This window comes from Burkholderia sp. AU28863 (genome assembly GCF_002223195.1).
GTDB classification, from domain to species: domain Bacteria; phylum Pseudomonadota; class Gammaproteobacteria; order Burkholderiales; family Burkholderiaceae; genus Burkholderia; species Burkholderia sola.
In genome coordinates this window covers 1-54327 of the sequence record NZ_NKFE01000030.1, presented here as the reverse complement: position 1 = coordinate 54327, position 54327 = coordinate 1, and the positions used below count along the sequence as shown (strand labels likewise).

At 61.7% G+C, this 54327-nt stretch carries 67 protein-coding genes (1 of these 67 only partly in view); 23 read left to right on the top strand and 44 right to left on the bottom strand.

The features are described 5' to 3' along the window. The 8 genes from CFB81_RS35105 to CFB81_RS35070 form a co-directional block, all read right to left on the bottom strand. Positions 1-1641 carry the 5' portion of an ATPase, T2SS/T4P/T4SS family gene (locus tag CFB81_RS35105; protein ID WP_089438268.1) on the bottom strand. 39 nt of this gene lie to the left of the window's left edge, so 1641 of the gene's 1680 nt are visible here — the first part of the coding sequence; it begins with the start codon at positions 1639-1641; its stop codon lies off the left edge, out of view. Continuing rightward, positions 1638-2954, bottom strand: coding sequence for a type 4b pilus protein PilO2 (gene pilO2, locus CFB81_RS35100; protein WP_089438267.1), 1317 nt, complete (start codon positions 2952-2954; stop codon positions 1638-1640). The genes CFB81_RS35105 and pilO2 overlap by 4 nt, the downstream gene beginning before the upstream one ends. Before the next feature lie 4 nt (positions 2955-2958). After that, on the bottom strand, positions 2959-3450 hold the full coding sequence (gene pilP, locus CFB81_RS35095; RefSeq protein WP_218829356.1) for a type IV pilus biogenesis protein PilP: 492 nt from the start codon (positions 3448-3450) through the stop codon (positions 2959-2961). A gap of 195 nt (positions 3451-3645) precedes the next feature. Continuing rightward, complete coding sequence (locus CFB81_RS35975; protein WP_143328679.1) at positions 3646-5316, bottom strand: type II secretion system protein GspD; 1671 nt, start codon at positions 5314-5316, stop codon at positions 3646-3648. Then, entirely contained in the window at positions 5316-5900 is a 585-nt protein-coding gene (locus CFB81_RS35085; protein WP_179236167.1) for a toxin co-regulated pilus biosynthesis Q family protein, read from the bottom strand. The genes CFB81_RS35975 and CFB81_RS35085 overlap by 1 nt, the downstream gene beginning before the upstream one ends. Next, on the bottom strand, positions 5897-7150 hold the full coding sequence (locus CFB81_RS35080) for a TcpQ domain-containing protein (protein ID WP_089438264.1): 1254 nt from the start codon (positions 7148-7150) through the stop codon (positions 5897-5899). The genes CFB81_RS35085 and CFB81_RS35080 overlap by 4 nt, the downstream gene beginning before the upstream one ends. A 9-nt stretch (positions 7151-7159) precedes the next feature. Further along, entirely contained in the window at positions 7160-7714 is a 555-nt protein-coding gene (locus CFB81_RS35075) for a lytic transglycosylase domain-containing protein (RefSeq protein ID WP_089438263.1), read from the bottom strand. A 132-nt stretch (positions 7715-7846) separates the two neighbouring features. Next, positions 7847-8110, bottom strand: a complete 264-nt coding sequence (locus CFB81_RS35070) for a hypothetical protein (RefSeq protein WP_143328678.1) — start codon at positions 8108-8110, stop codon at positions 7847-7849. Positions 8111-8386: 276 nt separating this feature from the next. Between CFB81_RS35070 and CFB81_RS35065 the strand changes: the two genes are divergently transcribed. Then, a complete protein-coding gene (locus CFB81_RS35065) occupies positions 8387-9004 on the top strand; it encodes a helix-turn-helix transcriptional regulator (RefSeq protein WP_089438261.1) in 618 nt (205 codons plus the stop codon). Here the strand turns inward: CFB81_RS35065 and CFB81_RS35060 are convergent. The 6 genes from CFB81_RS35060 to CFB81_RS35035 form a co-directional block, all read right to left on the bottom strand. Then, a complete protein-coding gene (locus CFB81_RS35060; RefSeq protein WP_226288155.1) occupies positions 9001-9903 on the bottom strand; it encodes a VUT family protein in 903 nt (300 codons plus the stop codon). The two genes, CFB81_RS35065 and CFB81_RS35060, sit on opposite strands and share 4 nt — an antisense overlap. Before the next feature lie 63 nt (positions 9904-9966). Further along, complete coding sequence (locus CFB81_RS35055) at positions 9967-10491, bottom strand: cupin domain-containing protein (protein WP_089438260.1); 525 nt, start codon at positions 10489-10491, stop codon at positions 9967-9969. A gap of 122 nt (positions 10492-10613) precedes the next feature. Next, entirely contained in the window at positions 10614-11273 is a 660-nt protein-coding gene (locus CFB81_RS35050; RefSeq protein WP_089438259.1) for a PH domain-containing protein, read from the bottom strand. Positions 11274-11351: 78 nt separating this feature from the next. After that, the gene (locus CFB81_RS36935; RefSeq protein ID WP_226288192.1) at positions 11352-11663 is read right to left on the bottom strand and encodes a TrfB-related DNA-binding protein; all 312 of its coding nucleotides are present in this window, start codon (positions 11661-11663) and stop codon (positions 11352-11354) included. Between the two features lie 72 nt (positions 11664-11735). After that, entirely contained in the window at positions 11736-12734 is a 999-nt protein-coding gene (locus tag CFB81_RS35040) for a ParB/RepB/Spo0J family partition protein (RefSeq protein ID WP_089438257.1), read from the bottom strand. 10 nt (positions 12735-12744) lie between these two features. After that, positions 12745-13512, bottom strand: a complete 768-nt coding sequence (locus CFB81_RS35035; protein WP_089438285.1) for a ParA family protein — start codon at positions 13510-13512, stop codon at positions 12745-12747. 438 nt (positions 13513-13950) lie between these two features. On the opposite strand from CFB81_RS35035, the gene CFB81_RS35030 reads away from it, so the two are divergent. The 17 genes from CFB81_RS35030 (at position 13951) to CFB81_RS34950 (ending at position 23924) form a co-directional block, all read left to right on the top strand. Continuing rightward, positions 13951-14187 (top strand): type II toxin-antitoxin system Phd/YefM family antitoxin, encoded by a 237-nt coding sequence (locus CFB81_RS35030; RefSeq protein WP_089438256.1) that lies wholly within the window; start codon positions 13951-13953, stop codon positions 14185-14187. Next, a complete protein-coding gene (locus CFB81_RS35025) occupies positions 14187-14564 on the top strand; it encodes a type II toxin-antitoxin system VapC family toxin (RefSeq protein ID WP_089438255.1) in 378 nt (125 codons plus the stop codon). The genes CFB81_RS35030 and CFB81_RS35025 overlap by 1 nt, the downstream gene beginning before the upstream one ends. A gap of 21 nt (positions 14565-14585) precedes the next feature. Continuing rightward, entirely contained in the window at positions 14586-14912 is a 327-nt protein-coding gene (locus CFB81_RS35020) for a hypothetical protein (RefSeq protein ID WP_089438254.1), read from the top strand. 7 nt (positions 14913-14919) lie between these two features. Next, complete coding sequence (locus tag CFB81_RS35015) at positions 14920-15192, top strand: hypothetical protein (RefSeq protein ID WP_089438253.1); 273 nt, start codon at positions 14920-14922, stop codon at positions 15190-15192. Positions 15193-15373: 181 nt separating this feature from the next. Next, positions 15374-16015, top strand: coding sequence for a helix-turn-helix domain-containing protein (locus CFB81_RS35010; protein ID WP_089438252.1), 642 nt, complete (start codon positions 15374-15376; stop codon positions 16013-16015). Between the two features lie 14 nt (positions 16016-16029). Next, positions 16030-16251 carry a hypothetical protein gene (locus tag CFB81_RS35005; RefSeq protein WP_143328677.1) on the top strand — a complete coding sequence of 74 codons (222 nt, stop codon included), beginning with the start codon at positions 16030-16032 and terminating at the stop codon, positions 16249-16251. After that, entirely contained in the window at positions 16251-16490 is a 240-nt protein-coding gene (locus tag CFB81_RS35000; RefSeq protein WP_089438251.1) for a hypothetical protein, read from the top strand. The genes CFB81_RS35005 and CFB81_RS35000 overlap by 1 nt, the downstream gene beginning before the upstream one ends. Positions 16491-16504: 14 nt before the next feature. Then, positions 16505-16756 carry a hypothetical protein gene (locus CFB81_RS34995; protein ID WP_143328676.1) on the top strand — a complete coding sequence of 84 codons (252 nt, stop codon included), beginning with the start codon at positions 16505-16507 and terminating at the stop codon, positions 16754-16756. 5 nt (positions 16757-16761) lie between these two features. Then, positions 16762-17844: a hypothetical protein gene (locus CFB81_RS34990; RefSeq protein WP_089438248.1), complete on the top strand. Its 1083-nt coding sequence runs from the start codon at positions 16762-16764 to the stop codon at positions 17842-17844. 10 nt (positions 17845-17854) lie between these two features. Beyond that, a complete protein-coding gene (locus CFB81_RS34985; RefSeq protein WP_089438247.1) occupies positions 17855-18526 on the top strand; it encodes a hypothetical protein in 672 nt (223 codons plus the stop codon). Positions 18527-18604: 78 nt separating this feature from the next. Continuing rightward, on the top strand, positions 18605-18895 hold the full coding sequence (locus CFB81_RS34980) for a hypothetical protein (RefSeq protein WP_089438246.1): 291 nt from the start codon (positions 18605-18607) through the stop codon (positions 18893-18895). After that, complete coding sequence (locus tag CFB81_RS34975) at positions 18892-19314, top strand: hypothetical protein (RefSeq protein WP_089438245.1); 423 nt, start codon at positions 18892-18894, stop codon at positions 19312-19314. Before CFB81_RS34980 ends, CFB81_RS34975 begins: the two co-directional genes overlap by 4 nt. A gap of 4 nt (positions 19315-19318) precedes the next feature. After that, complete coding sequence (locus tag CFB81_RS34970; RefSeq protein WP_089438244.1) at positions 19319-19654, top strand: hypothetical protein; 336 nt, start codon at positions 19319-19321, stop codon at positions 19652-19654. A gap of 189 nt (positions 19655-19843) precedes the next feature. Next, positions 19844-20566 (top strand): 3'-5' exonuclease, encoded by a 723-nt coding sequence (locus CFB81_RS34965; protein ID WP_256976446.1) that lies wholly within the window; start codon positions 19844-19846, stop codon positions 20564-20566. Positions 20567-20768: 202 nt separating this feature from the next. Then, the gene (locus CFB81_RS34960) at positions 20769-21197 is read left to right on the top strand and encodes a hypothetical protein (protein WP_089438242.1); all 429 of its coding nucleotides are present in this window, start codon (positions 20769-20771) and stop codon (positions 21195-21197) included. A gap of 2 nt (positions 21198-21199) precedes the next feature. Next, the gene (locus tag CFB81_RS34955; protein ID WP_089438241.1) at positions 21200-23029 is read left to right on the top strand and encodes a phage integrase family protein; all 1830 of its coding nucleotides are present in this window, start codon (positions 21200-21202) and stop codon (positions 23027-23029) included. 25 nt (positions 23030-23054) lie between these two features. After that, on the top strand, positions 23055-23924 hold the full coding sequence (locus tag CFB81_RS34950; RefSeq protein ID WP_089438240.1) for a DUF4238 domain-containing protein: 870 nt from the start codon (positions 23055-23057) through the stop codon (positions 23922-23924). A gap of 79 nt (positions 23925-24003) precedes the next feature. Here CFB81_RS34950 and CFB81_RS34945 read toward each other — a convergent pair whose 3' ends face one another. The 3 genes from CFB81_RS34945 to CFB81_RS35970 all read right to left on the bottom strand — a co-directional run bounded on the left by CFB81_RS34945 (position 24004) and on the right by CFB81_RS35970 (position 26546). Continuing rightward, positions 24004-24684, bottom strand: a complete 681-nt coding sequence (locus tag CFB81_RS34945) for a hypothetical protein (protein ID WP_089438239.1) — start codon at positions 24682-24684, stop codon at positions 24004-24006. Next, the gene (locus tag CFB81_RS34940; RefSeq protein ID WP_089438237.1) at positions 24657-25919 is read right to left on the bottom strand and encodes a DUF6402 family protein; all 1263 of its coding nucleotides are present in this window, start codon (positions 25917-25919) and stop codon (positions 24657-24659) included. The genes CFB81_RS34945 and CFB81_RS34940 overlap by 28 nt, the downstream gene beginning before the upstream one ends. Before the next feature lie 81 nt (positions 25920-26000). Continuing rightward, entirely contained in the window at positions 26001-26546 is a 546-nt protein-coding gene (locus CFB81_RS35970; protein ID WP_143328675.1) for a hypothetical protein, read from the bottom strand. A gap of 152 nt (positions 26547-26698) precedes the next feature. Between CFB81_RS35970 and CFB81_RS34930 the strand changes: the two genes are divergently transcribed. Next, positions 26699-27001, top strand: coding sequence for an H-NS family nucleoid-associated regulatory protein (locus tag CFB81_RS34930; RefSeq protein ID WP_089438235.1), 303 nt, complete (start codon positions 26699-26701; stop codon positions 26999-27001). A 285-nt stretch (positions 27002-27286) separates the two neighbouring features. Here CFB81_RS34930 and CFB81_RS34925 read toward each other — a convergent pair whose 3' ends face one another. The 4 genes from CFB81_RS34925 to CFB81_RS34915 form a co-directional block, all read right to left on the bottom strand. Then, positions 27287-27559, bottom strand: coding sequence for a transcriptional regulator (locus CFB81_RS34925; protein ID WP_089438234.1), 273 nt, complete (start codon positions 27557-27559; stop codon positions 27287-27289). A gap of 372 nt (positions 27560-27931) precedes the next feature. Further along, entirely contained in the window at positions 27932-28144 is a 213-nt protein-coding gene (locus CFB81_RS34920) for a DUF3717 domain-containing protein (RefSeq protein WP_089438233.1), read from the bottom strand. A 55-nt stretch (positions 28145-28199) separates the two neighbouring features. Then, positions 28200-28391, bottom strand: coding sequence for a hypothetical protein (locus tag CFB81_RS35965; protein WP_143328674.1), 192 nt, complete (start codon positions 28389-28391; stop codon positions 28200-28202). Between the two features lie 10 nt (positions 28392-28401). After that, the gene (locus CFB81_RS34915) at positions 28402-28815 is read right to left on the bottom strand and encodes an antirestriction protein (RefSeq protein ID WP_226288185.1); all 414 of its coding nucleotides are present in this window, start codon (positions 28813-28815) and stop codon (positions 28402-28404) included. A 176-nt stretch (positions 28816-28991) separates the two neighbouring features. Here CFB81_RS34915 and CFB81_RS34910 point away from each other — a divergent pair, with 176 nt between their 5' ends. The 3 genes from CFB81_RS34910 (at position 28992) to CFB81_RS34900 (ending at position 31747) form a co-directional block, all read left to right on the top strand. Then, the gene (locus tag CFB81_RS34910; RefSeq protein ID WP_179236165.1) at positions 28992-31025 is read left to right on the top strand and encodes a ParB/RepB/Spo0J family partition protein; all 2034 of its coding nucleotides are present in this window, start codon (positions 28992-28994) and stop codon (positions 31023-31025) included. A gap of 71 nt (positions 31026-31096) precedes the next feature. Further along, complete coding sequence (locus tag CFB81_RS34905) at positions 31097-31297, top strand: hypothetical protein (RefSeq protein ID WP_089438231.1); 201 nt, start codon at positions 31097-31099, stop codon at positions 31295-31297. 54 nt (positions 31298-31351) lie between these two features. After that, entirely contained in the window at positions 31352-31747 is a 396-nt protein-coding gene (locus tag CFB81_RS34900) for a hypothetical protein (protein WP_089438230.1), read from the top strand. 53 nt (positions 31748-31800) lie between these two features. Here the strand turns inward: CFB81_RS34900 and CFB81_RS34895 are convergent, their stop codons facing one another. The 4 genes from CFB81_RS34895 to CFB81_RS34880 form a co-directional block, all read right to left on the bottom strand. After that, the gene (locus CFB81_RS34895; RefSeq protein ID WP_089438229.1) at positions 31801-32061 is read right to left on the bottom strand and encodes a hypothetical protein; all 261 of its coding nucleotides are present in this window, start codon (positions 32059-32061) and stop codon (positions 31801-31803) included. After that, on the bottom strand, positions 32058-32456 hold the full coding sequence (locus CFB81_RS34890) for a hypothetical protein (RefSeq protein ID WP_089438228.1): 399 nt from the start codon (positions 32454-32456) through the stop codon (positions 32058-32060). The genes CFB81_RS34895 and CFB81_RS34890 overlap by 4 nt, the downstream gene beginning before the upstream one ends. Before the next feature lie 107 nt (positions 32457-32563). After that, complete coding sequence (locus CFB81_RS34885) at positions 32564-33043, bottom strand: conjugal transfer protein TraD (RefSeq protein WP_089438227.1); 480 nt, start codon at positions 33041-33043, stop codon at positions 32564-32566. Between the two features lie 7 nt (positions 33044-33050). Further along, entirely contained in the window at positions 33051-33995 is a 945-nt protein-coding gene (locus CFB81_RS34880; protein ID WP_089449595.1) for an HNH endonuclease, read from the bottom strand. Between the two features lie 115 nt (positions 33996-34110). Here CFB81_RS34880 and CFB81_RS34875 point away from each other — a divergent pair, with 115 nt between their 5' ends. Further along, the gene (locus tag CFB81_RS34875) at positions 34111-37377 is read left to right on the top strand and encodes an AAA family ATPase (protein ID WP_089438224.1); all 3267 of its coding nucleotides are present in this window, start codon (positions 34111-34113) and stop codon (positions 37375-37377) included. Between the two features lie 7 nt (positions 37378-37384). Here CFB81_RS34875 and CFB81_RS34870 read toward each other — a convergent pair whose 3' ends face one another. The 19 genes from CFB81_RS34870 to CFB81_RS34790 form a co-directional block, all read right to left on the bottom strand. Next, a complete protein-coding gene (locus tag CFB81_RS34870) occupies positions 37385-37759 on the bottom strand; it encodes a DUF2471 family protein (protein ID WP_143328673.1) in 375 nt (124 codons plus the stop codon). Positions 37760-38249: 490 nt separating this feature from the next. Further along, positions 38250-39074: a Crp/Fnr family transcriptional regulator gene (locus tag CFB81_RS34865; protein ID WP_256976448.1), complete on the bottom strand. Its 825-nt coding sequence runs from the start codon at positions 39072-39074 to the stop codon at positions 38250-38252. 475 nt (positions 39075-39549) lie between these two features. Then, positions 39550-39825, bottom strand: a complete 276-nt coding sequence (locus tag CFB81_RS35960; protein ID WP_143328672.1) for a hypothetical protein — start codon at positions 39823-39825, stop codon at positions 39550-39552. Further along, the gene (locus CFB81_RS34860; protein ID WP_089438222.1) at positions 39819-41123 is read right to left on the bottom strand and encodes a DUF1173 domain-containing protein; all 1305 of its coding nucleotides are present in this window, start codon (positions 41121-41123) and stop codon (positions 39819-39821) included. Before CFB81_RS34860 ends, CFB81_RS35960 begins: the two co-directional genes overlap by 7 nt. Positions 41124-41141: 18 nt before the next feature. Beyond that, positions 41142-42887 (bottom strand): type IV secretion system DNA-binding domain-containing protein, encoded by a 1746-nt coding sequence (locus CFB81_RS34855; RefSeq protein ID WP_089438221.1) that lies wholly within the window; start codon positions 42885-42887, stop codon positions 41142-41144. Between the two features lie 2 nt (positions 42888-42889). Beyond that, positions 42890-43810 (bottom strand): hypothetical protein, encoded by a 921-nt coding sequence (locus tag CFB81_RS35955; RefSeq protein ID WP_143328671.1) that lies wholly within the window; start codon positions 43808-43810, stop codon positions 42890-42892. Further along, positions 43764-44069: a hypothetical protein gene (locus CFB81_RS34845; protein ID WP_143328670.1), complete on the bottom strand. Its 306-nt coding sequence runs from the start codon at positions 44067-44069 to the stop codon at positions 43764-43766. The genes CFB81_RS35955 and CFB81_RS34845 overlap by 47 nt, the downstream gene beginning before the upstream one ends. A gap of 41 nt (positions 44070-44110) precedes the next feature. After that, positions 44111-45634: a hypothetical protein gene (locus CFB81_RS34840; RefSeq protein WP_143328669.1), complete on the bottom strand. Its 1524-nt coding sequence runs from the start codon at positions 45632-45634 to the stop codon at positions 44111-44113. A gap of 60 nt (positions 45635-45694) precedes the next feature. Then, positions 45695-46021 carry a hypothetical protein gene (locus CFB81_RS35950; protein ID WP_143328668.1) on the bottom strand — a complete coding sequence of 109 codons (327 nt, stop codon included), beginning with the start codon at positions 46019-46021 and terminating at the stop codon, positions 45695-45697. Between the two features lie 304 nt (positions 46022-46325). Further along, positions 46326-46976, bottom strand: a complete 651-nt coding sequence (locus CFB81_RS34835) for a phospholipase D-like domain-containing protein (protein WP_089438217.1) — start codon at positions 46974-46976, stop codon at positions 46326-46328. A 31-nt stretch (positions 46977-47007) separates the two neighbouring features. Then, on the bottom strand, positions 47008-47634 hold the full coding sequence (locus tag CFB81_RS34830) for a hypothetical protein (protein ID WP_089438216.1): 627 nt from the start codon (positions 47632-47634) through the stop codon (positions 47008-47010). Next, the gene (locus CFB81_RS34825; protein WP_089438215.1) at positions 47631-47948 is read right to left on the bottom strand and encodes a hypothetical protein; all 318 of its coding nucleotides are present in this window, start codon (positions 47946-47948) and stop codon (positions 47631-47633) included. Before CFB81_RS34825 ends, CFB81_RS34830 begins: the two co-directional genes overlap by 4 nt. Next, the gene (locus CFB81_RS34820) at positions 47941-48789 is read right to left on the bottom strand and encodes a lytic transglycosylase domain-containing protein (protein WP_256976445.1); all 849 of its coding nucleotides are present in this window, start codon (positions 48787-48789) and stop codon (positions 47941-47943) included. Before CFB81_RS34820 ends, CFB81_RS34825 begins: the two co-directional genes overlap by 8 nt. Before the next feature lie 43 nt (positions 48790-48832). Then, a complete protein-coding gene (virB11, locus tag CFB81_RS34815; RefSeq protein ID WP_089438213.1) occupies positions 48833-49849 on the bottom strand; it encodes a P-type DNA transfer ATPase VirB11 in 1017 nt (338 codons plus the stop codon). After that, a complete protein-coding gene (locus CFB81_RS36370; protein ID WP_179236163.1) occupies positions 49849-50148 on the bottom strand; it encodes a hypothetical protein in 300 nt (99 codons plus the stop codon). The genes virB11 and CFB81_RS36370 overlap by 1 nt, the downstream gene beginning before the upstream one ends. After that, positions 50115-51386, bottom strand: coding sequence for a TrbI/VirB10 family protein (locus CFB81_RS34805; protein ID WP_089438211.1), 1272 nt, complete (start codon positions 51384-51386; stop codon positions 50115-50117). The genes CFB81_RS36370 and CFB81_RS34805 overlap by 34 nt, the downstream gene beginning before the upstream one ends. Beyond that, entirely contained in the window at positions 51386-52219 is an 834-nt protein-coding gene (locus CFB81_RS34800; protein ID WP_179236161.1) for a TrbG/VirB9 family P-type conjugative transfer protein, read from the bottom strand. The genes CFB81_RS34805 and CFB81_RS34800 overlap by 1 nt, the downstream gene beginning before the upstream one ends. Positions 52220-52245: 26 nt before the next feature. Then, on the bottom strand, positions 52246-53175 hold the full coding sequence (locus CFB81_RS34795) for a type IV secretion system protein (RefSeq protein WP_256976443.1): 930 nt from the start codon (positions 53173-53175) through the stop codon (positions 52246-52248). Then, the coding region (locus CFB81_RS34790) for a type IV secretion system protein (protein ID WP_218829354.1) at positions 53172-54327 on the bottom strand (1156 nt) is incomplete at its 5' end. The genes CFB81_RS34795 and CFB81_RS34790, both read right to left, overlap by 4 nt.

Here is a 54327-nt window from a genome sequence, read left to right as displayed (position 1 = left end):
CGTCACTGCGCTATGGGCTTCGTCCGGCGCAAGTTCGCCCGTGGCCACCAGCGCCAGCGCATGTTCCAACATGGATTTGTCTGCGCCCTTACGTGCGCGCTGGTAGCGCTTCGCCTCGGCGATTTCGCCACGCTTGAGCAACGACATCAGCGTCTCGTTCGTCTCGACGATTTCGGCGATCGCCACACGCTTGACCGTCCCCTTGCCCAAGCAGGTCGGGCAGGCCGGATCGTTGCCTTGCACGCACACGTTCGCAAGGTCGACATCCCACGAGCGCAGCGCGTCGCGCAGGTACATTGGCACGACCTCCTCGCTCGCCGTGTCCAGTGATTGTTTACAGTCGTCGCACAGGATCGACACCAGGCGCTGTCCGATCAGGCCGATTACCGAACCGGCGTCGCACGTCACGCGCGGCGACAGGCGGTCGAAATCGAAGCCCTCAAGCCGCACTGCGAACCGGTACAGGTCGCCCTCGTGCAGCGTCGACAACACGAAATGGCCCGTCTCGGCCGCGCCCCGCATTGCCTGCGTTTCAGCCGCGTCCCGCACCTCGCCCGTGAGCAGGGTGTCCGGGTCCATCCGCATCGTGTGCTTGAGCAGCTTCAGGTGTGTGTGTCGCTCTTCCTCTTTCTCCGGTGTCTCGTCGACCACCAGTTGCGTCGCCCACGGCATCTTGAATTCGGGCGGGTCTTCCATCGTGATTTGCTTCTTCCACGGGAAGAGTTGCGCCTGACGACGCATCACGGCCTGGATCGTTCGTGACTTGCCCGCGCCAGTCGGGGCGCAGGTGATCACGATCCCGTGATCCCGGCGGGCAATCCTCTCCAGGAGCGCCATCTGTCCCGGCGTATAGCCATCGATCCTCCACTCGCCATCCGGCTTCTTTGGCGACATCAGATCCAGCGCGCGCCACGCTTCTTGCGCCGAGATCTCGTTCACGAAATCGGCCTGATGTTGCAGCCGGGCGACGAGAAAGTTGCCGCCCTTCGACACCGGCTCGCACGGCCCGCGAATGATCCGCGCCATCTCGATGCCGGTTTGCGCAAGCTTGTCGCCGTCGATCTGCGCGTTCTGGAACTGGCGCTGCCCGAACTGCGCTGGCTTGTTGCTCGCCAGCGCGTTATAGATCGCGAGGATGTATGCATCGCCCTCTTGAGCGGTCATCATTCGCGCGTTCACTCGGAAGATCTTGCCGTCGATACGCAGCTCCATATCAGTGTGCTCGGAGCGACGCGTCACGTGCATGTCGGACGCGTTCACCGCTCGCGCATACGCAAGGAACCGCAGGATGTCGCGATGGATCTCCGGCGTGTCGGCCGCCAGCGCTTCGACGCGTCGGTGCTGTCGGCGCAGCGCCTGCAGCTCGTCGGCCGGCACCGACACCAGTTCCGGATCGTGACCTGCGTGCCTCAGGTGATGCAGCCACGTATCAAACACCGACGTGCTGCGCTTGCGCACGTCGACGTAAACGGTCAGCGCGTCGGCGGCCTGCACACATACCACGTGGTCCGCGAGGTGGTCGGGCACGCGCGGCGACGAAGCATGCGATACAGGCAACGCATGTTTTCCGTCGTCCGACGACGCGACGGCAGTCGCGGGCGTAAATCGGCTGCGAGGCAACAGAGTGCCGGGAAGCTTCATGCCTTCGCTCCCAAGGTCTGGGTCGGCAGCTTGCAGCCCATCGTCTGTTGCTCGATCGCACCACTCGGCCGCCAGCTGTAGAGCGTGCCGCTCGCCTGCCAATCCTTGCCAACCATCCACGTCACCGTGTCCAGCACGAAGCCCGGCACACTGTTCCACGACCGACCGTCGTGACCGATCGGTGCTTCCAGCAACGTCTCGCCCGCGAGCGCAGACAGCGGATACACCCAGGGCGGCATGGTATTCGTGAGCGATACGCTCTGAATCTGCCACGGCGGAAGATCCTTCAGCACCTTCACGTCGCACGGCAGCGCGGGAATCGTACCGAGCGTCAGTTGACCGCTCACCGTGCTAGCTAATGCCCATATCGCGCGGTGCGCCTCTTCGCCCGACCCCGCCGCCGCGTTCATCGCGGCGCCGGGGCCCGGGCGCGAGCCGGCGCTTTGCGAATGCTCGCCATCAATCAACCTCCCAGGCGCGTCTACGGGCGAGCCGCCCGCGCGCACCCAGTTCATCGTCAGATTCAAAGTCGCGCCGGCTTGCTTGCACTGCCAAACCGCCAGTTTCCAGCCGTCCTGGGCCAGCGGTTGCGCGAGCCATGACTGATGGCACGCGTCGATCAGCTGCGCGGGTGCTGCAGCCAGCTTCCACGGCGGCGACGCAAGCAACCGCGCTCGCTTGGCATGTTCGGCCGCAATCTGAGCGCGTTGCGAAGCCAGTGACGCAGCTTCCTGCATTAGGGCCTGCCGCCAGGTCCACACGGCCACACCGCCGATCGCGACGGCACAGACCGCGGCGGCGATCAACCCGTTGCGTACCAGCGGGGAAATTCTTGCGCGCCAGTCACGCAGACCCGGTTGTTTGCCGGCCAGCCGTGCCATCTCGGCAAGATCCGCCGAGGAGCCGGAAACGCTCGTCCAGCGCTCTCCAGCCTTCAGCGCCGCGGCCGCCGCTTGGATCTCGTCGTGCGAGCCAACCAGATCGCCGTTCGGCGCAATCCCGTCAGCGCGCACGGCGATGAGCCACGACAGTTCGTCGTTGAGCCGATAGACACCGAGCCAAGGCGTCGGGTGATAGTCGGCAACGACGCTCGCCAGCGCCCGGATCGCCGTCGGCCGACGCGTATCGTGCGGCAGGTCGCCAAACCCCAACTGCACGCCGTCCGTCGTCTTGCGCGCAACACCCCAGATCCCGCGCACGCGAGACAGTTCGCGCAGTTGCGCGGGCTTCGGCATCGCCGGTTCCGCCAGCCACGTGAACCCGACTGCGTACAGCGTCGGATTGTCATTCGCCAGTGTCAGGATCTCGGCCATGTCGTTACATGCTCACGGTCTTCGTTGCACGCCCGCGCCCGAGCGTCACACGCTGGGCGAGGATGCTTTTGACAGTCCAGCCGTCGATCGTGTCGCCCACGCGCACGTCGCGCGCCGCACCGTTCACGGCAATCGTCGCGGTCTGTCGACCGTCATACGCGCCGGTGCCGATCAGCACCCAGTCGCTCGCGAGCTTCAGCGGCGCGACCGGCGCACCTGTCGCGATCGGCGAAGGAAGCGCATCTGCCGGCGGCATGCCCGACACGTTCGTGCTCGAGCCGGAATCGCGCTGCACCTTGCGGATATCACGCTTGAGCGTCTCGTTCTTCAACCGAGCTTCTAGTACACGCGCTTCTCGCGTAAGCGCGTCGACCTCGGCGTTTTCCGACTGCACGACCACCGGCGCCGCAACATTCGCTTGCGGTGTCGTGCCCTGGAGCGGCGGGATCACTGAAGGGACAGACGCACTAGCAAGCGCGGCGCTCGCCGGATTCACCGGCGACGTCGACGCACGCGGCGCAGATGCGCTCGCATGCGGAGCGCTGGCCGACGTGCTGGCGCTTGCCGCGTGCGCGTGCGGCGTAGCGAGAGTCACGAACGCGAGTACCGCACCAGCCGCCATCGCGGCTCGGATCGATCCACGCGAAGAACTCAGAGGGAAATTCAGCAGGTTCATCTCAATCATCCCCGATTACAAAAGGCGAGCCGACAACACGATCGCGATGACCGTATCGTTCTTCTGCGCGTCGGCACCGCCGCCGAGCAACGGCACCCACGGTGAGCCAACGCCGTTGCCAGCCGTGCTCAGGGTCTTTTGCTGCATGCCGGTCAACACCAGTGTGTCGCCGGGCTTGAGCGTCACGCTCTGTTGCAGCTGCGTGTTCTGCGTGGTGGGTGTCTGCACGCACGACTGGCCAGCAGTGCAGCCCGGAGGGAACGTCTGCATGTCGATCAGCTGGCTCAACGTCAGATTGAAATCGATGAGGATGTTGCCGTTCACGAGTTTCGGCAGGAAACCGGACGTAAAACCCGTCGTCAAAGTCGCGCTCTGCATCGACGTGGTGGAACCGACGTTCGACGCGAGCGTGCTTTGCGTCTGCGGTACGTACCCTTGCTGACGCGCATCTTGGAGCGACATCAGCTTGCCGTTCTGCGTGACACCGGCCTTGGAAAGCACCGTTGTGACATCACCCAGCGACGAAAGCGCCTGGATCGCGCCCTTCGTCCCGGAAAACGGGCCCGACAAAATGTTCGCTCCGAACGTGAACGGCGTGGCCGTCCCCTGGATCTTCGGCACCGACGCGCCCGAGATCCCGACGCTCGTATGGCCGCTCTTGCTCTTGTACGCAAGCGCCAGATCGAGCCCATAGTTGTCTTCGCGCGACAGGCGTACCTCGTACACGTGCACGTCGATCTCGATACGCTTCGCGTAGGTCGCGTTCAGGGTCTTGATCCATGCCTCGACGCGATCGCACATCGGCGGCGTTCCCGTAACCGTCAGGATGCCCGCGTCGGGATCGGCGACAACCTGGCCGCCGCCCGAGATCGCCTTTGCGGTCGTTTGCAGGTTCTTCCACGGATTAATGTCCGCCGTCATCGTCAGCTTTTGACTGCTCGCGCTATTGCCGCCTGAACTGGTGCCGACCGAAGAACCACCGCTAACCGATCCGCCAGCGCTATCGCCATTGCCCGTCGAAATCGAGCCCTCCAGACGACCACCTTCGTTCAGCCCTGGAAGGGCGAACACACGCGTCTCGCTACGAAAGAACGTAATCACGCCATCCTTGTATGCGGACCAGACGCCATAATGGCTGTTGACCACATCAAGAAAGCCCCTGACATTGCCGTCATATACCAAGTAGCTCGGTGCGCTCGTGGACGGCCAAGTGACCGCACCTGGAATGCCTGCGGGCAGCGCCGCACCACCGCGAGCTAACTCGTTGAATCCGCCCGGAGGCAGCGGACCACCGGCAGCGCCTGGCACGCCAAGCGGCAGCCTAGCTGCCGGCGAGGCCACCGCAAGCGTCGACGCCGCGGCGTCGGTAGCCGACGAATCGACAATCGCCGGGATACCCGTCTGTTTCGTAAAGCGCGCAGCGAGGTCGGATAGCGAGCCGGCCTGATACGAATAGCGAATCGGCTTATCGAAAATTGCCGGTTGCGGCTTGCTCGCCGCGATCTCTTCGCCGCGCAACCAGTTAGACGCGTGCGTCCGCACGATCGGGCGTGATGGATTCACATTGTTCGCTTGGTCGCGCGCGGTCTGGACGTCTTGCAGCTGTTCGTTGCGCACGTCGCGGATAGCGCAGCCTGCGAGCGCAACAGCGACCAGTACGCCCAGCGTGATTTGGCTCATTTTCATTACTCGCTCTCCCCTGCTTCGTGCACGACAAGCGTTCTGTTACCCGTGTACAGATCGGCGCGCACATCGATGCCGGCGGCCGCCAGGTCCTGGACTACCCGTGTCGCCGCCGTCTGAAAATCCGGGCCGTATGCGGAATCGCCCGGTACGATCCAGTCACGCGGCAAATTCCAGATCACATTCCAGCCGCTCTTTTGCGCCCACTCGCGCAGCTGCGTCTGCAACGACATGCCCGCGGCCAGGCGATACGCATTGTCGAAGTCGAGCGATGGCACCGGCGCAGTCGTCACAACCGTTTCAGAAGGCGACAACGATGCCGGCGGGACAATCGACGCGGCGATCGAGCCGGTAGCCGCAGCTGACGCGCCGACTGGCGCAGCTGCTGCTACCGCCGCCGCGGCCGGCTTCGTCGCTGGCAACTTGGCGGACCGCGCAGCTTGAATCGGGTGATACGGCGCGATGTGGACCGCTGACGACAAGTCGCTATCGGCGGCGTTGGCGGCATGCATCATGCTCGCGATCGCGAACACGATCAGGCCGAGCGCGAACGAATGCACACGCGGTTGAAGAGGCAAACGCATCATGAGGAAACCTCGGCAAGCGCTGTGGAAGAGGCGGGTTGATAAACCCGGTAGGTACGTGTCACGGGATCGGGACCGCTAACCGCAAGCGGGTAGCCCGCTTGTTGCAGCGCGCGCACCACCGACGTAATGGCGGTATCGAACGTACCGGTCAACGTCGAGTCAGCCGTGATCGGCGCGACGATCGCGCTATCCCACTGAACGGGATTTCCCGACGCCGCACCCCATCGGGTGAGTGCCTGCCGGATGTCGTGATCGGTGCGACGCAACGTCCAGCTCGCTGCACTGAAGGCGTTCCTATTCCGGGATAAGGAGCGCGCCGCGATTTGCGTGTCGCTCGCTTGCGACGTCGACACAGAATTCGCGGCAAGGGCCGTTTCGTCGTCCACCGGCGGAACGACCGGCGCGTCGACGATGACCCAGGTACGATGGCGTGCCGCTTCCGCGACCACCAGTGGATAACCGCCGGCGGCCAGCGCCTTCGTCACCGAACGCATCGCGTCCGCGATCGTGCCGCGCAAGCGACTAGCCGCCGTGACAGGCACTGACACCGAACTGGACCAGCGAATCGTTGCGCCCGACTCCTGCGCCCATCGCGCCAACGCATTGGCGAGCGTCAAATCGGACTCACGGATCTCGAAACTCGCGATCGTCGGCTGCCGAACGGCACGCACGATTCCCGCCGACCAGGCGGGCTGATCGGCCGTGCGGATACGACCGCTCCAGGACTGGCCGAGCGGGTGGAAGGCTGATTCGTCGCTCCAGGCAACGGTTGCGGTCGTTGACACGGGCGCCGCGCCATCGAGCGCGTGATAAGACAGCGAGCCGCACGCGGGCAACACCACACCGGCACATACAAGCCCCAGCGCCAGACGGCCATGCCGCAGCAGTTGAACACCCTTGCCCCCAACCACCTTTGATGTAAGCCGCGAAGCGTATGCTCGAATCGGCGCCGACTCGGCGTGCATGGAACGAGTTGTCCACGCGAAGCTCGTGCACAACCAGCTGGAATCAAAATCCACTGCCTGCTGGAACCGCACACTGAGGAGGTTATAAAAAGCGCCGGGAGCGGGGCCTACGCGGCCGGCGAAGCCATCAAGCCCGGCATCAGGGGGGATGGGGCTGACGGGACGCGAGTGAGGTAGCTCGCGTCGGCTGGTAAAAGATTCGGTCGCCGCAACACTCAGCGACGCGCAACAATACTTAGTATTGCTATTGATTTGCGAAACAACCGTGAGATCGTGCGGCTTCATCGGATGCCCCTATTCCGTGTCGGCCACGGACAAACCGCTAGCCATGTTGCTTGACGGGGCTTGCGCAGCGGTCACCGGGATCACGGGCTGTGCAGCCGTCACGCCCTGCTTAAATTTGAAGAGTTCCGCGTAGACGCGTCGCGCGTACTGGACGCGCTTGTTCGGCGACATCGCGTTGTACGCGCCGACCGCGTTCCATGTCAGCCCAAGGCGGGAAATGTTTTGGGAGAGAATCCAGGTGCCAACGTAGGCATTCACGCAGGCATTGAAGAGCGAGGCGCGCGAAACGCCGAAGCGCGCAAGCGTTGGCAACCAGCTCGAATTGATCTGCATCAGGCCGATGTCTTCGCTACCGTTCGCGTTGCGGTGGTAGGCGATCGGCGAGAAGCGCGACTCGACCGCAGCGATCGCGCGCGCGAGTGCAGGATTGACGTGATGGTAGGCGGCCGCATCGTCGATGCAGTCGGCGCGCGCATTCGTTCCTATCAGGAGCGAATTCAGGATAACTACGGATATAAGAAATATCCGATAGCGATCAAGATCGCATACAATACAGCCAGCCATTGATGGGCCTCGCTCGATAACCTAATGGGCCTCGCTCAGAACTCACTATGTTCTCGCACGAGCGCCACTGTGGCTAGGTTGGCGTCAGTGCTACCAACACTGACGCCAACCGCCTCTATCTCTACCAGTCTTTTACTTTCCCCGAATCTCTTTGGGATTCCACTGCAAGCTGATCACATTTACGTTCAGCTCATGCTTCTCGAAATACGTCACCATCCGATCCAGGCTTGCCCACGTCCTCGGTTCATTCCGGAACGTATACAGTGTGTGCATGCCCTCTTTCCAAGACAGCTCGACCACGAAGAGATAACCCTTATCCGTGCGCACCACCGACGCATGTTTGATGGCGTTGTTCTTCGCGGCGTCCCTAAATTCCGCCTCAGTAATTTTGCTCAACCCACCCTCCAATGTGCTCAACTGGAGGATAGTAAAGCGATACTTACCGATTCGGATGGTTCGGGTCAATTTCGAGCAATGCCTATCTTAATGCACTGCATTACAACACAAATCGCATTGCAGAACAACATATTTTGCAAGTCTTCCCCAGAAGCCTATGATCGCCCCTTCGCCGCGACCAACACCCCATCACCACTCGACTCGCAAACGTTGTCACCAACTGTAACAGGCTGTTGAAAATTTTCAACTGGTTTGTCGAACTAGAATTGGGGCAAGATGGAACGCGTCAAGAAAAAAGAAGATCTTGCGAGCTTAGCGGCCACGTTCGTGGCAACCGTCAAACATCTGCAGCAGGCAGCTGGCGTCAACGACGCGGAGCTGTCGCGCGCGATCGACCTCGACCGAGGGACTCTGAGCCGTCTTTTGTCAGGGGAAACTACAGACCCTCGATTGAGCACGATCTCCGCAATTGCCAGGTTCTTCGCCGTCCCGATGTCCACGCTCTTCGGCGAGGAGAACAAGGGATTCGTGCCGGTATACGAGCAACATAGCCTGCGCGCGGCACGCAGCGCGGCAACGGCCACACGACACGACCAGCTCTGGATCAAGGTCTCAAATATAGACTCGAGCCGCTTCGCTATTAAACTTGCCCCCAAAAACCGGACTGAGCCCCTGCCGACCAATGCCACCCTGGTCATCGGAGAATATAAATCACTTCACTCAGGTGATTTAGTCCTGATCGAGGTAGACGAGCAAACGTATCCGATCGTCAAAATAAATAATGGGGAGACGCTCATCGGATTCGACATCGAATCGCCATCAAAGCGTCGCCCCATAGAAATCAAAGAACAAATGATCGTCGGAAAGGTCTTGGAAATTGTAATTGGCCGCTAACTGCCGATGAAGCTCACCTTGTAGTCGTAGTGATCGACACCGTCGCGCGACTTTATCCAAATAACAATTTTAGAGAACAGAACCGAAAAAATCATTTCGTACAACATCTTTATCGTTATCTGCGCGGCAATAATTTTCAAGAGCACATTATGCGGCACCGTTCCGTAAAACAAGAGAGTTCCGAACAACACGCTATCCAGGACTGCACCAACGGCATTGGCAGCAATGAATCGAAGAATCAACTTACGTCCTTTCAGAGCAATCTTCAACCGAGACACCACCAACGAATTAGAAAGCTCCCCAGCAAAATAACCAATCGCGGATGCACCCAACGCCCTCATCATTTGTTGAGACACTCCCAAAATACTCCCTCCAAGCAACCCCGCCTTCTCTAGAGAGATGATGATCGCCACAACCACGGCATTAACCAAAAAGGCACCCCATATAACATGCCTACTTACAGCAAAGCCATATGCCTCCGTTATGCAAGCACCGAAGCAATAGGTCAATGGAAAAACAACAAGTGCCGTTGGAAACAGAATACTGTATCCCGGGAGAAAAGAAAGACTGAAGGTGCTGATGCTATCCCCGATCAGATTGGTAGTCACCAACATGACACTGAAAAGTGCGGTGAGATATATTATCGCGTACGGGAAATGCGGTTTCTGCACGGTGACATTTCTTATATGTACGTCGTTCGCATTTACTGTGGCGAGCAGTGCAACATCATTTACGGAGAATTTTCCAATCCAGTTCGCTTCGAGCAGCTCGCGAACCGGAAGCTTCATCAAGACGCCCGTGTCATTCACCCGCACTCTTGCCACCGCCTCGTGCCGCTCACCGTCTTTCTGAAAGATCGCCTCTACTTGGCAGGTTGGAATATTGCTCGCTAGCGACATGATTGACCCCGCACAAAATCCACACACAATCGACAACCAAACCACGACATTCCGCCGACGCGATCAGCCGGGGAGACTTTGATACGCCATCTTCATTATGACGCTACGATACTCCGGATATTTTCCCAACAATTCAGACTGCGTCAATATTCTATAGTCGGACTCGTCAAAGCCAGGCACGACAGCACAACTCACCAGCGTGTAATCACCCGAATCGACCGACGCACCAAAAATCCATCCCCCGTGCATGACTACGGATAGCACCTCTCCGTGCTCTGGATTTGGCCCGAGACGGGTTGTATGATATTTCCCCTTTTCGTCGATGAAGTGCATCGTTAACGCGTTGCCAGCATGGTAATACCAGATCTCATCAGATTTCATTTGATGAAAGTGAGACGGGCTATCGTGCGTCACCATGAAATAAATGCCGCTGTAATCCCTTCTTTCGTCTCCGCTCGCTGTCTTTCTCACGACATCGGAACCAAACGCGTATTTGAAATATCCACCTTCCGGATGAGGCGCCATATCCAGCCTCTTAATCCAAAATGACCTCGACCTTTCAATCACATGCCTATCGTCTTGCGCCATAACATTTCCAATGTATAGAACAACAATCGCGAAAATTAACGTAGTTATACCGACTCGTCTGACCGCCATAACCGACCCTCTCATGGTAGTTATTTTTATGCATCGAACAGCGATATATTTTTCTAAAACGCACTAACCCATGTTTCAGTCGTGCCATAGAACTGCCTCGATGCAACTCCCGCACGCAAGATGCGCTCTCGCAACTCATGGGGATCTGGCATGCCGTCCATCACGAACAGGCGATTCCCCCGGTCCGTTGACTCGACAATTACAGTTCCAATGCCGAACGGCCGTTGCCACCAACGCTGATATGAAGAAACGTTCTTCACGCGCGTCATTTCCAGACTTCGTACTTCACGATTCAAGACGCCTCGTCTGAATGTAAGGCGCGCCGGCTCTACCGTGATGCTCCTGCTCTTCGTCGCCAGAATACCCCAGCCGAACCGAAGCAATACGAACCCGCCAGCGGCCGCAAACAGCCACCAGCTCGGGATGTTCGTCGGATTGGACGCCGCTCTATCGCCTGTTGGTTGCTTATGGACTCGCCCATGCTGAGCCTGCGTCGAGGGCACCGACATCGATGGCTTGTAGTTGCTCAGCAGCCCATAGCCAGCCACGATGGCGAGCAGTAGGACCCACGTTTGAATTGCAGCCGGAATGCACGTGAACAACGATGGAACAAATCCCAGTTGATGGCGTGCATCCGCCTTCGCGTAGACAGGGGGCAGTTCGGCACCGTGTCCGCTGAAAACTTGCCGCCCTTTGCTCTTCGTACTCTCCATGACAGATCACCTCCCTCGGGGATCATAACGTCAACATCCAACACAATTTCTCGCATGCGAGAAACGAGGCGGGGCAAGCTACTCCCCTTTTTGCGAGAAATACTTGATCCGCTCTTGCTCGACTTCGACCATGAACCTCTCAAGCAAGTCTTGCGGGGCACATACTGTCGCCCTAACCCACTTTGGGGGAAACATTGACGACTGTAGATATTCGGCGAAAAAGCGGTTCCGAATAGCCAGCACTTGCTGTCGCTTCATTCCGTGCCGCTCTCCGACCTCGGACAGTCCCCGACCCTCAACCAAAACTTCACGCGCGACCTGCAGGCTGCGCTCCTTCATCCGAGTTTGATCCGCCACTCTCCTAAAATCCTCTTCGGGTAAGCGGTACATATCGGCCAACGGTTGCATGTAGATCCCTTATGCAATACCTACGATCGACCTTGCCAATCGTAGATATTCGGTTTATTTGGATTCCGTCAATTTCGTCAGCGCTTGATGCGTGCGATCAAGATCAGTCCGCGCATGGGTAATACTTTTCTCGACATCCGGAGGCATCGCGCCAAAAACATCGCGACGCTCCTGGAATAATTTCGTCAGCGCGCCAAGCTGTTCGCGCAGTGCCTGCACCTGCGACACCGCATCGGTCACGATCACAGCTGCATCTGTTGTCGCTTTGGGCTTCTTTCCCTTCTCGCTCGCGTCATCGGCACGCGTGGATTCTCGCATGCGAGAATTAACCCCGCTTTCCCCCTTCGTGCTCGGCTTCGCGTCTTTCAGCTTGCCTCGAATCGCTTTCCGCACATTAGCGCCCGAGTCGGTTTTCGCCTGTTCGATTACCGCTTGCGCGGCGGCCGGGTCGACCTTTTCGAGACGATGCAAGTCATTGATCGTGGTGATATCGGCAGTGACCCCCTCTGTGACAGCTTGACTTGCATGCCCGCCCGCCTCCACGACCTCAAGAAACTTGATGCGCTCGGCCACCCAGTTCAGCCCCTTGTTCCATTCCGCCGCAACTTTCTCTAACGTGCCGAGTCGGGCTTTATCGTCTCGCAGCGCAACAGCTATTTCGAGTTGCGTCAGATTCTCCCGCTGGATGTTTTCCGCGCGCTGCACGCGACGCGCCTGCTCATCATCCATGTCCCGCACGACGGCCTGGAGCTTGATGCCCACGATCTTGCACCCGCGCCAACGTCGCTCACCCGCCACCATGAGGTAGCGCCCGGGCTTCTTGGGGTTCTTACGCAGCACCGCTGGCTCGTGCTGGCCATCCCGCTTCATGTCATTGCCCAGTTCAGTCAATGATTCGATCGTGAAGCCAGGATTATCCTTGCTACGAATTTGCTTCTCGCAGTCGACCAGATCCGGGTCGATCTCTTCGATTCGCTCGCCCGGCAACGCGGCCGCAGCGCTCTGCTTCTGAATTTCCGATAACTTGCTAATCTTGTTTCCGAATGCGCTCACGACATTCCCCTTAGTTCATTCCAAGGCGCGACAGTACCGCATCGCATGCTTGCCGCATTTCCTTCCCCGCGGCACGTTGGTTCCCGCTACGAGCCTGATGCCATACCGCACGCCCTTGCGCCAGCGCAGTAGCAACACACGCGCGAGCAATAATCGCCTCATCAAAGATCAGATCACCGTATGCCTCTCGCAGCTCCGGTAACGCCTCGACTTCGTTCACCGACTTACTGTTGACCATGTTCGGCAGAAAGCCGAGGTGACGTAGGTCCGGGTTGTATTTCGACTTTACGCCGGCGATCGTGGCTTGCAGCTTCGGCATCCGCGCGAATGAAAATGGCGAAATGTTGAACGGCGATACGATCGCATCCGACGCTGCAAGCGCGCCAAGCATGCGGCGCTGCAAATTCGGAGGCGTATCGATAATGCACAGATCGTAGTCGGCGGCCAGCTTTGCGAGTGATGCGCGCGGCTGCTCGATAACTTCGAGCGGCATATCATCTACGTCCAGAACATCAACATCGGCCTCGATCAGAGCGATGCGCTCATGCACTTGCCTCGGGCGGCGACCATCGACCGCGCCAGTGAAAAGGTGGCTCGCTTTCAAATAGTCGGTGTCGTCACCTTCCTCTATCTCCGCGAACACTTCGGAAATATCGCCCTCGTCAATGTCTATTAGCAGAACGCGATAGCCGAGTTCGGCCGCGCGAAATGCCAGATGGACACTGATCGTGCTTTTACCGACACCGCCTTTCTGATTGCCAACGGTCACGGTCTGCATGAGAGCTTGCACCAGCTTCTTGATTGCGTGATTTGCTCGCATAGGGAATCAGCCTTACGAAATCAGGTTGAACATGAAACGGCTCTCGCCGAACTGTTGTCATCCTATTTTCAGGTAAACACTTTGTCAACACATTTATTTCTCGCGTGCGAGAAATCACTCCATCGGGCGTAACAAGAACACCTCGCATTGACCCACCGTTCCCGCGTCCTTTTATCAATGATTGTTGCGTCCCTATATATTGCGGGGCGTTTCTCGCATGCGAGAAATCTCCAATAGGTAACAGCAGCTGTCGAGAGTCACCGGCCCAATTCAGGGGCGATTCTCGCATGCGAGAATCTTGCCGCCGATACACTGCCCGCAGAGTCTTGATATTGACCAGCTGGGCCAATCGGACTAACATGGACTTAGTCTTTATTAGTCCGCAAGGAGCATATCATGCAGACGGTTAACATCCACGACGCAAAAACCCACTTCTCACGGCTCGTTGACGCCGCAGCAAGCGGGGAAGAAATTGTGATCGCAAAGGCTGGCAAGCCTGCCGCGCGCCTCGTACCAATGGAGCCGGTCAAGCCGAAACGGCGCTTCGGCGGCCTGAAGGGCAAGGTGCAGATCGCGGAAGACTTCGACGCGCCTCTGCCCGACGACGTCCTGGCTTCGTTTGAGGGTCGGTAATGCGCCTGTTGCTGGATACGCACGTCTACCTCTGGGCCGTCCTCGACGACCGCAAACTGTCCAAGCACGCCCGCCAGCTCATCATGGACGCGGACGAAGTGTTCGTAAGTGCCGCGACCATTTGGGAGGCGTCGATCAAAGCGGGGCTCGGCAAGCTCAACGTCGACGTGGATGACCTGGTCGCCGAGATCTCGGCGGCCGGCTTCGTGGAATTGCCGGTGCGCGTCGCGCACGCTGCGCTGGTGCGTGATCTACCCGATATTCATCGCGATCCGTTCGACCGGCTGCTCGTCGCGCAGGCGATGCTCGAACCACTACGGCTTGTCACGGCAGACGGGCATCTCGCCAAGTACACGAATCTTGTCATTGAGGTTTGACCTTGTCCGGGAGGACGACGGATGACAGACACCCTGCAATTGGCATTCTTCGCGTTGCCGCCCACGTTCCCGCCAGAACTTGTGCCCGAAGCCTGCGCTCAATTTGTGCGAGACTGCGTGCCGGGCCTGACTAAGCGCCAGCTGCTAGCGCGCACGCGAGCGCGTGGCTGGCGGCCGACTTGGCAAGCATTGCCACACCTGACCCGCGACGGGCTGGAGGCATTCGGCTTCGGCCTCACCGTCGACGGTTGCGCGGTGCCGCTGATTGTGCGTATGCGCAGAGGCGGGCAGGGTGTGCAACCTACGCCCAATCCAATACGTGATCCACGACAGCTGAACCTGTTCTGAGGTACGCATGGGCCGCAACTACATCGGGGAGCGCACGCTCTGGGATCCGCGGCAACGCGAGACCGAGAAGGCGCGCCGCAAGCGGGCCGCGGCCAAACGGCGGGCCGCCGAACAACAGGGGATGGCCGCGTATCTCGAACGCGCGCGCTGGTGCCACCGCGCCGGCTGCGACCAGCTGGCGGAGCGTCAGCCAGGCGGCTGGTGGCCGTGCTGTTCCGAGGCGTGCTATCACGCGTGGTTCGACGCGCTGCCGGAGCCAGGCGCGCGCCGGCGGCGCTAGGAATGGCGGGATTGTGAGGGGCGAACCCTGTTTAGCTCCAATGCCGATAACTCCCCTTATCGGCATTGCGTTTAATGCCTCAAAACCCCGTAGGACCGCTTTACACGACACTTGACACGTCTAAAAGACGTGCTACGCTGTCACCATACGTCTTTAAGACGCGTTTCTCTCAGGAGGCATCATGTCGGTGTTGTACGTGTATCGCTGCCCGGCCTGCGGCCATCGCGGCGAGGTCCATCACCCGGACGACAGCCACGACGGCGCGGCCGCCACCTGCGCGCAGTGCTATGGTCCGGTCACGCTCGAGTGGGATGGCGGGGTAACGCTGGCGGTCGCGCCGCACCGCGCACCCACACCGACCGAGATCAAGCACATGCGCGTGATCAACGGCCGCACGCAGGCCGAAGTCGCCGATCGCCTCGGCGTGCTGCCGCGCCAGGTGCAGCGCTGGGAAGCCGGCGAGGTAGCGATGCCGATTGGCTACTGGCAACTGCTGCGTCGCGTGTGGGGCTTCCGCGGCTCGCCGGACCTGCAGCGCGCGGCACACCCCACGCGCCGCTGGGACACGCAGCGCGACACCGAACGCGACACCATCGAGCGCGGCGACGTGGTCGAGCTGCAGCCGAAAGCGGGGCCGCGCCTGCGCGCGACCGTCAGCTACGCGGAGCCGCGTGACGACCTGTATCAGGCGCTGGTGACGGAATTCGTCGGCGCCGGCGACGTCGGTGATGAGCTGGACGGCTACTGCCTGGGCGAGCGCGTCCAGTTCAAGCGCGAGAACGTGCTGCACCTCGAGCAGCGCGCGCCGCGCTCGCCCGAATGAATGGAGGTGGAGCTATGTCGCTTGAAGCGTTGGGAGGCGTGTGGGGATTTTGTGCAGTGCTGCCGATCGTGGTGGCCATCATGTTCAAAGCAAAGAAATGGCGACTTTGTTTGATAGCGACTGGAGCCGCGGTCGGGTGGGGCGTGATGGGGTTTTCGAGCCTCTCGTGGCTCGCGCTCGCGGTCGCGACGGCTTTGGTTGCATCGGATCTGTGGGACACACGTAGGAGCACGTGATGGCAACGATGATCGAACGCATCGAATCACGGGCATGGGTCGCGCATGTCGACGACGAGCGCGACGCAGGAAACGGCTACATGGTCATGCTCGCGCAGGGGTATGACTTCGCGGACGATCCGGGCTGCGGTGTTCGGGGCTTCGACACGCTGCGCGATGTCGAGCGGGAAACGCGGCGCTGCAACGTGATCGAGTCAGCCAACCGGTCGGCGGAAGCAGTGCCGACCACCAATGGATGAAAGAGGAGAATGGGATGGCAACGAGTTGGTTGCTGGCCTTGATGGCGAGCGGATCGATTTCTGGCGCAGGCGCCGTGGCGATCGCCGATGGCGGTTACAAATCCGAAGCGCTGTGCCAGCGCACGGGCAGTGAGGCCGTGGCCCGCCTTGAACGACACGAGGCGGAGGTGGCAAAAGCCAATACCACGTACTCGCCAGGCGTCACAGTGCAAGCTTATCGGGCGCGCAGCTGGTCGTATCAGTGCTTGCCGACCGACAAGGGGTAAGAGAGATGCGCAAGGAATACGATCTGCAGACCGACGTGCTGGCGACGATCGTCGCGACCACACGCGTCACCCCCAAGCACGCCGACTTGCTGACCGCGTTGGCGACCCGCACCGACTACCGCAGCGCGCGATACGTGGTGACCCGCGACGAGTTCGGCTCGCAGCCGGCGCGGATCCTCGATGCAGAGGGGCGCGAGATTGCGGCCGACTACCGCGCGTGGATCGACGCGCAGCTTGACGCGCACGGCGGGTCCGCGAGCGCCGTATGGGAAACGCACAAGGATGCCGGCTACCAACTGGTCGAGTGCCAGCCGGTGCTGCATTACTTCGTCCACGATCGCGGTGGCGACCCGGACAACTTCGTGCAGATCGAGGTGTGGGAAGAACAGGAGTTTGTCGAGCGCGAGGTGTTTTCTCGCGAAACAATCTGGGGCCTGCCGACTGCTGACGAATTGCGTGACGGCCGGAGCGGCGTGCTGATCGAGGGCATCGAACGGCGCACGCTCGGCGCGCCGCACTATCGGCTTGCGGCCGCGATCGACATGCGGCAGTTCGCATTGCTCGCGGAGGCGACTGAGCGCGATCGGCGTCAGCGCGAAGGCGATCGTCGGTTCGTCGAGACCAACCTGGAGACAGGCGAAGAGCGGGTGATCAGCGTGCGCGAGCTCACGCCCGGCTACGATCGGCATCAGTGGCGCGGCCGGCGGTTCTTCGACGATTGGGCCGCGTCGAGCGCCGGCCGGGCTGGCGAGCGCGTCTGTTCCCGTTGGGTGTTCAGCACGTCGGATTACACGGATGCCCGTGGCGTGCGTTACATGGATTTCGTGCCGCGCTGGACTCATACCCGCAAGGTTGCGGAACTGAAGACCGCAAAGCTCGACGCGTACGGTCTGTACGGGAAGCTCAACCAGTTCGACGAACGGATCGGCCATCGCTTCGCCTGGTTCTTCTACGGTGTGCACGGCAACCTCATCAAGGAAGGGCAAATGAGGCGCGTGCTCGAGGCCGCCGAGGCAGGGTTGATCGTGCTGCCCGAACACGATTACCAGGTGCTGCGCCGCTGGGGTGCTGATTCGTACTGGTTTTGACGGAGGCGCAATGACGACGCTGACTCGCCAACACTACAAACGCCTGCGGTTCTACTGGCAGGGCCGGGCGAACGGTGGTGCCGGGATGACTGACGGCATTGACCTGGACCTCGCCGCACTCGGGATGGTGGAGCGCTTCGAGCGCTTCGGCTACGGCGTTTGCTTTCGCATCACGCAAGCGGGTGAGCAAGAGCTTGCTGCTGAGAAGGCGCGCGAAGTCGAGCGGCGTCAGCCGCATCACGCTCTGGCCGGACGCTTGGCGCAGTGGCGTCAGAGTCAGGGGCGAGTGACGTGGCAGAACATCGAATTGCTCGTCGACCTTGAAAGCGGCGGCCGGCAAGCGATTCGCCCCGACGTGTTTTCCGTCGCTGCGAACTACGACGAAAAGCGCATCAATCCGTGTGTCGATGAAGTGAAGGTGAGCCGCGCGGATTTTCTCGCGGACGTGGCCCGCCCCGAGAAGCGGGCCGGATACGGGAAAATCGCGGAGGTGCTGTACTACGCAGCGCCGGCCGGCATGATCGAGGCGTCGGAGGTGCCGGAAGGATGTGGCTTGCTCGTCGAAGTGGCGCCTTGCCAGTTCGAGATCTTGAAGCGCCCGAAGAAACGGCCGGTGTCATTGACGACGCACCACTTTATGAATCTCATTTTGAAGCCGGGCACGTTCGCACCGGCCTGGTAGAAAAACAGCAATGCCGAGATACACCGGAGCGGTTCCTGCGACCTCCGATAGCTCTAACCCGTCACCTGAAAATCCAACGTGCACAACTACACCGTCTCGTACCTTGATCTGACCGCATCCGCCGAACGCCAGATCCGCGACTATATGACGTTCGCCGCAGCCGCTGGCGACGATGCCGAACGCAGGGCACTGCATGCATCCGCTGTCAGCCTGTTCGCGTACTGGCTCGGCTTCGTGAACGCGGCGCGGAAAACCGTCGATGCCGCGGGACGGCAAGCATTGCAGCGCGACGAGCATCGGCTGCTGGATCTGGTCAGCGCGGCGGCTGCACCGTCCGTGCGTAACACACCGGAGGACCGCGCATCATGACCGCGGTCTTCGATCGGAACGCCGCGCTTGACGTTGTGAAGGCGACGCTCGCCGACGCAATCGCGCGCGACTATGCGAACGCTCTGTCGATTGACCGTTACGCGGGCGCCGGCGCGCTGGCGCATTGGCCGCCCAATCCGCATCGCTGCCACGAGCAGGTCGCGCGCTGGCTGCAATCGCATCCCGGAGATACGCCGGTCCGCGGCTGGCTCGCAGACGGTGGCGACGGGGCGCAACAACGCTTCGTCGCGCACTCATTGGTCCGCAGCGCATCGGGTGCGTTGCTGGATGTCGCGTTTGCGCGGCCGTCTTATGAGCAGCGTTTCATTGAACACCCGGCGGCGGCAGGCGACTTTCTCGCACTCGTCCTCGGCGACCCGCCGGTGTCCGAACTCTACGTGTCGATTCCCTGGAGTTAATTCCATGGCCCGCTCTTCCCGCAAAAAGCCACCAGCCCGACCGGCACCGCAGTACGTCAATGGCGTGGTGTTCACGCTCGCCATGCGGACCGGCGATGTCGAGGTGATCGGCATCCCGTTCGAGCACCGTGGACGGACATGGGCCGTTCATGCCATCGTCGGGCTCGATGATGTCCTGTGCTTTTCGGTTTCCGACGTGCTGACGGGCGGGCACGTACCGAAGAGTGAGGCGTCGAGCATCGACGCGTCGCGCGCGGCGGCGATTGCCACGCTCGACAAAGTCACGGACGAGAGCTGGGCCGATGCCTTCGGGCCCGCTCAAACCGCGACGCTCGAGTAACAACCTGCAAGGCACCCTGAGAGCGTCCCGATGCGCTACCCGAATCGCGCCGCAGCGCCCGTCGAGCTGCAGACGAAAACCGAACTGAAGCAGGCACGGCGCAATCTCGCCGGCGGCCAGGCACCGGTTGCGCATTACTGGCAGGGGCATACGTGGATCGCCCTTTACGATCCCGCGTCGACGGTGCCGATGCGCGCGGCTCGCGCGCCGAGCCCCGCGCAAGCGGCGGCGCTCGCGGCCGGCCGGGCGCTGGCCGGAACCCGGCCATGCGTGATATGCCGCGCGCGCACGGCGATCGAATGGCTGGATCGATACGGATGCTGCGACGCGTGCCTTGAGGACGTCGCCCGCGAGAAGCGGGACGACGCGGCCCGCAGCCTCAACATCACCGCGAACGCGTGGCTGGCCGCTGATCCGCTGTTCATCGATACCGAAACGACCGGCCTCGATCTTCGGGCGGCGATCGTCGAGATCGCGATTCTCGATCGCGCTGGCGCCGTGCTGCTCGACACGCTCGTGAAGCCTGCGATGCCGATACCAGCGGCCGCGACGGAGATCCATGGGATTACTGACGCGGACGTCGCCGGTGCGCCCGGCTGGACCACGATCGGCCCGCAGGTGGCCGAGCTGGTCGCGGGCCGGCTGTTGATCGCCCACCACGCGGCGTTCGACGAGCGCTTGCTGTACCAGACGTCGAGATCCCACGGCGTGACGTTGCCGACGCTGCGCGTGGAATGCACGATGGAATTGCTGAACGGCTGGGCCGGTCGCTGGCTCAGTTTGGCCGACGCCGCACTGATGCTCAGTGCTGACGTGCCCGCGACCCGTCATCGGGCGTGCGCGGATGCCGAGCAATGCCGGCAGATCGTGATTGCTGCGGCGCGGGCGGCTCCGGTCGCCGTTCAGCCCTGAACCAAGCGCCGCACGAGCGGCATGCCACAACCGGTCCGGAGGACATCATGTTTCGCAATTGGATAGCGCGGTTAGCGTGTCTGATGGGGGTGCATCGCTGGGTGCAGCATACCCATTACCACTACATCCTGAACGACAGCGGGCTCCACGCATATCAATGCGAGCGCTGTGACAAGGTGCGGTCGTCGAATTTTCCGGGCCGATGAGAAAAGCTTCTCCCCATGGACGCCGGCCACTGACCCGAGCGCAGCTACTGCCGCTGCCGCCGGCCGAGCTGCGCCGGATCCAGCTGAAACACCATGTGGCGCTGGCCGCGCTACGCGCCGAGCACGCCGACGTCGCGCAACTGGCCACGCTCCTGAACGCGATCTACCTCACGTATTTCCTTGATCCCGCCAATCCGGCACCGTGTCGGCGGGCCGAGTCGGCCGTCAATCAGTGCGCCACGCGCGCCGAGCAGGGCGAGCCGTGGGCGCTGACCGATCTCGAGCGCGCGGCGATCGAGCACGTGCTCACGCGGCTCGATGCGCAGCTGGCGGCGGTACCGATGCACCAGTATCTCGCCGCATTCGAGCGGCTGCAGCGTGTCACCACGACCGACGCGATTGCGTCACCGATTCCCGATAATTGACCATGGCCAATCGTCCGCAAGAGCTCGCGCAACTGCCGTTGCGAACCTACAGCCGAACCGAGTTCACCGCGCTGCGCGCGCGCGTGAAAGGGCTGCCGCTCGCGACGATCGAGCGGCTGTACTTCGATAGCAACGCCGATGAGCCGGTCGACGTCGCGCAGCTGCTGCGCACGATGCGCGACGACCTGGTCGCGGCCGCGCTGCGCGACGGCTCGCCGGTACTGAAGTCGCACCTGCAGGCGACGATCGAGAAATACGGCGAGGCACGCCTGACGCCGGTCTCGCTGCAGATGATCGAGCAGGTGGCCGGGCAGTGGACGGCCGCGGCGCCGGCCGCGGACCACCCGATCGGGCGCTGGCTCCGCCCACTCGTCACGGCGCGGCTGGCGGGCGAAGGGATCCACACGCTGGGCGAGCTCGTCGCCTTCGTGAACCGCCGCGGCGGCCAGTGGTGGCGATCGGTACCGCGCATCGGCGTGGGCCGGGCCCGCGTGCTGGTCGCGTGGCTGCGAACGCACGCGGCGTCGATCGGCGCCGCGGTCGAACCCGACGTCGACGCCGGCGACACACTGGCGCCGACGTCGGCCGGCGTGATTCCCGGCGCCGGCCTGCTCGCCCCGCTCGAGCGCCTGGCGCTGCCGGACGAGTTGTCCGGCGCGCAGGGCGCAAATCGGGCGCCGACGTTCGCGTACCTGACGGCCGCGCACGATCTGGATGCGGTACGCGCGTACCTACACCGCTACGACGACCGGCCGGCGACGCAGCGGGTCTACAAGAAGGAGCTCGAGCGCCTGGTGTTGTGGTGCGTGGCCGAGCGCGGCGTCGCGCTGTCGTCAATGCGGGTCGAGGATTGCGAGGCGTACAAGGCGTTTCTCGCCGCGCCGGGCGAGCGCTTCACTGGGCCGCCCGGCGCGCGCACGAGCGGCCGCTGGCGGCCGTTCGCGCCCGGTGGCTTGGCACCGGAGAGCCAACGTTATGCGATCCGCACGATTCGCGCGGCGTTCAGCTGGCTGGTCGCAGTGCGCTACTTGGCCGGCAATCCGTGGCAGGCCGTGACCGATCCGAGCGTCGTGCGACGCGTGCGCAAGCTGCAGGTCGAGCGTGCGTTGCCGCTCGCATTGTGGGCCCGCGTGCGTGTGACGCTGGCCGAGCGCGGCGAGCTGCAGGGCCCAAGCGGCCCACGCTGGCGCGCCGCGCGCGCGCTGCTGCTTATCATGGGTGACGGCGGTTTGCGGATCGCCGAGGCGGCGGCCGCCGAACGCGCGACGCTGCACTGGTTGCCGGCCGACGATGACACGCCGGCGAGCTGGCTGCTCGAGGTGATCGGCAAGGGCAACAAGCAGCGCTTCGTGCCGATCAGCGACGAGTGCGTCGACGCGCTGCGCGCGCACTGGCGCGATCGCGCCCTGGACTTCGACGCGGCCGACTCGGCGGGCCCGCTGGTTGCGCCGCTGATCCTGCCGCCGACGCCGCGGGCGCGCGAGAAATTCGGCGTCGAGGTCGATGCCGACAGGGAAGGGAAGCCAACGAAGCCGGGCGGCTACTCGGTGCGCGGTGCACGCGGGCTCACGCAGTGGGCGATCGCGCAGTTGCTCGACGTGATGCCGGATCTGAGCGAGGCCGAGCGGCGCAAGCTGGCCAGCACGTCGCCGCACGCGTTCCGGCATACGGTCGGCACGCAGATGCTGGCCGCCGGCGTCGCGCTCGAGGTCGTGCAGCGCACGCTCGGGCACGCGTCGCTCGGCACGACGTCGATCTACGTATCGCCCGAAGAGGCGCGCATGCGTCGCGAGGCGGCCAAGTATCACGCCAGACTGACGCGCCAGACCTGACCGTATACACAATCATCGTCCAACCATGGAACAGACCAAGCACAAGCCAGAGCCCGTTCAACCGGGAAACCCGCACCAGTTGACGCGAAACCAGCACATTTTCCCGCGGGCGAGCATTGAGCGGTTCCGCAATCCGAAAACAGGCGTGACTGCGCTATGTTTCTCTGAAAAAAAAGTCATCCCCAACCTCGACGCCAGGAACAAGCTCTTTTGCGCCAAGCACGTGTGGGATCAGCGGGCCGAAGGGGGATTCGGCGCAAGCATTGAAGGCGATTTTCAATCCCTCGCCGAGCGGTTGATAAAGGGTGACACGCGGTGGCTGAGCTTGAATCATCGGCTGATCACGCGGTTCTACGCACTATGGGAAGGCCGAGCGCGGTACGCTGATAATCCCGAACCTGCAGTCAAGTTCAATGCCGGGCGCGGCACTCCAGACCTGACCAGGGATTTTAAGGAGCGCTTGGAGGCGGGGCATACGTCTTACATTGACGAAGAGAACTCGCTACCGAGTCGTCAGGCCACCGGGCTTCATATCGAATTTGGGATCATGATGGCGATGAGGGAGCATGGTGCGTTGGAGTGGCGCTTGTGCCACGCGAGCCCGGACGCGGGGGAATTCCTCGTGCCCGATACACCGGCGAACTTCTATATCCCCCTCACACCGACTCTGGCCTTGCTCGGCGCGTCAGACATCGACGTCGCGCGGCCGAACGTGATGAAGATCATCAATCTGACAGCGCTGGCCCACAGCCGTCGATTCGTGATTGCACATGATTGGACCCGCTGCTTCGTTGCCTATAACCAACATCAATTTATGCATTCGCGATTGCGACTACGGTCCCGCCTCAATCTGTTCCCTGACGATTGCGTGGCCGCAAGCGCTGCCGCAAATTAAGACTGACCGAGCCTGATGGCTGGTCAGCGTAGGGGCGAGCGACGGTGGAGCCGTTAGATGGCTGTCTGGGCGGCTGCTCTCAGCGAAGCCAAATCGGAATTCTTGCGAAGATCCGATCGCTCGCGGTGGGCGGCAGCGAGATCGAACGCATGCTGTCGTACTGATCCGACGCGTCGAAGTAAATCAATTTGCCATCGCGGATTTTGATCGAATCTTCACCCGGCCGGCCGTCCCAAAAAACGAAAAATAAGCGCGTGGCGAGCGTCGAGCCCTTCGCATCGGTGATGACGAGTTTCACCTGCTCGTTCTGATCCGCAAAAAATCCATGACTGCGCGCACCACTTCCGCAGATGTTGACGATGTAGGTCGTGCCGTCGACCTGTTTGATTCCACCATTCATCTTGGCGTTGTAGTTGAAGCGCTGACAATCGGTGTCGTCTGTCGTGACCCCGCCTAAACTGATGAGCGCGAGGCACGCCAACAAGCCAAGTGTCACGATCGCCAGTCCCGCGCGCTTCGCTCGGCCGAAATGGGCGATATTTCTAAGAAGCCAGTAGAAGTAGGCTGCAAAGATGACCGCGGTGACGACGAAGATCGCGGTCTTGCCGTTCTTGAGCGCGAAAATCGCGATCGCGTTCGTGGCGCCAAGCGGCAGGAACAGCCACACGATGGCGGCAACCAAGGCCACGGCCCCGACTACCAAGATCGCTCTGAGGATGAGGCGGATCATCTTCATTGTTCCGCCGGGATGGGTCTGCATACGGTATCAAGTTTCAAAACAATCGGCTTGTCCAGTTTCACGAGTTTGGGCCTACTGTAAACCATAAAGTCACCGCCACGATTGTGTGCCGCTCTCCACTCGCGATATGTCTTGTTGTGCACTGGCCAGTACACATCCTTCGCCATAAATTTCCGAAAGAGACTCGTCCGTTTGTCGATCGGTTTGTTGACCTCTTCGCCCTCAGGAAGATAGTGCCACTTTTCGATGGTTGAATTTCCGACGTTCAAGTTGCTGCTCTTGAAGAAATCGTTGGCGGCTGCCACGTACGACAGCACCATTCCGTTCTTGTTCCAGTGGCCAAGATACTGGCTCTTGGAAGGCGAATCATCGTTAAAAGAGTAGCTATCCTTGATGTAGACATAGATGTGTGTAATCTGCACAGCCGGTTCGAGACAGAATATTTTGTTCGTGCCTTCGTACTTGTAGTAGCGCTCACCGGTAACGGTCGCCTTCCCAACAGCAGCGTAGAAGTTGAAGTTTGCCAGTGCTCCAGTTAGATCGGTCAACGCCGTACCGTCGAGTGTGTCGACGGATGATACCGACTGGTACTGAAATCTCCAGGCGATATGAAACTGAAGCAGATCCGTCAGAAACGGCGTAGTGTCGATCACGATACCTGCCGCGTTCATTTGTCCGGCCGCGAAACTCTTCTCGATCACGGGCGTCAGCGTATTCCTCGCCGATGCAGCAGCATTCGGAGTGTAAATTGCTTGTCGGACGAGTTGATTGAACCGCTCAAGTGCTCCGCGAAACCGCAACGCCCATTCCAGAGTGACTGTCCTGTCGTCGATCGGCTGCACCGAGTTGAGCTGGTCGTTATAGGCGTGCTTAGGGCTTGCAAACCACTCTCGCGCAAGCTTGGCCGAGATCGGCCAGCCCATCTTGTCCATGGCTTTGGGAATGTCCTGCAGATCGAATTCGGGCAGCTTGTCGGCTTGCTCGGCATCTTGAGGCTTATCGCTCGGTTGTGGCCTGCCGGGCGGCTTGGCCGGTGCTGGAGCAGGGGCAGGCGGCTTCTGCGGCGCGACTGGACCGGCTGCCTTCGGTGGTGGCGGTGGCGGCGGCTCGTTCGGCGCAAGTCTATCGAACGAGATTTTTTGCTGCGTGTCGATCGGAACGCATCCGACCACCCCGGAGTAGCATTTCCATCGCTTGCTGGAATATAAAATTCCGGATTCCAGCTGATAATACGTGGCCTTCTTGACAACTGGCATGGGTGGATAACGCCTCTGATTGAACTCACATCAGAATAATCGATACCCAGACGCATCCGGCGATCATAATGAAAACAACTGTTAGATCAGGCCGCGTACGCGAAGGTCGTAAAGATAGGGACAATCGTCCGGTGGCACAATTGATACGGGCGGTTTTTTCGCCAATCGTGCCAACATCGCACTCTCGAGTTCCGTTGCTGCCTCATCGAGCCATTCAGGTGACCGCGACAACACCCACGCGTACCACGCAGAAGCTGAAAGTAACCTCTCGCCGGCAGGTCTGGACGGCACACTGACCGCGTTTCGCCACGATAGTCCCGCACTGAATCGCACACCGGTCAGCCGCAGATGCCTGTTGGTACAAACAAAGACGAATGCACGATGCGGCCGATCGTCATAAAGCACGTTCGGCTCATGTTCGGCATACGCGCCGAGCTTGATCGGTCCGGTCCATTCAAAATCCACAAATGCGCCCGTCCGCTCGGCTTGATCCGGATTGTATGCGACGCCTTCAATACAGGCGTTCAAGCCAGCGTCGCCCAGTAAAGGGCCGGCGGCGATTTCGCCAGATTCAACGATCCTGCGTGCAATTTCGGGCCCGGTTTCGTGCGTCAGTTTGATTGCCATAGGGATGTGATCTCAATTTTGTGAACACCGATCCTGTAGCGCAGCGGTAACGTAATCGACGGTATTCGTGATTATGCCGGTAATGTATTGACCTCACCGGTTTTGCCGACTAGCCTAGTCGCTCGATGTTCAACCGAGAATCCTTTATCTTTATGGCGACTTATCTCGAACTGAAAAAGCAGGCTGACGCGTTGGCACAGCAGGCGGAAGAAGCACGACGCGCGGAATTGGACAGCATCATTGCAGCGATGCGCGCGCAGATCGCCGAATACGACATCACACCCGAGCAGCTGTTCGGGCGCCGGCGCGCGACTGCATCCGGTGCACGCACACCCATCGCGCCCAAGTATCAGGATCCGAAAACGGGTGCGACCTGGAGTGGCCGCGGCAAGGCGCCTCACTGGATTGCCAACGCGAGGAACCGCGATCGCTTTCTGATCCCGGTTACCGAGTAAGAACGTCAAGCCTGTCGCCGGCGCAAGCAGCTGAGAAGTTGCGTGCGATTGCCACGCCGACTCGGTTGACGACTACGACACGGGCGGACTTCTTTCGGTTGCGCAGCAATTTGACCGAAGCGCAAAACACCGCCGATTGAGCTTCAGTCGTGCGTCACGGACCGAGGACGTTGCCCGCGATGCACGAGCACCAAACCACGGTGCTGATCTCGAATATCACTACACGGGTCGGTACTGCTGTGTTCCCCGTGTAAGTAAGTGCCGGCCGCATCGAGCGGCCGGCACTTACTCATCTCGGTCGATCCGCCAGAATGGCGAGAAGCCCGCCGCATCGCACAGCAACACCCACGCCGAATAGGGAATCGGTGCCTCTTCGGCCATCCACTTTCGCACAGTCCGACCGTTGCTCTTGATCGAGATCCCCAGGTATTCCGATGCGTCCTGAGGTGTCAGCCTTGCCCGGCGAAGTATCTCCTGGACTTCCGCCCCTTTCGGCTGGGCCCAAAATCTCGCTGGCTGCAAGCACTCGCGCCGAATTTCAATGGTGTGGTTGCTCATAGGTTTCTCTGCAAATAGATCTCGTCGGGATGGCCAGCATCCAATATCCAGCCCCCAGCGCTTCGCGCTGGAGGAATCACGCCTGGTATGCGATCGCCATGCGATCGCATACCAGGCTTGACGACCCCGCCATCGGTCCGCCGGCGCCTCTCCGGATTGCCCCTCCGCTTCGCTACGGGTCGGGCCTCTCCCCACGCCGGACAAAGCCGGCGCGGGTCCCCGTGTCCCTCAATCCGGGCGCGCGGCGCGCGCGAACCGTGCTCGTGCCGGACGCCCCCAGCTTGCAGGAAGGGAGGTCCGGCCGACCATCGTGACAAGACCGCAGCACTGCGGGAGGCAAGGGGCGGCTCCGCCCCTATTATCCCATCGGCATTACCGCAGCGCCGCCAATGCGCCGCGCACTGCGTCGATCTGATCGGTCGTCAGTTCGGACGCCGCGACACGCTCGCGTTTTTCCAGAAACATCAACGTATACGGCTCGACCAGAATGCGCGCCTGTCGGCACACGGTCATGCCGTCGTCGGACGGGTAGCGGTCGCGCCAATGATTGATCGCAGACTCTAAATCGTTCAGGGTGAATTCCATGTGTGCTCACCCCAGCCTTGCGGCCGGGGTGCCTTGTCGTTAGAGCGTCACGTTATCAGTTCACGTCGGCGCGCGGCTGGTCGTCGCGCTGGACGTCGATCACCTCGACGCCGGACAAGCCGTGACGCGTGGCGCATTCATCAGCCACCACGCCCGCATGCGTGACCGACATAGCAGGCACGAAACAATCAACCGTGACGGGAAACTCACGGCACTTCACGACGACTTTGAAACGTTGCTGTTGCATGTCCGCCCCCTTAGTCGATTGCGCGGAAGATTTCGCGCTCTTCGGGATGCTGCAAAGCGAATCGACGCAGCGCGTGGTAGGCATTCGTGAATCGCCCTGTCCGGTCGTCGTGTGACAGTCGGCACAGCACATACAACGTGACGACAATCCCGAAGGCTTCCGCCCCCATGTGCCCTTCATAGCTGTTCTCATTGAAACAGACGTACAGCTCACCTTCGTTCGCGGGCGCGGCATAAAACCCGCCGTTATCCAGCTCGAAGAACAGCCAGTGACCGCCCGAGTATTCCGGCGACAGCCGACGCGCCCACGCATAGATCAGGTTTTCGCCGCGCATGTACGACGGGCCGAAATGCTTCGGCAGGAATCGCATACGTTGCTCCTCGATGACAAGCGAGGATTGAATCAGTGCTTCGGTTTGACACATGGAGATATCTCCCGGAATCGGCCAAGCGGGATGCCCGGCCACAAAACAATAATATGCCTTAAAGGCCATAAAAGCAATCACCAAGAGAAACTTTTTATCTTGATGTTTTGGCCTTTAAGGCATATACTAAAAACATGGCCGAGCATCCCGCTTGGCCGATTCCGGGAGTAACGACAGTGAGTGCAAAGCAAAAACAGCAAGCCGTAGTCGACCTGATCGTCGGTAGCCGTGCAGCAACCACCGTGCCGTTTTCGGCGCTGATCGATTCGCCGTACAACGTGCGGCGCGGCGAGCCGCAAAACATCGAAGGCATGGCGCAGTCGATCAAGAGCGCCGGCGGGATCATGCAGAACCTCATCGTTCACGAAGTGAAGGCCAAGCGCGGCAACAAGGTGAGCTACGGCGTGTGCGCGGGACGCCGCCGCAAGGCCGGTTACGGACTGCTGGTCCAGCGCGGCGAAGCGTCGGCCGACGCACCTATCAACGTCGTGATCGTGACGGATGCCGAGGCGCGTCTTATGTCGCTGATGGAAAACACGGCACGCGAGGACATGCACCTTGCAGACGTGTGTGAAGGCATCCGCGACCTGCACGCCGACGGGCGCACGCTCGAACACATCGCCGAGGTGTTCTCTGTCTCCGTGCTGACGGTGCAACGGCGGTTGAAATTGGCGCACCTGTCGCCGATGCTGTTCGAAGCATTCCGAAAAGACGATATCGAACTCGGCCAGTTGCAAGCGCTTGCGCTCTGCCCCGATCCGGCCGAACAAGAGCGCATCTGGGCCGAAGTGAAGGACGGCCCGGCATGGATGCAGGCACCGGCGAAGCTGCGTGAAATCATCACGCGCGCGGAGGTGTCGAGCGAACACGCGCTGGCTCGGTTCGTCGGCATCGAGGCGTATGAAGCGGCCGGGGGCGAGGTGCGCCGCGACCTGTTTTCGGATACGGGTAGCGGCTATCTGGCAAGCCCCGATATCCTGAACGGCTTGGTTCGCGCGAAGCTGGACGAAGCGGCCGATGCGCTGCGCGCCGATGGCTGGTCATGGGTAGAAGCGGACCTGAAAGCCAACTACGAAACGATCTATGCGTGTACGCGCCTGAGCGCTGGAACGCGCGTCTTGAGTGCCGACGAGCAGGCAGAACGCGACGCACTCGAAGCCCGCGTGAGCCGTGCGAGCGAAGCGCTCGAAGCCGCGTACGACAGCGACGACGAGTCGATCGACGGCGACGCACTCGAAGCCGAGGTTCAGGCGGCAGAAGAAGCACTCGAAGCGTTCGATGAGCGAAGCAGGGAATGGACGGCCGAACAGAAGGCCGTGTCCGGTGTGTATATCGCGGTCGCGCAAAATGGCGGCTTGCTCGCCGAGTTCGGCTTGGTGAAGCGCGCAGACATGAAGGCGGCCGGCCAGGCACTCGGCGCGCAGGCTCCCGGTGCGCTCCAACGTGCGGCGCAAGCGCCGGAGCAGGTCAAGCCGTTGCATAGCGAAAGCCTGTGCGCCCGCCTGACGGCGCACCGCACGGCCGTCGTGCGGCTTGAATTGAGCCGCCGCCCGGAAATCGCGTTGGTGACGCTGTTGGCCCGGATGGTGCCGGACGTGTTGCCGGGACATTTCGGACGCGATACGCGCGGCATGCTGTGCATCCAGTCGGAATCGTCCTCGAGGAAGCTGGCGAACGTCGCGGATGACATGGTGGATAGTCCGGCGTGGATCGCCTACGACGAGCGCGCCGAATTCTGGCGCACGCGAATCTCGAACGAGGCGAGCGGCGATCTATTCGGCTGGCTGATGGCACAGACGGGCGACACGGTGCGCGACCTGTTCGCGTTCTGCGTGGCGGCCACGGTGGACGGCGTGAGCCACAGCGACCACCCGCACGTCGTCAACCGCTTGGCCGATGTGCTGAACGTCGATTACCGGACCTACTGGAAGGCGACGGGTGCGAGCTATTTCCAGCACGTGCCGAAGGCGCGCATCCTCGACGTGGTGAAGGAAGCCACGACGCCGGAAACGGCCGCCTCGCTCGACAAGCTGAAAAAGGCCGAACTGGTCGGCGCGGCCGAACGCGCCGTATCGGAAACCGGTTGGTTGCCCGAGGTGCTGCGCAACCGCGAGCAACCGGAAATCTGGCAGTCGACCGACGATGAGGAAGAGGAAGAGGAAGAGGAAGAGGAAGAAGCGGAAGCCGACGACGTGACGGCTAACGAGTAAACCGCTACCGCGCGCCCGTCCGATAAGGGGCGGGCGCGTACACGACATCGAATGACCTTCGGAGTACGTCCATGAGCACGATAACCGACCGTCTCTATGCACACGCCCGCATTGTCCCGATCCAGCCGCAGAATCGCGTCAAGACTGTTAGGAAGCTCGACAGCGGCGCGCTGGAAGTGACGCAATACAGCGGACAGGCTTTTACCATCGAACCGACAGACGCGCTTTTTCAGGCGTTCGTCGTGTACACCGTCCTTAACCCAAATACCTAAACCGGACCGCCCGCGAACATGCGGGCGTCAGGTGGCCTACCAGGAGAACCAGCCATGTCCGACAGTCCCGACTACTGGCGCGACGAAATGAGCGAAGCAATCGCCCGCCGCGTGCTCGGCACGCATTTCCACTATGCCATCGTACAAGGCGTCGGCTTTTGTGCCAGCCACGCGGCCGGGGCATGGCAAGCGAACCTGGCCGAATCGTTCGGTGCATACAAGACGGCCGAGCGCATCGCGTCGCACACCAAGGCCCGGATCGGCAATAAGGCCGACGACTTCAGCGCGGCCATCGTTCACACCGGGGCGATGGATTACTGCGTTCATCTGAGCAGTGGCGATGAGGTAGGCGGCTTTCGTCAGCTTGGCGAGGCTGTCACATGGGCGAATCGAACGGTGCAACTCGGCAAAGCCGAGTGGGCCGAGCGCAAGCGCCACGCACCGAAGTGAAACCGCGCCCGCTTCGGCGGGCCATAACCGCGAAGCTGCTACGCCGATTCCAGCTAATCGTCCAGGTCGAACAGCGCCCGGTCCGCTGGCCGGGACAGCGCGTCATTCATCATCGCGCGAAAATCCGCGTCGTCCCATTCTCCCCGCTCGACCCGCCGAAGCACGGCCTCACCGACCAGCACAATTCGTCGCTCGCGATCCGCGCGCGTTTGCTTGACCTGCTGACGCTGCGCCTTGGCGGCGACCTTGCGTGCTTCCTTGAATTCCTTCACTTTGTCGTCGGTCGCGGCGACGCGTCGCTTGAGTAAATTCATTTCCGCTGCTGCCAGATAGGTTGGACGGAATGATAGCTCTGGTCTGCTATGAGCCGATCCAGTCGCTCTTTCGCGCTGTTGATCGCGGCAATCGGCGCGGTGCGCAGCTGGTGATCGTGATGCGTGAGGATGGCGGCGCACAGTTCGACCGCATCGGCGTCGAGCGCCCATTCGCATCTGTCCTGCCCGTGATCGATCGACGCGATGATTGCCTGTTCGGCGGCAATGAGCACTTCGGGCCGAATGGGGGAAACGTAAGCGTCGCCAATGAACCCAGTCAGCACAATCATGACCAACAGGGTACGCAGGTGCTCATGCGTTCCCTGCCGATTGCGCAACGCGGCGAGCGACGCGTGATAGCGAATCGACAGATCGTCGGCATCGCGTCGGGTCATGGGTGACCACCAACGCTTGCTTTTGCGAGCCGATGCCGCTTGTCGAATCCGCGCAAAGGGCGGCGACTGTCTAGCCACTGGCGTTACCCTCGCGATACCGAATTGCGTTAGCCCGCGACATTTTCCGGAAGGCGCTCGTCGGCAACCGGATCGCCTTTGCTGCCACCGGTCTGTTTCTCAGCTTCGCGGTCGGCAATGAAAGTGTCGCCACGCGTCTTGAGTTGCTTGAGCGCAGACGGGTCGGTTTTGGCCTGATCGAGCGCCCACAGCAACGCGCCACACAGCGTACCCCGGTCCACCGGGAAATCGAGCATTTCAACGATCCCGCCCAGTTCGATCAATTGGCGGGTGCGGGCCTTGCGCGCAGCTTCCTTGCGCTCGGCCACAACCCTGAGTGCCGCCACTTTTGCCTCTTCGGCGCGCTCGTTCAATTTCTCCAGTTTGACCAGCGCATCGAGGTCGCGCGATTCCTGTTTGGTCGGCTCTGCGATACTGGCGAGTTCGACCAACATCCGCTGCGATTCGGTCGGAGCCTTCAGAGCGTTGATGAAGGCGATGCGCTTGGTGAGCCATTGATCGATCGGCATGAATACCTCAAAGGTGAGAATTTTCAGGAAAAGGATTCGGTGCTCGCCACTCGGTTTCGTGTCGAAAGCACCACGTCGTATTGAGCAGCACGGTTGGAAAATCGTTCAACCCGGAACGCGTGCGCTGAAGGAAAACATCGGAATCGGGCATCAACTCCCATTGGCCGTTGATCTCCAATCCGCCATCCGGATGGACGAGCCGCGCGAAATCCAGTTGCCAACCGATCTCATTGGCCGCATTCCATCGATCGTACACCAGTTGCTCATACTGGAAAATTTCGTCCGCCGACCAGTTGTTCAGCGCCCGCAGCCGGGCGAGTGCTTGCTTACCGCGACCCCGTGAATTGGCGAAGCCGAGGTGAAAGCAGAGATGGCAGGCAGAGCAGACCGAAATCAGGTTTTCGAGCTTCTGAACACCCATCACGTACCAGCCTTTATCGCGGCACAGATCAATGTCGTCCTGATCGGGAAACGCGTAAGACCAGAGTTCGTGCACGTCGAGCGAGGTTCGCTGAAGCCCGCAGCACTGACAAACGTGATGATTCCGTTCGATGATCAACTCACGCACGGTCTCCCAAGAACGCGAGGTGAGCAGATTCGCCAAGCTGGCTCCCCACGACGTTTCCGGGATCAGATCACCACAGACGATTTTCTCTTCATCGAACAACACGGGACGTCGCCGCATGAACGCGTCGGACGGCTGGTCCCCTCTGAACAACGACACGCCATCGAGCGAAAAAAACACGTCGCCAAACATCGGATGCACGTCATCCCACGACCTCACAGGCTGACGACTGATCAACGATGACAGAGGCAATGGCGACGGCATCAATACTCCGAAGGCCCCCTTCCTGCAAAGCCAAACAGCCAAAAAATCGCCGGCCACCAGAAGGGGATAAAGGCGAAAAGCGTCTCCAGGGAGGATCGTAGTGCCGAAACGGTCGAAGACCATTTCGGCACTACGCGCGGTTACTCGTTTCTATGCTAGCATAGAAACGACGCGAAACACCGTGCCGCCTAGACGCCGGCACACCAACCAGCCAAAAGCGCAAGGAAACCACGCTCGCATGTATCGCATGGAAGTGAAGCACGGCAAGAAAGGGCAAGCTGGGCAACACAAGCGCTATCAGGATCGAGAAGAACACTACGCTTACATTGCTCGCGAAGGGCGATTCGAAGAGCGTGGCGATCTCGAGCTTAGCGAAAGCGGCAACATGCCGGAATGGGCAGCCAATGATCCGACCGTATTCTGGGACATGGCAGACCGCTACGAGCGGGCCAACGGCCGCACCTATACGGAAATCGTCTTCTCGCTCCCGCGTGAACTCAATGCGGAACAGCGCGTCGAGCTAGCGCGCGAGTTCGTTCAGAACGTGCTTGGCGAGCGGCATGCCTATTCCTGGGCGATTCACGCACCGCTCGCCAGCGATGGCCTGGAGCAACCGCACGTTCACCTGATGTTCAGTGAGCGCGTGAACGATGGGATCGCGCGCGATCCCGAAAAATTCTTCAGCCGCTACAACGCGGCCAATCCCGAACAAGGCGGTGCCGGCAAGGATCGCTATTTCAACACGAAGGCGTTCGTTCGTGAGGTTCGGGAGGAATGGGCGATCACCGCGAACCACTTCATGTCGCGCCACGGCATCGAGGCGCGGATCGATCATCGAAGCTACAAGACACTCGGTATCGAACTGGAGCCGACCCGGAAGGTCGGTATCGCCAAATACGCGGGCGAGCGCGTCGCGATGGCCGAAACGCTGGCGCAGAACCGCGAGATCGCCAAACGGAACGGCGATCGACTGCTGCTGAATCCGGCGATCGGCGTGCACGCGTTGTCGACGCTCAATTCCATTTTTTCGCGACACGACGTCGAGCAGTTTGTGTTCCGGAACACGGATTCCGCGGAGCAGTACCAACAGGTGTTGGCGCGCATGCTCAATTCGAAAGAATTGCTGGCGCTGGCCGCGCAGGGTAAAGAAGGCGAATGGTTCACGTCGGCCGAACTGCGCTCCGTCGAAACCCGGTTGGTTTCGCGAGCAGAGCGGATGGCCGGAATCGCGGTCGATCCGGTCGCCGCGGCGACGGCCGACCGAGTGCGCGATGAGCGAAGGTTGAAGCCGGCGCAGCTGTCGGCGTTTGAGCTTCTGGTCGGCGATCGGCAACTCGGCGTGGTGAACGGCGCGGCCGGCACCGGCAAGAGTTATGTGATGGGCGCAGCACGCGAAGCGTTTGAAGGTGAGGGTTTTCGGGTGCTCGGCGCAGCATTGCAGGGCAAGACTGCCGAGGACATGCAACGCGACGCCGGCATCTCGTCGCGCACGCTCGCCAGCTTTTTGACGGCGATCGAGAAAGGGCGTTTGACGCTCGACCCGCAAACGGTCGTGTTCATCGACGAAGCCGGGATGGTCGGATCACGCCAATTGGAAAAATTGCTGGGGCACGCCGAATCGGCTGGCACGCGCGTGCGCCTGGTCGGCGATGCGTGGCAGCTGCACGCGGTCGAGGCGGGTGACGCATTCCGGGCTGTCTCGAAGGAAGCGGAAAACGCCGGGGCATTGGCCGGGCTCACGGAAATCGTTCGGCAGAACGACGACTGGCAGCGCGAAGCGTCGGTCGCGCTGTCCAGACACGATGTGAGCACGGCGCTGAACGCGTACATCATGCGCGGCTCCGTGTTTCTGCCCGAATCACTCGCTGCGGCGAGCGACGGTCTGGTCGCGTTCGCGCTCGAGGCGCGCGACGCCCATCCGGAAGATTCCCAACTGCTGATCACGCACACGAATGCGCAGCGCGACGGACTGAACACGGCAATGCGCGCGGCGCTTTCCGCTCGTGGCGAGCTCGGCACCGATCAGCCAGTGTCACTCGTGACCGAGGTCGACGGCGAGCGGTCCGTGACGGTCGTGCCGTTCGCGGTTGGCGAGCGCGTCGTGTTCGGCCGCAACGACTACGGGCTGGATGTGCGCAACGGCACGCTCGGCGTGATCGAGGGAATTGCGTCGCGGCAGCAAGACGGCGCAACACCTCCCGAGCCCGGCTCGCTGGTATCGGTGCGCCTGGACAGCGGCAAACACATCGTCGTCGACACCGGGCGATACGCGGATCTCGATTACGGCTACGCGCTGACGATCCACAAGAGCCAGGGCGTGACAGTCGATCGCGCGTATCTACTGGCGACGCCTTCGATGAATGCCGAACTGTCGTATGTCGGGATGACGCGGCACAAGAAAGAACTCGTCGTCGCGTCAGGCCGGGACGCGTTCGACGACGCGAAATCACTGGTGCGAGGCTTAAGCAAGCCGGTCGAAAAAGCGTTCAGTGCGTCGCACGACGTGCGGCCGGTGATCCGCGACAATCCTGAGTACACGCATCGGCAGACCTTTGCAAAGCGCCGAGAAATCGCATTCGAAGCGGCGGCCGAGCGCCGGCGCGATCGATCGCCCGACGGCTTGCGCGCCGAGCTCGGCGCCACGCTCGCGAAGGTGTCCGCCAAAGACCGCCCGACGCTCGCAAGCGAACAGGCGCGCATTCGCCAGCTGACGACGGCACTGCGCCGGCGCGATCAGGTTCAGCCTGGCGTGTCCTACGACGGGCGCGCATGGGATGCGCTGGTCGCCCTATCGGGCGAGACGCGTGCACGTGAATTGGTCGAAGCAGCCACTGCGCGGCGCGAGCGCGAAGCGGCCACCCGATACCGCTCGGTCGAGCGGCCGCTGTCGATCGCCGGCGAATTCGCGCAGCGGATGTCGAAGCGCGCCGAAGCGCGCGAGGCAGCGATCGCGGCGCCGGCCGCACCGGTCGAAGTTGGACCGCCCAAGTTGCCGGTCGCGCAGCGCGACCAGTTCTCGTTGTCGGTCAATCGGTACGTCGACAGCTGGAACGACCTGAAGCGAATCCAGCGCAGCGGCATCGCGAGCCCGCCGAAGTGGACAAACGAGTTAACGGAAAACGGTCGACGGCTCGACGCGATGTGGCCCAGCTCGCACGTGCATCTGCTGCAGGCGATCGAGCGCGATCGCGACACGCAGCGCGCGTTGGCTTTACCGAGCGGAAAGCCACGCGCGGATGCGATGATTGCGGGCATCGAACGGGCCGCCCAGCGTGAATACGAGCGGCAGCACGGGCGAGCAGCTGACGGCCAACAGCTCGGCCTCGAGCGCGAGGGCCGCAAGCCGTATCAGGCGATGACGCCGGCCGAGCGTGTCGCGCGCCGCGACGAGTTCATGACGAACGTGGAAAGCCAGGCGCAGTCGCTCGACGAGCGCGAACGCCTGCTGCGCGAGCAAGGCCGTGGTGTTGATCGCGGCAAAAAAGGTTACGGCCGCGGCGACTGATCGGCAATCAGTGCAACCGCTGCCAGGCCGACCAGAGTTCCGCCATCACGACCGGCATCGCGCCGTGCGAGCTGAGATTGGCGGGTGCGTCCGAAATGGGATAGGCAAACACGCCGGGATCGTTCCGGATCAGGTGCAACAGCGTCGGGGAGTGTTTGCGCGACGTCTTCAACTGCGCGATCGCGCGGAGTTCAAGCTCGTGCAGCATGCGCCAGGTCAGCGGCCGCCCGGCGTAGTTCAGCCGATGCTCGTCAATCAGGCTCGCGGCCACGGCCGCGAGATCCGTCATCAGCGTCTCCCAGCCCGGAAATGCAAAAGCATGGTTCGAGTTTTCGTCGGTTATCGGGCGCATGATGTCCTCACGAGGTAGCTGTATATCCATACAGTATCAATCCCCTTTCCTGTAGACAAGTGGGCGGTTCGTGTCCGATGGCAGTTCAGGCGATGGGCGAGCGGAGCGAGCGCGGTGAGCGGGCGGCCGACTTGTCGGCCGCGCGTGATTTCCGCGCACTTGGCCGATGGCGGCCGTAGGCCGTCAGCGGCTTAGTGCCAGCCGGAGGGTGTGGGTGGCGGTTCGAGGGTGTTGATTCATGCAAGCGGGCGAAGCCCGCGTGACGCGGCGGCGTAGCCGTCGGTGGAGTTGCTTCTAGTTAGAGAAGGCTTCTGAATAAGTCCCGACAATTAAACGAGATCCGACCCGACAATTAATTTAAGTTATCCACACATTCCGGTGGCCACCGCCGCGCCCCGTGCGCAAAAACCGCGCGCTACGCGGCAAATTCGTGCGCGCGCGCACGGGAAATCGCTCGGAATTCTGTGCGCAGACGAGCGCACCCCTCGCGAGCGCGATAGGTGAACGTTTATGGGGGTGCTTAGTGGCTGGGCGGCGCCAGCTGCTGTCGCGCGATCCGGTAACAGCGATCGCGGTCCCAATCGGGGTATTGCATCTTCAGCTGGCCTGCGCGCAGCGTGATTGCGCGCTCGAGCTCGGCCTGGCGGTCGACGTCGGCGGCCTGCGCGCGCTGCTTGACGCGTGACTGGACGTTTTTGAGTTGTTCGCCCAGCTGCTCGCCCAGCTTGACTGCCTCGACGCTGGCCTTGCGATCGCGCTTGCGTTGCGCGTCGCGCCGGCGCTGCGCGCGCAGGTGCGCGCGCGTGCGCTCGTGGTTCAGCCACTTGCCGAGGCCGAACTGTTCGAACAGCGCCGGCGTCAGGTATTTGATTGCGGCGAAGCCGCGGTAGCGCACGCCCTGCTCGCTTTCCTGCACTTCGCACTGCGGGCGGCTCTTGATCAGCCGGGCGCGGATCAGATCGCGCAACGCACGCTCGGCGCGTCGCAGCGATAGGCCCGCCTGTTCGGCCAGGTACGGTAGCGTGAAGTCGATCCAGCCATCCTTGCCCGGCACCGCGACGCGCAGCGTCACGAGGTCGCAAAACTTCACCAGCGCGCGCATCAGCTGCACGCACGCCACGCGGCGCTCGCTACGCTGCTGACGCGCGCTACCGTTCGCGATGTTCAGCCGCGGCAACCATGCTTGCGGTGTGTCGAGATAGCGGCCGAGCCGCACCTTCAGCTCGCGCAGCAGCTTCGGCGCGCTCGCCGGCGCTGGGTGCGGGATGTCTTCCGGCCAGATCCGTTCCGGCAGCGCGGCCGCCGGCTTCGGTGCCCCCTTCAGGCCCGCGCCCTGCGCACGCAGCCCCGCGTGCGCGCCGCGCGCGGCCGCGACAATGCCGCCGAACAGATCCTGTTCAGACGCAGCGTCGACGTGCGCGGCCGTGCCTGCCTGACCGGAGGGATCAGGCGGGAACGATGCGGAGGCGAAGGGGTATTCCACGGCGCGGCCTTAAGCGGGTCCGCGCTCCGATCCGGCTGGCGGCCGGGAAAAATTTTGGTAGGCGTCAGCCGGTGGCCGACTAGGCGAGGCATGGCCAGAGTTCGTGACGAGCCCGCCGCGCCTCGGCTTAACCTGCTGATTTGAAAGGATAAAACGCGTGGCGTTTTGGTATGCAAAACGCCCAATGTGCCAGCCAGTAGCCATTGGAATCATCTGTCGCCCATTTTTTAGAGACGAGTTCGGACAGACGACGCTTGACAGAGAGTTTCGATGGGCTAGAATCACGACACCTCTGACGTAATTCGATGCCCCGCGACCTTCTCTCTGTTGCGCGTCATCAAGAACAAGCCCCCGTTTGCAGACGGGGGTTTTTCTTTTGTGCGAACGGTTTTACGGTTCGTTCTTCAAGTACTTTCTCCAGGTCCGAACAGACGGACGCAAATTTGTCAGATTCTAGCCGCTCGCCCGATGTTACGGAAGCGTGAACGGTGAAATTTCGCATCTTTTCTCCGCTCACCATTCGAATAGCGAACGAATTGACGACGTGACGGCTACGCGTCACGCCGACCGGCCACATCTCATCGGCGAATGCGCCGCGCTGATCGATCACCACGCCGATTCCCCATAGCCAGCTTCATCATCCGGCCGCTCGTATCGCGACGGCGCCGGCAGCACCGGAGATGCGGCGGGCCGGCGCATCGTGTGCGCTGCTGCGTTCGGCTCCGGCAACGGCGGCATCGCGTCCATCACCGACCAGATCCACGACGGCAACTCGCTCGCATCGATCACGTGCTGGATCGTCTGCGCGACCGGATCTTCGTCGCTGTCGACCGGCAGGTCGAGATACAGCGCCGTGGGCGGCGTCGTATCCGTCAGCACGGCGCTGGCCAGCGGCTTGTTGCGTGCCAGGTTGTAGCGCAAGCCCTTCAGGTACTTGCGTTTCTGTGCCGCGAGCGTGTCGAGCAGCATCACGTCGAAGCCGTGCTCGATCGGAATCCAGTTCGCCGTCGTCACCATCAGCGACAGCGTTTCGAGCGTCGCGTACCCCGCGCGCGTGAGCCAGAACGTGCCGATGAACACCAGGTGCGCGCCTTCCACACCGTTCCAGAGCGCCAGCTCGTCGCCAAAGCGTTTGTTCAGCTTCTTGTACAGCTCTTCGTCGATCATGAACGGGAAGTTCGGCAGGTGCTTCGCCACCAGCTTGAACCCGTATCGCGACGGGCCGATCTCCTTGACCTCGCCGATCGCGATCATCAGCTTGCGCGCCTTGTTGTCACCCGATACGAGCGTCGCCATGCGCGCCACGCGCCGCTGCGTGATCTCGGCCTCGCGCTCGACCGCGAACACCTCCGGGATATACAGCTGCTCGGCCAGCGCCATGTCCTTCGCCTTCTTGCCGAGCGCCGCTTGCAGCAGATACTTTCGTACAACGTACCAGTTGCGTTTGCCTTCCATGCCCGGCGTCCAACGATTCAACGCCGCCTGGTCCCACAGATAATGCAACAGGCCGCGCAACGTCAGCTTCGCACCATCGGTACGCACCGTATCGTGTTCGCTGCCGGCTGACGGCGTCGCGGCACGCTTACCCATCTTCGTCAGGCTGAAATCGAGGCGCAACGTCGTGGTGCCGGTCGCTTCGTCTTCCTGGATCGCACGATCCTTGACCTCGCCGAAGCCAGACAGCTCCGCCGGCGGCTCGTAGGAGGCGCAGTCCGGCGTGTGGTGGCCGCCCGTGCTCGGCATGCGCTTGATCACGTAGCGCTCGCCGACCTTCGCCACGTACATCGGCACCCCTTCCGGCTGGCAGAGACACAGCGGCCGCTCGGCCCCACCGTGCGCATCCTGAAGATATGCCTGAAGATCGTCGGCGTCGGCCGACACGATCACGTCGTCAAATCGGAATTCCTGCATGATTTCTCCTGAGGCGCGTTACGCGCCACGTCCCGGCGCTGGAGGCTCGGGCGTATTCGTTGCGGTGACGTCGCCGGCGTGCGCGACACCCGCCGTATCGTCGTCGGTTCCGTCGCCCGCGTCGGTAGGCACCGGCGCCACGTCGTCATCCGGTTCGTCGTCCACGATTTCGTACTCGACACCGCGTTCGTCGACCAGCCGCATCTCGTCCATGCGTGAGCGTTCAATGAACGGCTCGACGCGCTCGGGAAAATTGCGCACCTTCATCTTGACCTTGGTCACGGGCCAGTCCTTCCCGTACTTCAGATAGCCTTGCAGGTCCGGCAGCGTCGAGATCTCGGAGGCGATCACGATCTGCTCCGACTCGTGACGCCGCTCACGCGTATTGTTCCGCCACCCGCCCTGCACCGGCAGCGGATGCCGCTCGACTTCGTGCTTGCCGAGCATCACCGAGGCACGTTCCGTCGCCTCTGCGTTTGCGCCACCCAGCACCAACATGCTGCGGTAGCAGTCGAGCACGTCCTTTGCGCCCTCGACACCAAGCATCTGATCGAGCTGCACGAAACCCTGAATGCCGCCCACGTCGCACAGGCCATGCTTCCGGCCCTTCTGCATCGCGCCCTGGAAGCTATTCAGCCGGCCGATCGATGCCAGTTCGTCCTTGAATACCCACAGACGACGGCTGAAGGTCGGCGCTTCCGACAGGATCATGGAGTACACGAGATCCAGCCAGATCGGGATGGTGGGCTCCAACGCCACGCGCTGATCCTCGCGCCACGTGATCCAGATGTTTCCGCCATCTTCATTGGACATCCATTCGCGAATCGAAAAATCGCCATCGGGGATGCGGCGCAGCGGCCTGATGTATTTGTTCAGCGTGAAGATGATGCTTGCCGTCGCTCGATCCGCATCCTTCGCAAAAAAGCCCGCCGAGTCGGTATCGCGCAAATACGCCTGAAGCAGCCGGCGATCGCGACGCACCAGCAGATCGATCAACACGTCGACGTCACGGAGGCCGTTCATCTGCATCTTCTTCATCGTGTCGGCCAGCACGTCACGCGCGAATCCGGCCCAGTCTTCCTGATCACCCGATTTCTGTGGCGGAATCGCCGATCGCGAGAGGCGTTCGAAGTCGAATCCTTCCGCGACTTCGTTGAAGAGAGACCAGCCGATGCAGCGCTCGTCGTAGGGATTGATGATGCGATCGCCCGGCAAGTAGAAGCGCGAACACAGCGTGCCGTTCGGATCCACCACCACCATCCGGTCTTCACGGTTAAATGCGGCCGCGACGAGCCCCTGGATGGCCTGACTCTTGCCGGTACCGGGCGAGCCGACGAGGATGATGCCCTGCGTTTCCAGATCGGTCGGAAACTCGATGCCAGCGACCGACACAGGCGGACGCGGGTAATCATGCGGCGGTTTCGCGCGTCGACGATATTTGTTGTTGTGCTGACGGATTCGACCGTTCAGCTGGTGCCGGTTCTCCATCTTCGTGCCGCGGATGTACTTCTCGTAACGATAGCCCTCGAAGCCGCTGAACAGATGTTCGTGGCAAGCCCAACACAGGAAGACGGCCAACCCTGCACCGGGAATCAATCCCCACAGCATCGCCGGATTCGCGGACGCCGCCATCGCGCCATGCACGATGCCTGCCGGGAACGGCATCGGCGGATAGCCGGCGATCGTGAACGACAGCAGCAGACCCAGGACCAGCGATACGACGGCGGCCACCCACTGCATCATCACGATCTCGTGCTTCTGCATGATCAATCCTCGAGGTTGTTCGAGCAAACGGTCGTGGTCTCAGCGCCCACCGTCGACGTCGATGGCAGCACCAGAACGCCATTGATGGGACGCGCCGGCTTGTCGTACTGCGGGGTATTCCACGGCTCGCCCGAAAAATGGTGCTTCCGAAACGCCCCGATTAGCGCCAGATAGTCCGCGCCGTGTTGATTGGCAATTTCGAGAAGTCGCGTGTAGTTCTCTTCCCCTCGCTGTTCAACCGAATAGTCGTCAGAAAATCCGCAGTACCAGTCGTGCCGATTCAGCTCGTCGTAATACTGTTCAATCGTCATCGCCGGATGAATGATCTTCCCGGCCAGCGCATCACCAACGGTCGGCACGACTGCGGTATCGTGCTCGTCGCCGGCGAGCCGAAGGACCGTGCCGGCTGCGGGAGCATCACCGTCTACGACGACGAAATAGCCCTCCCCGGTGCATTCGTCGTAGCGCACCAGGGTGGCATCGACAATGGCGAGATCGAGGACACCGCTCATCACATCTCGGCTCGGGGCAGTACCAGCGGTGACGCGAAACAGCGCACCATCACTGCCGGCGCCTGGAAATAGATGACTCGGAAGATCGGGCGCTCGGGCGGCATCAGCCCTGAGAATCGTGATCTCCAGTATTTCAGCACCGTCAAAACCCCTATCGAAATCGTAGTTGCAAGCATCACTCTCCATGCACTCATGCTCCCGTAGAAGATCAATAGGCCAAACCATGTATCCGTCGTCGGTCGGATGGTTCTTCCTGAATTCCCCGCCGACGCTTCGCCCCAGCTCGGTAAAGTGATGCCGTCCGTCCCGAACCTCGATGTAGCCGAGATGAATAAACCTCCTCTGAATCTCGGCTGCCGAAGTGTTACTTCTTCGTGCAAGTTTCGTGGCAGACAATTTTTCGGTTGCCATGACGGTCTTCCTGTTCATCGTCCCGCATCATCGAGTGCCGACCATATCCGGTGGCGTTCGTCGTATCGCTGGTGATGCGGTCATCAGCCTCGTAAAAGCGCTCACAAAGCGTGCCTTCCAGATCGAAAATAACCTCTCCGGCACCGCGCCTGATTCTCGACGTCATAGCCTCACGAACCGCCAAACTCATACCAATTCCGGGCGTGACGACCACCGCATCACCGACGATCGTCACGTCGACCGCTTCTTTGCTTCCCATATCGTTCTCCCGCAACAAGCGGCCGTTTCGTAGATCCGATATCACCCGATCCCGTAGCCGTCTCCTTTCGCGGCACGCCCCGTCGAACGGCCACGCTCCTGCTGGATCTCCTTCCCGTCTCGCGTAAGCCCTGCCTGCTCGTTCAGGTTGCTGAAGAACTCTTCGCGTCGAGCAACGCGCTCTGCCGGAGTCATCGCTTCATGCGACTTGCGTTGCATCTTCTGGACCTTCGCGCTGCCGTCGGCGGCCTTGCCATCCTTCTCAACCGCCGGCGCTTTCTGCCCGACCGCTTTCTTTTGGGGCGCCCGCCGCTGCTTGGTCGTCTTCGCTTCCTGCGTCTGCCCGTCCGCCTTTTGTGTTGCCCGCTGCGCGGCCTCCCCGGCCTCGACGATCGCCTTCGCATCCTTCGCGCTCGCCTTGCCGAACAAGTCTGCGGCCGCGACAACTGTTCCGCGCATCGCGTTGCCGGCATCCTGCCCCACCGCGCCAGCAGCTTTACCCTCGACCACAGTGGTCTCGCGCTCGGTTCCACGCGTGAAAAACTTCTCCCGAGCCTCACGGATCGCCGCCGCTTCCTGCACTTCACGGATACCTTGGAGCGTTTCGGTCGCTTTTGCGACGTCAATGCCGCTCGCCGCGGCATACGCCTTCGCGGTCGCCTCGAAACGCTCGGGCGTCAGCGCCTGTGGCGACAGGTCGACAGGCTCTTTAACTGCGACAGAAGCGTCACGAGAAAGGTCAGCCGACGCCTTGCCGGCCTCAGGTACGGTCCGCTCGGCATGCGCCGCTTGCTCCGCTACGCCTTGTGCCGGCACCGCCTGCGCGACCTTCTCCGCTGCCACGCGCGCGGCTTCGACCTCGCGCGCAATCGTTGCGGTTTGCTCGGAGGGCGTCACGACCTGCCGTTCGGCCTTTTCGATCGCCTGCTCGACCTGCTGCCGCAATGCCTTCTCGCTCGCCTCGAGCCTCCGCTCCGCTGCGTCCAGCTCACGTGTGCGATCGGCGATTGACTCCGCCCAGCCGTCCAGCGATTTCGGATATGAGCGGCCGGTGCCGTTCTCTCTCCGATCGATCGCCCCCTTGAAAAGCGCCGTGACTTCCTCGGGCTGCCGATTCAACGCGGGCCGGTCGCTGAAATCGTTTAGCAGCTCTGCCGTGCGATTCGCATCGAGCATCGCCAGCTGCTGCAAGCCAGCGAGCACCGCTGCGCGATCCTGCACACGCTGCGCGCGCTCTTTCAGCTCCGCTTCCTTCTCCGCTAACGTCGATTCCAGCGCCGCTCGCATCTGCGGCGTATCGATCTTGACGTTCGCATCCAGGCCGAAGGTTCGCTGGATCTTGCGCGTTTGCTCGTCGAGCGCCTTGTCCTGCTCCCGCGCCGCAAGCTCCGCATCCATCGCCGTCTTGACACCGCGCGGGTCAAGCTTGGCGTGGTCCTGCCAATGCCTAAGATTGCGCTGCCGAATGGCGATTTCTGACTTGCGATCGCGAAGCCGTTGTTCGTCTTCGGCGAGATGCTGCTGGCGTTTCTGATCCGACATCCGCAGTACAGTGTTTTCAAACATGAATAGCTCCATTCAGGTTGTTGGTTCACGGCCGTGTCACCGTTGTGGCATCCGATGCGTTCACCTCATCCGCGCACCACCTGCCGATTGCCCTGATGCCTCTCGCTGCTTGTTATCTCTCTTCAGCTTTCGCAACACCGTTGTCAGCCCCAACTCACAGGCCACACTGATTTCATTCCATGCACGCCGCACGATGCGCGCCGCAATGAACAAGAGCACGATCCAGACAATCGCAATCGCGCATCGCACCTGTCCGCCGGCGCCGGCCTGGTCGGCTGCTGACACAACAACAAATGGGATTACACGAGCAATCCCGTAGACCAATGCGAGCTTCACCCCATAGCCGAGCAGACGACGGGCCAGACGAGGACTTTTCCCCTCTACCATTCCGCTGGGTCTCATCGTTGGTGCCGTCGATCGGAAAACCAATTGACTAGTCGAATCGCTACGTCGCCTATCTCATCGACGACAGATCCAAGTGGTTTGAGGACCAATATCGTGCAGACGGTTGCCCACATCGGCCAAACCAGCATTTCCGTGCCATGCCACGGCCACGCGCGAATACTGTCCGTTACGACCAATGGAAGCGAGCACGCGCACAGGAGCACCAGAGCCACATTCGTGAGAAACAGCACAACCCGCCACATTCGAGCGCGCATAATCACGTCCTTCTCCATCGCTTCTGACTCCATTAGTCCGCGCGCCCGAGTGCTACGCCCTGATCCCATCGCGACTGCCAATGCCGCATGAACGCCTGCGCGATTGACGGGCATGACGCGATCCACAGCGCGTTCTCGGAATTCTTGGTTGCGGCGCTGGTGTAATTGAAACTGCCGGTCTCGACCGATTCGTTGTCCACCACCATGTATTTGTCGTGGCTCGTTTTGTAGGCCGACACGGCGCGCACCGGGATACCTGCTTGCAACACCGTCTGCATAGCTCGACTCGCGTAACCCCGCGTGCTCAGATCTCGCGTTTCCTTCGCGTCAACGAGCATCTCGACCTTCACGCCACGCGCCTGTGCTGCCGCCAGTCGCCGCGCGATCTCGGTCGACGTGAACGCGTAGGCGGCCACCTTCACCGACGTGCGCGCACTGTCGATCGCCGCATCGACGAGTCGCGCGGCCGCGCCATCCGGCGCAAAGCCGACATCGATACGACACGAGCCGGACGCATCTGACATTACGCCCCCCGACTGCATCCCGCGCGCATCGAATTTCGCGGCCCGCACCGCCCAGCTCAACAAGTCAGCCGCCAGCGCCGCATGGGCGGTGCCGGCAAACAAAACAGCAGCGATGCCGAGACGCGACCAGCACTCTCGCGTAATACGGAAAGGGGTCATTTACACACCTCCGATTCACGGACGATCATTCCTATCTCCAGTGCACACGTCGCGAGAACCGGCCGCTCTGATACACATCGATCGCCCACGGCGACTGCGGCTTCTGCCACACGATCTGGTCGTACACGGTCACGCTGACTTCCTGGTAATCGCGGCTGTACTGCCCAACATAGGTCGTGTACGTCCCCATCAATTTGCCAACGCACGCGAGCGAAGCGTTCGGCCCCGCGTCGCCACCCGCCGACTGCTGCGGTGACGCTGACGGCGAGATCCCATAGGACGCCGGGTCCGCGTAGAACCACGTCGGCTGTTTCGGACGCGACTTGCCTTCGATCACCCATGCGCCTGGCCCCGCTTCGTTCAAGCCGCCCTGGCAGGGATCAAATGGCGTATTCACGTAGTTCATGCTGACGCCCGAGCCTTCGCACGTCGGCCATCCGCGCCCGTGCGCCAGGTCGTCGAACAAGCGCTCGAGCGCCGGCACACATGCTGCAATGCCCCACGGGTTCTCCGGTGACGGTACGCACAAGGCCACCCGGCACGGATAGTCGTCCGCATACGCGGACGGCCCCGCCACAGCAAGCAACGTCCACACGGCACACGCCGGCGCCACGCGGCGCAAGAGCGTCGCGACGCTCGCATCGAAAGAGGCTTTCATTTCCACACTCCGTTGTTTTGCTGGCGGCGAATCAGTCGCCAATCGCCAAACGCATTCGCGAACATGAAGGGCGCGGCGATTGCCCCGCCAACGAACCACACCGGCAGCAGCAGAAGCCCCAAAAGCGGCGAGGTACGCGGCGCAGCGTGCGCGATCAATCCGCCGCCGGCGATCATCGCGAAGGTCAGAAACAATCCGCCGATCGGCGACTCGTCACGCAGCATCGGCCCGAGCGTCACGCCCAGACCAATCGTCACGATCAACCAGAACAACATCTTCCGCCGCGCTTTGCGGCATTCCGGCGTCTCAGTCATCGTCGTGCTCCCTCGCGGCCCCTGCCGCGTTGTCATTCAATTTGCGCACCCGGACGGTACCGCCCGAGTTCGTATCGTCCGCCGATGTGTTCGACAGCCGCCCGCCTTGATCAACCGCCGTCACTTGACGTCGACGCACGTTCGGCGAGGAGCGAGGCTCATCGTCGCCCCCATCGAACCAGTCATCGACTGCGCCCATTTCCCGCCGTTCTGCCAGCACACGCCCTGCTGAACGGGCCCCGCGCGACGATGCGCGGGGTGCCACACCGTCCGACACAATGCCAATCGCATCCGGCACGCGGACCGAATCGATCGGCGCGGCGGCCGCGACCTTCAGCGCATAAGCCCGCCCTGCCTTCAGATCGCCCGAGTAGTAGCAAGACAGCGCCGCATGCACTGCGCGCTGCTCGTTGCGTGGATCGGCTGCGCGGGCTCGCGTGTAACATTCCGTCAGGATCGCCGCTCCGGTTTTCAGGTTGCGACATGGATCAAACATGTCCGCCGCACTCACCCCGTACCGATCGAAGTTGTGCACGTTGACCTGCACGATGCCGAGGCTGTAATTCCAGCCCCCAGCATTAAGGGCTTTCACCGTCGCGAGCGCTTCGGCGCGGTTCGTCGGCTGCCGCACCAGGTGGCCCCCGACCACGCCGATCGCATAAGGATTGCCGCTGCTCTCGATCCGGCCGATTCGTCCCATCAGCTCGGGATGGACGCCGGGTGCGCAAGCCTGGGCCATTGCCGAAAACCCACCTTCGCCAAACGGTGCCGATGTCGGCGCTTTTATCGACACGCCGGCCAGCGCATCACCTGCACACCCGAACATCGCAAACACGATCATCGTCCCGCCCGCGACGGCTACGCTCGCGCGAGCCCGATTACCACTAGTGCCCCGCATACCACACCTCCCGAACACCACGCAGACCATCATCAAAGCGATGCATCTGGATCACCACGTCGATCAGCCCCTTCGCGTATTCGATGATCTCGGCGCGCATCATCGGCGTACCGAAGCGCATCACCATCTGCGCAAGACGGTCCCACATGTGCGCCGGGCTTTTCGCATGAATCGTGGACAACCACCCGTCGTGCCCGGAGTTCAACATCTCAAGCGCCACGTAGGCTTCAGCTCCACGCAGTTCGCCCGGAATCACACGATCCGGAGACATCCGCAACGTCGCTTCCATCAACTCGACAGGCGTCGCCTTCGCGACGCCTTGCTGACCGCGCGAATACAGCAAGTTCACGACGTTCTTCTGCTTGTTCAGGCGAATTTCCCGTGCGTCCTCGAGCGTCACCACTCGCTCATCAGGATTGGCAAGCGTCATCAACATATTGATGAACGCCGATTTGCCCGTATTGGTCGCAGCGGAAACCAAGATGTTCTTGCGGGCCTTCATGATCAATCTGAAGAAGGTCGGCCAATCCTTTCTCTCGTACGCTTCGCGAACTAACCGCTCGTCATCCTCCTGCTCGGGCAGTGGTTCGTTAATTCGGCTGAAGGCTCCTGACTTCACGTAATAGTCCAGGTCGAACTCCAGCCGGGACGGCTTGCGGATCGTGATCGACACGGTGCCGACCGGCACCGCAGGTGGCTGCACATATTGGAACCGATAGTCCCAGCCTTCAGCCCCGGTCAAATCGGCCGGAATCGTCGCTGTCAGCAACGGATTCTTCGCGTTCGTCTCCTGTACCGAGTGGTGTGCGATCAGATCCGCGATGTCGTGCAGCGTGTCAGTCTCCAACCGACGCGTCAGTTCAACGCGCGTCGCATAGCGCTGACCTTGTCGCATGATCCAAACGTCGCCAGGACCGTTCACCTCGATCTCAGTGACCGTGTCGTCCTCGAAGAACGGTCTCAGGGCGGCAGTCCGATTCAGGAAAGCAGGCAAGATCGACATCAGCGCCCCTTCTTCATATGCTCAGCGCGAGCGCGAGCGCCGGCCGCCTGCACCGCGTTCGAGTCCAGACATTGACCCGCGTCGTAGCAGCGGCGCGCCACGTCGGCGACACGTGCATTCGCCAGTTGCAGCCGATGCTCGCCATTCTCCGCCACGCCGACGTGCATGCGCGCCTGCAACTGCTCCGTCAGCGCCTCATCCAGCTCCGCGCGCAGCGACTTCGCCCGCAGCTGCCCCGCGTCCGATTCCGATTGGTTTGCGTTCATCATTCGTCCACCGCGACGCGCTTCTTCGCGCACGTATCCGAAAAATCCAGCACCTTTTCCACAGTGATCCGCACGCGTGTGCCCTGATCGTTCTTGATGGTCGGTTGAATGTTCGCGTACCCATTCAGTTGCTGCTGTGCGCCTTGCGCGAGGGAACCCTGTACGCTCTGCCGATAGTTCGAAATTGAGTTGTTCTGGTCACCCGCGTTCACGCCACCTGTCGCTGCGCCAGCACCCAAGACAGCCATCACTGCACCGACGCCCAATACCTGGCCGAGATGGCGGTCGACGTCGCCGTCAATGCCGGCAGACCCCAGTTGATCCGCCACGCCAGAGTCGAGCGCGATGTGTTCGCCGTTCGGAAGGTACGCTTCGGCCGACGCGATGAAGTTGCGCTCCTGCCCCGCCTTCGTCACCGGGTTCGCACGCGCCGTGATCGTCGTGCCCCACGGCAGCAACGGAATCCGCCCGCGCTCGCCGTAGACGTCACGGCTCACGTCGATCGTCAGCATGCCAGGCAGATCGGAAATGACCCGCGGTCGCATATAGCCATCGATCACGCGTCCCGGCTTGATAATGCAGGCGAGATTCGCGAACTTCTGCACCTTGTTCACTTCGACGCCTTGCCCTTCCACCGCGCGCTGGAATGCCGAGTTGGGATCGTTGACAGGTCGCCCACCTGCGCGACTGCTGCTCGCGAGCGCCGCAGTCGCACTCGCCGCGTCCGTGGCTCCTGCTGGCTCACCGCCATCCTTGTCGCTATCCAGGCTGGCATCATCAGCAAACACGGACGACTTCCGACGCTGTTCAGCCTCCTGCTCGGCTGCGAGTCGGGCCTTCTCTGCCGCCAACGCGCGCTCTTCTGCCAGCCGGCGCGCTTCACGCTCGGCCGCACTATCCGGCTGCACGTTGATCGGAGCCGATGACGCCTGCGGAGCGGACGCCGCTCCGTGTTGCAAATCCGGATTCAACTGACCGGGAGAATTGGGGCGCTCCACCACCTTCGGCTGGTTCTGCACCGGCGCGGTCGGCGCCGGCGCCGAATGCTTGAGGAACCAGACCAGTCCGAAGCCGGCGATGACTACGACCACCGCGCCACTGATCAACATCTTCTGCGACTGGACGCGCTTGGGGTCGCCCGACATCATCCGGCCGCTCATCGCAGCACGCGCACGCGCACGCGCGGCCCGAACGTCCTCCGGCCCGTCGACATCCTCTCCGTGACGCGGTTCGCGTCGGTCCGGCTGCTCGTCGTCGTGCAGATCGCTCATCACAGTGCTCCCGATGCGCCTTGCCGCGCGCTCGTCAGCACCGCACCACGTGCAATGCACAGCGTCCGTTTTCCATCCCGAACCGTGTATCGATCGGACAGTTGCGTAACCACCAGATACGGCCCTTCACGACGCGGATCCAGCAGCAGTTCGGTTCCGTCCGCACCGACCGAATACAACTCCGGCTTTGGATGATTGCCGACGAACAGGAAATACGTGAACTGCCCGTCATCGAACACGCGCTGCAAGCCAAACTGGCGCTCGTCGCCTGCAGCCCGATAGTCCTGGTTCACTACACGCGGCTGCTGGAATGCATCGCCGTCGTCGGCCGACGCCTCGACAGCCGTCATCGCGCCACCAGCGTCATCGGCATTCATGTCGCCATCTTCATCGGACGACATCACATCGAGCGCGTACGTCAGCCGTGCCGGGTCGTTCGAGCTCGTCAAATCGAACTGGTAGACGCCACGCGTTGTCGTCACCATCAGGTTCGTCTTCGCATTCGGCAGGACCGGCTTGGCGAACACATGGTTCTTGAAATATCGCACCTGCCACCCTAACGTGTCGCCCAGGACGCGCTTGAGCACGCGCTCGCCGCGGGGAAAGTCGATGCGCGACACATAGCCGTACACGCCCGTCACGCTGTAGACCTGTTGCGGATCGTATGGCACGCGCTGCACGCGCGGATCTTGTTGGCCAGGAGGTGGCACCACGGCAGCATGGGCGGACGCACCGAGCGTCAACACGCCGACCACGACCGCCGCGCCTGCAGCCAGTCGCTGGAAATTCCTACGCGCCACGCACACACTCATGATGGGTCGATCGTTGTTCATGTCAGTCCTCATCTCATTCGCTCGCTTCATTCGCCTGCGGTCAGGTTGCTGGGCCCAGGCTCGGTATTCGCCTGATGGGCCGTCATCACGAAGCCTGTGCTGTTGATATAGCGATCGGCAGGCGACAGCGCCTGCTTCACCACGTCGTACTGGAAGCGAACATGCCAATAGGTCGGCTTGCCGTCGGCACCTGGCCCGTCCTCCACCGTCACCAGCGTTGCCTCGCCTTTCTTCGCCTCGCGGTCGAACACGCGCACGCGCACATCCTTGACTTTGCGACTCACACCTTGCGGCAGCTTGTAGTACGGGTTGTCACGATTGTTCACATCCATCTCATGATCAAATGCAGCCGCAACGTCAGGCGTCGAGTGCAAATCGACATAGCGCACCATGTCGTCGCGAAACGCCCGGTTCAGCGAAAAGCGCTCAGTCAGGTAGCGAGCGATCTCGCCGTCGATGATCGCGTCTTTGGACAGGATCACCTCGGGCGTGCCGATCTCGCTCTTCTGCACGTGATTGTCAGCACCGATGGTGAGCACAACTGGCGGTACATAGTCCGCGTTCGCGCTCTGAAACACGTTTCCGACAATTGACAGACCCGCGATCGGCCAAGCCGCGATCGCCAGCACCCATGCGCGAGCGCGCGATACGCGCATCGCCTGATACGACTCAACGGGCGGACCGTTACCATCGTCTGGCGGCGCAGCCTTCTTGCTCTTCAATGCGCTGAGTCGCCTGGACGGCTTGCTGGCCATCTCCGCCCGGGCCGCTTCACGCTCGGCTCGGTGATCATCTGGCTCGGTGCGCTCGGGCGCCTCAGCAGCTCGAGCAAACGGTTGTACCGGCGGGACCGGCCGCTCCGCCTCTTGAACCGGCACATCGCTTTCGCCCGCGCGGATCGGCGCACGGCCAGAACTCAATCGGGCTGTCGTGGGGGTCAGGGTTTCGCGTTTCACGACGAAGCCTCCTGCGTCACGGCGGTACTCATCGACGCGCCGGGTTGCCCGGCACTCGACGGCTCACGCCCAAGCGCGCCGTGCGACGAGCCACCTTCTACGCCCAGGTGCTTGTTCAGCGCCTCGATATTCCTGGACATCGACTCCATCGACCGGCCCATCTGCTGCATCGCAGTCGCGGCCTGGGTCGCCGGCGAAGCGCCGCCACCGACACCAAGCGCCGTGCCAAGCGCACGACCCGCCGCTCCGAGTGCCATCCCGCCGATCGCGCCGGCAACGCCACTGCCAGCTGCACCGCTCGAGGCCAGCGCCGATGCAAGCGGTCGCAGGCCGAAGGCAACGAAGATCAGCGAGAAGATTTCAAGCGCGATCGCAAGCGCGGCATCCGAAACTTTCTCGATGAAGTTGCCGCTCTGCGTAATCAGTTCTCCAACGAATTCGTAATTGATCTTGAGCGACACCATCAACAAGATGCCGACCAACGCAAACTTAACCATCGCACCTACCCAGCTCATCCCATAACCCCGCGTTTGCTCCCATGCAAGGCACGGCACAAACAATGGAAACAACACCATCGTCATGGCCAGCCCCAGATCAGAGGTAATCTTCAGCAACAGCACGACCGCGACAATCAGCGTGTTCAAGATCATCAGGAACGCCCCGAGCACGATCATGTTGATGCTCGTCCACGACTGATCCATCAGCTGAGCCGCCGCCGTGTCGTAACTAGTGATCTGGTTCGCAATGTAGGTATGCACGTCCTTCGACCCGAGCAAGGCGGTGATCGTATCGTCGCGAAGCTCCGTGAAAAACGAATAGACCTGGCTGCCCATGCCGCCCCACGACAGACACCAGAACACCCAAAACGTGACGATCATCATCCCGACGATGGTGCTACCGTCCATCGGCACCCTGCCGCTGTACATCTTGAGGACACGCCAGGCCCACCACGCGATCATCAGCGACAGCGCGACCGGATACACGCTGTGCGCAAGCTTGTCGTAGTTGTTGAACACGAAATCGTGTGCAACCTGCGGAATTCGACTAAATAATTTGTCGAAGGCGCTGGCGATTCCACCAAGCGTCGTACCGTTCGCATCAGGTCCTGCCATGATCGCCTCTCCTGTAGCGCAACTTACGCGCGCGCGCGCG

Excerpts from the sequence above, each read along its gene's own strand:
- pilO2 (WP_089438267.1), bottom strand. The coding sequence starts at position 2,954 with ATGGCCGAGATCCTGACACTGGCGAATGACAATCCGACGCTGTACGCA.
- CFB81_RS35975 (WP_143328679.1), bottom strand. The coding sequence starts at position 5,316 with ATGAAAATGAGCCAAATCACGCTGGGCGTACTGGTCGCTGTTGCGCTC.
- CFB81_RS35085 (WP_179236167.1), bottom strand. The coding sequence starts at position 5,900 with ATGATGCGTTTGCCTCTTCAACCGCGTGTGCATTCGTTCGCGCTCGGC.
- CFB81_RS35080 (WP_089438264.1), bottom strand. The coding sequence starts at position 7,150 with ATGAAGCCGCACGATCTCACGGTTGTTTCGCAAATCAATAGCAATACT.
- CFB81_RS35075 (WP_089438263.1), bottom strand. The coding sequence starts at position 7,714 with ATGGCTGGCTGTATTGTATGCGATCTTGATCGCTATCGGATATTTCTT.
- CFB81_RS35065 (WP_089438261.1), top strand. The coding sequence starts at position 8,387 with ATGGAACGCGTCAAGAAAAAAGAAGATCTTGCGAGCTTAGCGGCCACG.
- CFB81_RS35060 (WP_226288155.1), bottom strand. The coding sequence starts at position 9,903 with ATGTCGCTAGCGAGCAATATTCCAACCTGCCAAGTAGAGGCGATCTTT.
- CFB81_RS35055 (WP_089438260.1), bottom strand. The coding sequence starts at position 10,491 with ATGGCGCAAGACGATAGGCATGTGATTGAAAGGTCGAGGTCATTTTGG.
- CFB81_RS35050 (WP_089438259.1), bottom strand. The coding sequence starts at position 11,273 with ATGGAGAGTACGAAGAGCAAAGGGCGGCAAGTTTTCAGCGGACACGGT.
- CFB81_RS36935 (WP_226288192.1), bottom strand. The coding sequence starts at position 11,663 with ATGTACCGCTTACCCGAAGAGGATTTTAGGAGAGTGGCGGATCAAACT.
- CFB81_RS35035 (WP_089438285.1), bottom strand. The coding sequence starts at position 13,512 with ATGCAGACCGTGACCGTTGGCAATCAGAAAGGCGGTGTCGGTAAAAGC.
- CFB81_RS35030 (WP_089438256.1), top strand. The coding sequence starts at position 13,951 with ATGCAGACGGTTAACATCCACGACGCAAAAACCCACTTCTCACGGCTC.
- CFB81_RS35025 (WP_089438255.1), top strand. The coding sequence starts at position 14,187 with ATGCGCCTGTTGCTGGATACGCACGTCTACCTCTGGGCCGTCCTCGAC.
- CFB81_RS35020 (WP_089438254.1), top strand. The coding sequence starts at position 14,586 with ATGACAGACACCCTGCAATTGGCATTCTTCGCGTTGCCGCCCACGTTC.
- CFB81_RS35015 (WP_089438253.1), top strand. The coding sequence starts at position 14,920 with ATGGGCCGCAACTACATCGGGGAGCGCACGCTCTGGGATCCGCGGCAA.
- CFB81_RS35010 (WP_089438252.1), top strand. The coding sequence starts at position 15,374 with ATGTCGGTGTTGTACGTGTATCGCTGCCCGGCCTGCGGCCATCGCGGC.
- CFB81_RS35005 (WP_143328677.1), top strand. The coding sequence starts at position 16,030 with ATGTCGCTTGAAGCGTTGGGAGGCGTGTGGGGATTTTGTGCAGTGCTG.
- CFB81_RS35000 (WP_089438251.1), top strand. The coding sequence starts at position 16,251 with ATGGCAACGATGATCGAACGCATCGAATCACGGGCATGGGTCGCGCAT.
- CFB81_RS34995 (WP_143328676.1), top strand. The coding sequence starts at position 16,505 with ATGGCAACGAGTTGGTTGCTGGCCTTGATGGCGAGCGGATCGATTTCT.
- CFB81_RS34990 (WP_089438248.1), top strand. The coding sequence starts at position 16,762 with ATGCGCAAGGAATACGATCTGCAGACCGACGTGCTGGCGACGATCGTC.
- CFB81_RS34985 (WP_089438247.1), top strand. The coding sequence starts at position 17,855 with ATGACGACGCTGACTCGCCAACACTACAAACGCCTGCGGTTCTACTGG.
- CFB81_RS34975 (WP_089438245.1), top strand. The coding sequence starts at position 18,892 with ATGACCGCGGTCTTCGATCGGAACGCCGCGCTTGACGTTGTGAAGGCG.
- CFB81_RS34970 (WP_089438244.1), top strand. The coding sequence starts at position 19,319 with ATGGCCCGCTCTTCCCGCAAAAAGCCACCAGCCCGACCGGCACCGCAG.
- CFB81_RS34965 (WP_256976446.1), top strand. The coding sequence starts at position 19,844 with ATGCGCGCGGCTCGCGCGCCGAGCCCCGCGCAAGCGGCGGCGCTCGCG.
- CFB81_RS34960 (WP_089438242.1), top strand. The coding sequence starts at position 20,769 with ATGAGAAAAGCTTCTCCCCATGGACGCCGGCCACTGACCCGAGCGCAG.
- CFB81_RS34955 (WP_089438241.1), top strand. The coding sequence starts at position 21,200 with ATGGCCAATCGTCCGCAAGAGCTCGCGCAACTGCCGTTGCGAACCTAC.
- CFB81_RS34950 (WP_089438240.1), top strand. The coding sequence starts at position 23,055 with ATGGAACAGACCAAGCACAAGCCAGAGCCCGTTCAACCGGGAAACCCG.
- CFB81_RS34945 (WP_089438239.1), bottom strand. The coding sequence starts at position 24,684 with ATGCAGACCCATCCCGGCGGAACAATGAAGATGATCCGCCTCATCCTC.
- CFB81_RS34940 (WP_089438237.1), bottom strand. The coding sequence starts at position 25,919 with ATGCCAGTTGTCAAGAAGGCCACGTATTATCAGCTGGAATCCGGAATT.
- CFB81_RS35970 (WP_143328675.1), bottom strand. The coding sequence starts at position 26,546 with ATGGCAATCAAACTGACGCACGAAACCGGGCCCGAAATTGCACGCAGG.
- CFB81_RS34930 (WP_089438235.1), top strand. The coding sequence starts at position 26,699 with ATGGCGACTTATCTCGAACTGAAAAAGCAGGCTGACGCGTTGGCACAG.
- CFB81_RS34925 (WP_089438234.1), bottom strand. The coding sequence starts at position 27,559 with ATGAGCAACCACACCATTGAAATTCGGCGCGAGTGCTTGCAGCCAGCG.
- CFB81_RS34920 (WP_089438233.1), bottom strand. The coding sequence starts at position 28,144 with ATGGAATTCACCCTGAACGATTTAGAGTCTGCGATCAATCATTGGCGC.
- CFB81_RS35965 (WP_143328674.1), bottom strand. The coding sequence starts at position 28,391 with ATGCAACAGCAACGTTTCAAAGTCGTCGTGAAGTGCCGTGAGTTTCCC.
- CFB81_RS34915 (WP_226288185.1), bottom strand. The coding sequence starts at position 28,815 with ATGTGTCAAACCGAAGCACTGATTCAATCCTCGCTTGTCATCGAGGAG.
- CFB81_RS34905 (WP_089438231.1), top strand. The coding sequence starts at position 31,097 with ATGAGCACGATAACCGACCGTCTCTATGCACACGCCCGCATTGTCCCG.
- CFB81_RS34900 (WP_089438230.1), top strand. The coding sequence starts at position 31,352 with ATGTCCGACAGTCCCGACTACTGGCGCGACGAAATGAGCGAAGCAATC.
- CFB81_RS34895 (WP_089438229.1), bottom strand. The coding sequence starts at position 32,061 with ATGAATTTACTCAAGCGACGCGTCGCCGCGACCGACGACAAAGTGAAG.
- CFB81_RS34890 (WP_089438228.1), bottom strand. The coding sequence starts at position 32,456 with ATGACCCGACGCGATGCCGACGATCTGTCGATTCGCTATCACGCGTCG.
- CFB81_RS34885 (WP_089438227.1), bottom strand. The coding sequence starts at position 33,043 with ATGCCGATCGATCAATGGCTCACCAAGCGCATCGCCTTCATCAACGCT.
- CFB81_RS34880 (WP_089449595.1), bottom strand. The coding sequence starts at position 33,995 with ATGGTCTTCGACCGTTTCGGCACTACGATCCTCCCTGGAGACGCTTTT.
- CFB81_RS34875 (WP_089438224.1), top strand. The coding sequence starts at position 34,111 with ATGTATCGCATGGAAGTGAAGCACGGCAAGAAAGGGCAAGCTGGGCAA.
- CFB81_RS34870 (WP_143328673.1), bottom strand. The coding sequence starts at position 37,759 with ATGGATATACAGCTACCTCGTGAGGACATCATGCGCCCGATAACCGAC.
- CFB81_RS34860 (WP_089438222.1), bottom strand. The coding sequence starts at position 41,123 with ATGCAGGAATTCCGATTTGACGACGTGATCGTGTCGGCCGACGCCGAC.
- CFB81_RS34855 (WP_089438221.1), bottom strand. The coding sequence starts at position 42,887 with ATGCAGAAGCACGAGATCGTGATGATGCAGTGGGTGGCCGCCGTCGTA.
- CFB81_RS35955 (WP_143328671.1), bottom strand. The coding sequence starts at position 43,810 with ATGGCAACCGAAAAATTGTCTGCCACGAAACTTGCACGAAGAAGTAAC.
- CFB81_RS34845 (WP_143328670.1), bottom strand. The coding sequence starts at position 44,069 with ATGGGAAGCAAAGAAGCGGTCGACGTGACGATCGTCGGTGATGCGGTG.
- CFB81_RS34840 (WP_143328669.1), bottom strand. The coding sequence starts at position 45,634 with ATGTTTGAAAACACTGTACTGCGGATGTCGGATCAGAAACGCCAGCAG.
- CFB81_RS35950 (WP_143328668.1), bottom strand. The coding sequence starts at position 46,021 with ATGGTAGAGGGGAAAAGTCCTCGTCTGGCCCGTCGTCTGCTCGGCTAT.
- CFB81_RS34835 (WP_089438217.1), bottom strand. The coding sequence starts at position 46,976 with ATGACCCCTTTCCGTATTACGCGAGAGTGCTGGTCGCGTCTCGGCATC.
- CFB81_RS34830 (WP_089438216.1), bottom strand. The coding sequence starts at position 47,634 with ATGAAAGCCTCTTTCGATGCGAGCGTCGCGACGCTCTTGCGCCGCGTG.
- CFB81_RS34825 (WP_089438215.1), bottom strand. The coding sequence starts at position 47,948 with ATGACTGAGACGCCGGAATGCCGCAAAGCGCGGCGGAAGATGTTGTTC.
- CFB81_RS34820 (WP_256976445.1), bottom strand. The coding sequence starts at position 48,789 with ATGATCGTGTTTGCGATGTTCGGGTGTGCAGGTGATGCGCTGGCCGGC.
- virB11 (WP_089438213.1), bottom strand. The coding sequence starts at position 49,849 with ATGTCGATCTTGCCTGCTTTCCTGAATCGGACTGCCGCCCTGAGACCG.
- CFB81_RS34805 (WP_089438211.1), bottom strand. The coding sequence starts at position 51,386 with ATGAGCGATCTGCACGACGACGAGCAGCCGGACCGACGCGAACCGCGT.
- CFB81_RS34800 (WP_179236161.1), bottom strand. The coding sequence starts at position 52,219 with ATGAACAACGATCGACCCATCATGAGTGTGTGCGTGGCGCGTAGGAAT.